This window comes from Corynebacterium sp. CTNIH16, assembly GCF_032821655.1.
In the GTDB taxonomy this organism is placed as follows: Bacteria; Actinomycetota; Actinomycetes; order Mycobacteriales; family Mycobacteriaceae; genus Corynebacterium; species Corynebacterium marquesiae.
Genome location: NZ_JAVBIG010000010.1, coordinates 1 through 57,671, shown reverse-complemented (window position 1 = coordinate 57,671; position 57,671 = coordinate 1). Strand labels below are relative to the sequence as shown.

Here is a 57,671-nt window from a genome sequence, read left to right as displayed (position 1 = left end):
CGCCGCTTGGTGCTCCCCCCACGCCCCTGGCCCACAGCTGCTGCCGGATGGGACCGAGCAGCCGGCGCAGGACAAGCGCGTGGCAGTCGGCATTCCTACCTTCAATCGCCCAGCCGATGCCGTGGCAGCACTCAAGGCATTGGCCGAGGATCCGGTGGTAGATGAAATCATCGACTTCGTCCTCATGCCGGACCAGGGCAACCAGCACCCCGCTGATGAGCCGGGCTACGACGAGGCGGTGGCCCACTTTGGCGATCGTTTCCGCGAGTTCCGCCAGGGCAATCTGGGCGGCTCTGGCGGCTACTCCCGCATCATGTACGAGGCGCTGGAAATTACCGATTCGCCCTTCATCCTCTACATGGATGATGACATCGCCATTGAGCCGGACTCCGTACTGCGTGCGGTTCAGGCGGCCCGCTACGCCGCCAGGCCCATTGTCGTCGGCGGACAGATGCTCAACCTGCAGGAACGCTCCCAGCTGCGCACTACCGGCGAGCAGGTTAACCGTGCCGATTTCATGTGGGGCGCGGCGCCGCACGCCGTCTACGACCACGACTTTGCTAAGTACCCGCTGCGCGCCATCGGTACCCGCGAAACCCACCTGGATCCGAAAAAGTATGATTCCCGTGCGCTGCACCGCCGTGTTGACGTGGAATATAACGGCTGGTGGATGTGCCTCTTCCCGCGCATCGTGGCAGAAACCAACGGCCAGCCATTGCCGCTGTTTATCAAGTGGGACGATACCGAGTACTCCCTGCGAGCAGCGCGCAACGGATTCCCCACGGTGACTTGGCCGGGTGCCGCCATCTGGCACATGGCCTGGGCCGATAAGGACGATGCCATTGACTGGCAGGCCTATTTCCACCTACGCAACCGCCTCATCGTGGCTGCGATGTACCACGAGGGGCCGGTCAAGGGCATTACCAAGTCCATCTTTAAGTCCACCCTCAAGCACACCATGTGCATGGAATACTCCACCATGGCCATCCAGATTGAGGCTATGCGAGACTTCCTGGCCGGGCCGGACCATCTCTTCGACATCCTGGAGTCTTCGCTGCCGCGCATCGCGCAGATCCGCAAGAACTACTCCGATGCCGTCATCCTGGAATCCGCCGATGAGCTCCCGGCTCCCACCGGCGCGCCGGGCGTGCCCACCCGCAATGTCGGCGGCCGCCTGGCCAAGATTAAGAAGATCCCGTGGGCCATCAAGGGTCTCAAGCACCTCGTCAGCAAGGAAGACGCTGCACACCATGAGGCGCCGCAGCTCAACCTCACCCCGGACGAGGCCCGCTGGTTCACCTTGTCCCGCGTAGATTCGGCCACCGTGTCCACCGCGGGTGGCACCGGCGTGGCCTTCCGCAAGCGTGATCGCGATCTGGCCAAGGACCTCGTTAACCAGACCCGCGAATTGCTGAAAGAAATCGAAGAGAACTTCGACGACCTGCGCGCCGAATACCGCGCGGCCCAGCCGGAGCTGACCTCGCGTGAGTCGTGGAAGAAGGTCTTCGATGCCCAATAAGCTTTCCGTAGCAGAATCGCGCGTCCTCGAACTCATCCAGGGTGCGGCCTTCGACGTGCCTGGCGTGCTTCCCACCGCCCGCGGGCTTAGCCACTGGGGCGAGCATGCCTTGGGCTGGATGGGCAGCGCTGCGGTAGGGGCGGGCATCGACAAGCGCCGCCGCGAAGGCTGGGTCCGTGTTGGGGCCGCCGCCTTCCTCGCGCACGCCGCCAGTGTGGTGCTCAAGCGCATCGTGCGCCGCAAGCGCCCGGATTATCCGTACGTGCGCGTGGGGGTAAAGACGCCCTCCACATTGTCTTTCCCTAGCTCGCACGCGACTTCGACCACCGCATTCCTGGTGGCGGTAAGCCACCTTACCGGCCGCAAGGCGCCCCTTCTCGGCGTGCCGGTAATGATGGCATCGCGTATGGTGCTCGGAGTGCACTATCCAACAGATACGGCCGTGGGTGCGGCCATCGGCGCTGCTACCGCGGAGGTCGTGATGAAAGGAATGAAGCATGAGTGATGATGGAAACCAGCACTTTTTCCATTCGGAACCGCACACCTCCGGCGTAGATACCGGCCGCAAGCGCAAGCCGCCGAAGAATCTTGCCGATGGCATGATTAAGGCCCTGCGCCCCAAGCAGTGGGTCAAAAACGTCTTGGTGCTGGCCGCCCCCGCCGCGGCCGGCGCCGATGCGTTATTCCACGGCCGCGTGCTTCTCGACGTCCTCTTGGCCTTCGTCGTCTTTTGCCTCGGCGCTTCCTCCATCTACCTGATTAACGATGCGAAGGACTGGCGCGAGGACCAAGAGCATCCGACCAAGCGCTTCCGCCCGATTGCCTCGGGCGTGCTGCCGATTAAGCTCGCCTATGTCATGGCCGTGGTGCTCATCGGCCTGTCCGTCGGCTTGTCTTTCCTTGCCACCGCTGGGCCGCAGCTGGCTATCGTGATGGCGATTTATATCGCGTTGCAGTTGGGCTATTGCTTTGGCTGGAAGCATATGCCGGTGATCGATATTGCCCTGGTGTCCTCCGGCTTCATGTTGCGCACCATGGCCGGTGGCGTAGCCGCAGGTATCGAGCTTTCGCAGTGGTTCCTGCTGGTGGCGGCCTTTGGCTCGCTATTTATGGCCTCTGGCAAGCGCTATTCGGAGATCCTTCTTGTGGAGCAAACCGGCGCGAAAATCCGCAAGTCCCTGGAGGGGTATACGCCCACTTACCTGCGCTTCGTGTGGACCCTAGCCGCCACCGCGGTGGTCATCTGCTACACCTTGTGGGGCTTCGAGCTCGCTAACGACGCCCAGACCGGTGGCGTGTGGTACCAGATTTCCATGGTGCCGTTTACCATTGCCATCCTCCGCTATGCGGCCGACGTGGACCGCGGCCAGGGCGGCGCACCGGACGAGATTGCACTGGAGGACCGCACTTTGCAGGTTCTCGCCTTGGCTTGGCTCGCCTGCATTGCCATGGCGGTTTATATCATGCCGTTGCTCTAGACACAGCGGAATCGATATAGAAATTTTCCGCGGGGCTGATAAACTTTCTCCCCGTGTTTAACATCGACCACAAGAGCATCGCCCGCTGGAGCGCCCCAGCGGTCGTTCTTGTGATCGGTGTTTTATCTTTCTGGGGTGGCTTCGCACGCCGTTGGATTTCCGATGACGGCCTCATCGTCCTGCGCACGGTGCGCAACCTTGAAGCCGGGAACGGTCCGGTTTTCAATATGGGCGAGCGTGTAGAGGCCAATACCTCCACGCTGTGGCAGTACCTCATCTTTCTCGTGCGCTGGGTTTCCCATGCAAATCTGGAAGGAATCGCCGTTTACTTGGGTCTCTTCTTGGCGGTAGCAGCAATGGTTGTCGGCACGGGGGCGTCGGCAAGCATGCGCTCTGGAGCCGTCCTTCCGGCCGGCGCGCTTGTGTATTTGGCCCTGCCGCCGGCCCGGGACTTTTTCACTTCTGGGCTGGAATGGGGCCTGTGCATTTTCTATCTCGCAGTGCTGTGGTGGCTTTTGCTGCGGTGGTCGCGCCCGCGCCGCCACTCTGGAAGCAATAGCGATGCCTACTGGCTCGCCTTCTGGGCTGGGTTGTCCTGGCTGGTGCGCCCAGAGTTCGCCCTGTACGGCGGGCTGGTAGGAATCTTGCTGCTGGTATCCCATCGCTCGTGGAAAATTCTCGCCGCCGCAGTGCCGCTGCCGTTGGCCTATGAGATTTTCCGCATGGGTTACTACGGCCTGCTGACCCCGCACACGGCCGTGGCCAAGTCCGCGGCGGGTTCCGAATGGGGCAAGGGCTTTACCTACTTGGCGGACTTTGCCGGACCGTACTGGCTCTTCCTGCCGCTCATCGTGCTTGCCATTGCAGGTCTGTGGAAGGCGGACCTGCGCCCTACCGCTCTGCGCTCCACCGCCACTGCCACGTATCTTTTTGCGGGTGCGGCGCTCATCCATACGCTTTACGTCTTGCGCGTGGGCGGAGACTTTATGCACGGCCGCATGCTGCTGCTGCCACTTTTTGCGTTTCTGCTTCCAATCTTTGTCGTTAGCGTACGCATGTGGATTGTCTCCGTCCTCTGCGCGGTGTGGGCGCTGGTTATCGTTCTGCGCGGCCATCCGGTGGATCGCAGCGTCTATGCGGATGAAATTTCCATCGTGGACGAGCGCGATTTCTGGACCTATGCCACCCAGCGCCAGGATCCTCCTATGCGGGCCGAAGAGTTCCTTGGTGCCAAGTTTATGGAGGACTACCAGGAGGGCATCGACGAGCTAGAGTCCGGCGACGCCATGACCTTCCGCTATATCAAGGGCGAAGATAGGTTCTCGTGGATGGCCACGCCTGCGGACCCTTCCCGCACCGATCCGCCGACCGTTTACCTGCTCAATTTGGGTCTGTCTTCCATGAATGCGCCGCTGGATATTCGCGTGCTGGACAATATCGGTCTCAGCAACCCTTTGGCGGCGCGCCAGCCGCGCATCGTGGGCGGGCGCATTGGGCACGACAAGAGCTTGGATATGTCGTGGCAGGTGGCAGATTCCGCAGCCGATATCGACGAGATTCCGGCGTGGATTGATAAGCACGAGGCGGCCAAGGCTCGCGCCGCGCTTGGCGACGCCGATTTTCAGAAACTCTTCGCCACATACAGGGAACCCCTAACTTGGGACCGTTTCTGGAAAAATATTAAATTCTCCCTGACCGATGGCCGGACCCTCACTTTTTCTTCTAATCCCTCTGACTACCTGCATTAATCCCTTCAAATGCAGACTTTAGGGGGAACCTAAGTTACACTATTCTGTGACATTGTTATCGATCCGTGACGTTAACGGTATACAGGTTCCGGACGATAGAACTTAGTGACAATCACCGAGTAGTTTGAAGGAGAAAGATGACTGCATCCATCAAAGGTCGCGTCCTTTCAGTCATCATGGCAGTTGCCGTAGCTTTGGGCCTGGCCGTCGTAGCAGGGTCCCAGCCGGCAGAGGCAGCCAACCGCGACTGGCTGCGCCGTGACGCCACTGGTACGTGTGAGTGGGACAAGGTTGGCTGGTGGGTCCAGCGCTGTGACGTGTGGTCCCAGGCCATGGGCCGCACCATTCCGGTGCAGGTTCAGCCGGCAAAGCGTGGCGGCAATGCTGCCCTTTACCTGCTGGATGGCCTGCGTGCCACCGAGCGCACTAATGCATGGGTAAATGACGTTAATGCTGCCAAGACCTACGAGCCGCATAACATTACCCTCGCTATGCCCGTTGGTGGTGCCGCTTCCTTCTACGCTGACTGGCAGGGGCCTGCTACCTACGACCTGGAAAATCCGGTCAACTACAAGTGGGAGACCTTCTTGACCAGCGAGCTCCCTGGCTACTTGGAGCGTAACTTCGGCGTTGCTCGCAACAATAACTCCATCGCTGGCCTGTCCATGGGTGCCGGTGCCGCTCTGACCCTCGCCGCAAAGCACCCGAATCAATTTCGTCAGGCGCTGTCCTTCTCTGGCTTCTTGACTACAACTGTCCCCGGTGCACAGACATTCATGCGTCTAGCCATGTTGGATGCAGGTGGCTTTAATATCAATGCAATGTACGGGTCTTTGTTTAACCCGAAGCGTTTCCAGAATGATCCGCTGCTGCTTATTCCGAAGTTGCGCAACACCAACTTGTATATCTCCGCTGCCTCTGGCGTCCCAGGTGCTGGCGATGCTCACTACCTGCCGGAGCATCAGGCGGCCGGTGCTGCACTTGAGGTCGGCTCCAATATCACCACCCGCGTGTGGGAAGGCGCTGCTCGCCTGCAGGGTCTCAATCCAACCGTGAGCTACCCGGCCCAGGGGCTGCACAACTGGGAGCAGTTTGGCTACCAGCTCAACCGCTCTAAGCCACAGGTGCTTAACGTCATGAACGCTTGGTAATTCTTGCGGCCGAATCCCCTTTCCTAAGGAAAGGGGATTTTCTTTTACGAGTCGTATCGAACAAATATGCGTCTAGCTATTGCGGGTGTCTCGGCGTTGCGCTAATCTAGGGGCGTAAGTTCGATTGGGTGTGCGAAATTATTTAGAGGGGGAGCTTTTGTGACTACTGCTACCGCACCACCAAAACAAGCGTATTTTTCTACCAATGACATGGAAGACACCGTGTGTGTCATGGCCATGGTGCAAAGAATTCAATCATGGCAACTGTTCCAGGCAGTGTTGCCACAGTTGGAAGACGACGTTGATTGCACACTGGCTGTATTGTCTAAGAAGCTCGGTCTTTCGCGATGGCGGGTATCAAGTGCAATCCAAGCCCACTTTCGGATGCGCGAACTGCCGCTTACTACCGCAGTACAAACAGAACACTGGATTTTGGACCTTCCGCGACTCCAAGTTATTGACGTGGAATTGCGCCCCCTCGGCGGGGATGAAGCGCAGATTCAACTGGTTGATGCAGCTTTAGCAGATTTCCTTACGCCAAAGGACCCTAGCCAACACGTGCCTACAGAGCCAGAAATTCGAAACTTTCTCAGAGGGTTTATTGATGGCCTTTTAAAGCCAGATTTGTCCGAGAGCGTCGAGCGTGCGGTCTCGGTTTCCTATAAGGGCGGGCAAGCTACTGTTGTGTTGAAGACAGATAAAGCAACTGCAGCAGCCATCGCGCGGCATATTGACAAAGCAGCGAAGCAAGAAGGAATTTCGAAAGCGCAGGCGCTAGAGCACCTGATATTTGATCGCACTCGTACCAAGGTGGTGATTAACACCTATCGCACTGGCGAGGACCCCTCCAGAGTTTTTATTCCTGCTGCAGGCTGGTGTGTGCTGGGGGAGTATTTAACGCAAAATTCGGCAGTGCGTACCTTGGAGGCCAATGACGTTGCGCAGTATGTTCCCACTGCGGAAATTAGGGCCTGGGTGCAAGGAAGGGATGCGACGTGTCGGTGGCCGGGATGTTCGATGCCGGCACACTATTGTCAATTGGACCACCGTGTGGAGTATGACGAAGGGGGTCCGACCAGCGCCGGAAACTTGGTCAGCTTATGCCAGCATCACCACAACGTAAAGACTGATGGGCGGGTGCGCTATGTGATGGATCCTTTTACCGGCGATATTGTCTGGATGTTTGAGGATGGCACCTTTGAAGTGGACCGCGCAGCCGGACCTCTAGCGCCACGAAATATTCACTGGAAACTTACTTGGGAGCAATTCCTTAAATTGCAGAGGAGAACATTGCAAGGTTCGTGAGTCGGGACTATACAGGGGCCCATGTTCGCTATTGAGAATCCAAGCACTGGTAAGAGTGAAGACACTTTCGAGCGTATCGATGATTCACAGCGTGATGACATTCTGGACCGTTCTACTGCGGCCTTTAACGCATGGCGTGAGACCCGCATCGAGGAACGCGCGGCGATCCTTTCGCGCGCAGCGGATCTTTATGAAGAGCGCATTGATGAGTTAGCCGATCACATTGGCCGTGAGATGGGCAAGCTAACCCGTTGGGCTAAGGCTGAGATTCAGATCGTGGCCGATATCTACCGCTACTATGCTGAGCATGCTCACGAGCTGCTTGCAGATGAATACCTGCCGGCCCAAAACGCGCACAAGACCGTAGTGCGCAAGGAGCCGATCGGTCCACTGCTGGGCATCATGCCGTGGAACTTCCCGTACTACCAGGTAGCCCGCTTCGCGGCGCCTAACCTGCTGCTGGGTAACACTATTGTGCTCAAGCACGCTTCCATCTGCCCGCTGTCTTCCCAAGCATGCCAGGACATCCTGGAAGAGGCTGGTCTGCCGAAGGACGCGTACATCAACATCTACGCTTCCGGTTCCCAGATGGATGCTTTTGTAGCGGATAAGCGTATCAAGGGCGTTTCCCTGACTGGCTCTGAAGCTGCGGGCTCTGCAGTAGCAAAGACCGCGGGCGAAAATTATAAGAAGTCGGTGCTGGAGCTGGGCGGCAACGACCCGTTCTTGGTCATTGATGATGAAAACCTCGAGTGGGTACTGGATCAGTTCAACTTGATTCGCATGTACAACACTGGCCAGGCCTGCAACGCGCCGAAGCGACTTATTGTGCTCGAGGACTTCTACGACCGCACCGTAGAGTACTTGGAAAAGAAGATCGGGGCCATGAAGGTTGGCCCGTACGACGATGAGAATGCAGATATTGGTCCACTGTCTTCCATCGGCGCTCGCGATGAGATTGTAGAGCGGCTGGAGAAGGCTGCAGCCAACGGTGATGCCAAGGTTCGCGTAGGCGGCAAGAAGATTGACCGCGAGGGTGCGTACATGGAGCCTACGCTGCTTACCGACGTCGACCCTTCCGCCGACGTTGGCTGCAATGAAATCTTCGGTCCGGTCGCCATTGTCTATAAGGCCAAGGACGTCGAAGAAGCCATCGAGATTGCTAATAACTCGGACTATGGCTTGTCTAGCTCCGTATGGGGCACCGACCTGGATGCCGCATTCGAGGTGGCAAACCAGCTCAACGATGGTATGACCTTTGTGAACGAGGCGTCGGTAACCGCAGCAGGCCTGCCTTTCGGTGGCGTGAACCGCTCCGGCTACGGCCGCGAGCTGGCACGCTGGGGTGTCGGCGAGTTTGTCAACGAGCACCTGTACCGCGTGAGCGGACAGGATAACCCGGGCAACTCCCCGGCAATGTAGCGGCGTGTCAGTCTAGCGTAAGTCTCAAGTTCAACTTAAACTTGAGCACACGATAGACAGCTCACGCCGCAGGCATCGGTCCGGGGGAGGGGAACCCTCGGAAAGGTACCGCGGCAAATCTTCAAGGACGTTTACCTATGCGCAAAAGCACTTCCCCGAGCAAAGCTCGCAAGGGCCTTGCAGTGGCCGCAGTACCTACCGCTATTGCCGTGGGTTTGGCTCTGCTGCCAAACGCCACCGCACAATCTTCCGTAGGCGATCTCTCTTCCGCAATCGGCGGCGATTCCAGCCTGTCCGATCACTTCGCCCCGAAGGAGCCGCCCGCTCGCACCCCGCTGAACACCGAATACCCAGATGTTAAGGGCCTGCCGGAGGGTGTCAAGATCAATCGTGTGGAGTACCTGACCAACCGCCACTTGATGGTCTACATCAAGTCCGCAGCCATGCCGGATAAAGAGCAGAAGGTACAAATCCAGCTGGCTCGTGACTGGTACTCCCACCCGGAAAAGAAGTTCCCAGAGGTATGGGCGCTCGACGGCCTGCGTGCGCGTGACGATGAGTCCGGCTGGACCATCGAGACCAATATTTTGAACCAGTACGCTGACCGTAATGTCAACCTAGTTATGCCGGTAGGCGGCGAATCTTCCTTCTACTCGGACTGGGAGCAGGCAGACCGCGGTAAGCGCTACATGTGGGAGACCTTCCTGACCAAGGAATTGATCCCCATTTTGGACCATGAGTACCGCTCGAACCACAAGCGTGCGGTCACCGGCCTGTCCATGGGCGGCACCGCCGCGATGAACTTGGCTGAGCGTAACCCACACCTGTTCAACTTCGTGGGCTCCTTCTCGGGCTACTTGGACACCACTACGCGCGGCATGCCGGAAGCCATCATGGCTTCGCAGCGCGATGCCGGCGGTTATGATTCCCGCAAGATGTGGGGCGAGCCAGGGTCCCAAAACTGGATCGACCACGATCCAAAGTTGGGCATTGAAAACCTGAAGGACATGACGGTGTATGTCTCTGCAGGTTCGGGCAAGGATGACTTTGGTAACGCCAACTCCGTGGCCAAGGGTCAAGCAAACCTTGCCGGCATGGGCTTGGAGGTCATCTCCCGTATGTCGACCCAGACTTTTGTTGATTATGCGAAGCGCGCCAAGATTGACCCTGTGACTAAGTTCCGCCCATCCGGCGTGCATAGCTGGGAATACTGGCAGTTTGAGATGCAGCAGGCATGGCCCTACATCGCAGATGCCCTCGAGATGGACAAGGCTGATCGCGGTGCGGACTGTGAGGCTATCGGTGCAATCGCCAAGGAAACCAAGAGCGGCGTCATTGGCTCTTGCTTGAATAACGAGTACGACGTCGCCAAGAAGGGCAAGGCCCAAGACTTCGAGTCTGGTACCGCTTACTGGTCCCCGGATACCGGTGCGCACGCCCTCTTCGGCCGCATTGGTGCCCGCTACGCCGAAATCGGCGGGCCTACCTCCTGGCTGGGTTTCCCTAAGACCGGCGAGTCTAAGACCCCGGACGGCAAGGGACGCTTCGTGCACTTCGAGCACGGCTCCATCTACTGGTCCCCGGAGACCGGTGCTTGGGAGATTACCGGCGATATGTTCCAGGCCTGGGGCAAGAACGGCTACGAAAATGGCGACCTGAAGTACCCGACCGGCCCGGTCAAGAAGGTCGGCGAGGGCTACATGCAGGAATTCCAGGATGGCATCCTGACCCGTAACCCGGATGGCTCCAACCAGGTAGTCCACGGTGCTATCGGCGCCAAGTACAAGGACATGGGCGGCGCTGAATCTGCGCTCGGCTTCCCGACGTCTGGTGAGAACGCCGTCAACGGCGGCTTCTTCCAGACCTTTGAGAAGGGCAGCATCTACTGGTCCCCGAAGTCCGGTGCGCACTACATTCTGAAGAGCAAGATCATGGACCGCTGGGGCCAGGCTGGCTGGGAGCAAGGCGAGTTCGGCTGGCCCACTTCTGACTATTCTGAGATTGCCGCTGGCGGCGTGAGCCAGGAATTCCAGCACGGCAAGATCAGCGAGGTCCTCGGCCAGGTTCGGGCCGAGAAGAAGTAGCTATGCGCAAGCTAGTAGTTGTGGGCGCGGCGCTGTGCTTGGGTCTTGCGGGCTGCGATTCCGCCACGGTGGATAGCGAACCGCCGCAAGAGACCGAGATCGCGCCCCTCGAGCGGGAGTCCGATGCCCCTTCCTCTTCGGAGAATTCCGCTTCTAAGTCACAAGAAGATCGCGGTGCGCGTGAGATCTCTGAAATCCCGTCCGCTGAGGTGCCGGAACCGGACGCCAAGTACTTGGACAAGCTCAAGGACGCCGGCGTTAACGTCGATGGCGTAGAGGATCAGCTCCTTGGAGCCGGCAAAGCGGCCTGTGACGAGAATGAGGTCACCATTTCTGCGGTTGCCGGCCAGCTCATCGAGCAGCAGCGCACCACGCAGAGTTTTGAGGAGCTTTCCCAGCTCATCAAGGATTCCGCACGTTCAGGGATTTGCTAGGTTTAGCTGGTACAACTAATCCATGCGAAAAACTATTACCGTTGTCGCGGCCCTCGTCGTTTTAGCTGTCATTGGCGTGGGCGCGTCGCGTTACCTCAACCAAGGCACTGATTCCCCGGTTCCGCACCCCACGGAGCAGGCCGCGCCGCCGCAACCGCAGCAGCCTGAGTGGTGCCCCCGTGTGGAGTTCATTTCTGCGCCGGGTACTTGGGAGTCCGCGGCTGACGACGACCCCATTAACCCTTCTGCCAACCCGCGCTCGTTCATGCTGTCTATTACGAAGCCGTTGCAGGAGGCCTACGGGGACGACGTGAAGGTCTGGACCCTTCCCTATACCGCGCAATTCAAAAATATTAATGCGCAGCACGAGGTGAGCTACGACGATTCCCGCAATGAGGGAACCGCCAAGATGAATGACGAGCTACGTAGCGTTCACCAAAGCTGCCCGGCTACCAAGTTCATTCTGAGCGGCTTTTCTCAGGGTGCCGTGATTGCCGGCGACGTTGCCGATGAGATTGGTGGCGGCCAGGGCGTGGTTCCCGCGGAAAACATCGCGGGCGTGGCCCTTATCGCAGACGGCCGCCGCCAAAATGGCGTCGGGCAAAACCCAGGCCGCAAGGTGGGTGGCGTCGGTGCTGAAATTGCCCTTCAACCGGTATCCGGATTGGTTCAGCCCATCGTGCCGGGTGCTTCCATGCGTGGTGCGCGCCAGAATGGCTTCGGTAGCCTCGCGGATCGCACCTTCCAGATTTGCGCGCCCAATGATTCGGTTTGTGATGCCCCGCCAAACGTGACCAATGCACTTGAGCGCGCGCAGGGTTTGATTGCCGCGAATGGCGTGCATGCGCAATACGCCTCCAATAGTGGCGTTATCGATGGAACGACTGCCAACCAATGGGTAGTGGGTTGGGCCCGCCAGCTTATCGACGCCGCGTAACAACCATTCCCCCAACTCCGATAGTTTTATTACCGAAACCATTTACCTAAGGAGAATCGATGGATCTAAAAGCGCAGATGGGGCAGTTCTTAGCGCCCGAGTTCACCTTGGCCCAGTTGGCAGAGAAGCTCTTCCAAGCGGAGACCGACCCAGACCGCGTGGTGATGCGCCAGTGGATCTACGGTGAGGAAGAAACCTGCCGGGAGCTCACCCGCGCACAGGTCAATAACCGCATCAAGGTGGTGGCGGCGCGCCTGCAGCAGGTGGCAGAGCCTGGTACCCGCGTGGCTATCTTGGCTGGTAATTCACCAGAATACGTCTTCGGCTTCTTGGGCGCTCTATATGCGGGCATGGTGCCGATTCCGCTATATGACCCCAACGAACCGGGGCACTCGGACCACCTAAAGGCCGTATTTGGTGACTGTGAACCGTCCATCGTGGTAACTAACCGCGTATCGGCGGCGGCAGTGCGCACGTACTTTTCCGCTCAACGCGAGCGCCCGCGCATCATTTCCCTCGACGCCCTTCCTGATTCTTTGGCGTCCTCCTGGACTCCTGTGGAGGGAACCGCAGAGGACACTGCCTTCCTGCAGTACACCTCCGGTTCCACCCGCACCCCGGCCGGTGTGGAGCTCACCAATCGCGCGATTATTACCAACGTGGCGCAGATCTTCCAGGCCGTGCAGCTGCAGATGCCTGCCCGCATCGTTTCTTGGCTGCCGATGCACCACGATATGGGCATCATCCTGGCCGTATTTGTCACCATCTTGGGCCTCGACTTCGAGATGATGACCCCGCGCGATTTCATCCAGCACCCGGATCGCTGGGTCCGGCGCCTCACCGCGGGCAAGCAGGCCACCTATGCCGCCATCCCGAACTTTGCCTTGGAACTCGCCGCTCGCCATGCCGAGGATGCAGATTTCTCGCACGTGGCCGGCATCATTATCGGTTCCGAGCCGGTGACGGAATCGGCCGTGGACTCCTTCCTCGATGCCTTCAGCGTGGATCGCTCCGTACTGCGACCGTCCTATGGTCTGGCAGAAGCGGCGCTTATTGTGTCTACCCCGCAAACCGAGAAGCGCCCGGTCATCGCGCACTTTAACCGCGCGGAGCTAGCTGCAGGTCGCGCCGCCGTCGAGGATAAATCCGAAGACACCGTTGCCTACGCCTCCAATGGCCAGTGCGTGCCGCATCAGCACCTCGCCATTGTGGATCCGGAAACTCGCGCCGAGGTGAAGGACGGCGTTATCGGAGAAATCTGGGTCCACGGTCCCAATATGGCCACCGGCTACCTCAACCGCCCAGAGGAAACTGCTGCGACCTTCCGCAATACGCTGGGTGAGCGTCAACAAGATGGCCTGCCGGAAGACGACTACTGGATGGCCACCGGAGACTTGGCAACCATCGTGGATGGGGAATTGTATATTACCGGCCGCCTGAAGGATCTCATCGTCATTGCTGGGCGCAACCATTATCCGCAGGATATTGAGGGCACGGTGCAAGCCGCTTCCGCGCAGGTTCGCCCAGATTCCGTTGCTGCCTTCTCCGTGGAAGGCAATGACTCTGAGTCCCTCGTTTTGCTGGTGGAGCGCGCCGATGATGCGCAGCCGTCCGACGATGCCGAGGCAACCGAGGCCATTCGCACCGCGGTCACTGCCCACCACGGCATCACTCCGGATGACATCGTGTGGAAGGCACCTGGCGAAATCAACCGCACGTCCTCCGGCAAGATTGCGCGCCGCGTAGCCAAGAAGAATTATGTGGGATTCTGATATATCGCTAACAAAGTGACAAAATATAGCGATATACCCCTTTGCTATTTAGTATTTTTCCGTAACGAAAGACCTTTTTATGACCATCGAGCAACTGCGAGCATGGCTGCGTGACTGGGTCGCCCAGGCCACCGGTGTTTCCGCCGAAGAGATCCTAGATTCCAAGCCTTTGGAAAATTATGGCCTCTCCTCGCGGGATGCTGTAGTGTTATCCGGCGAGCTGGAAAACCTTCTGGGAACCCGCCTCGATGCCACCGTGGCATATGAGTATCCCACCATCGAGCTGCTGGCGGACCGCCTGCTGAACGCACCGGCGGTGCCCCAGCCGGAAGAGCGCGCCCCGCGGATCGCGCAGGGATCCGACATTGCGGTCATTGGTCTTTCCGGCCGCTTCCCGGGCGCCAACAATGCCCAAGAGTTCTGGTCTATGTTGGCGGAATCGCGCGCAGGCACCGGCCCGTTGCCAGTGGGTCGGTGGTCCGAATACTCCGCAGATCCGGTAATGAGCGAGAAGATCGCTCAGCAAAATACCGATGGCGGTTACCTTGAAGACATCGCCTCCTTTGATGCGGAATTCTTTGGTCTATCCCCGCTTGAGGCTGCCAACATGGATCCCCAGCAGCGCATCCTGTTGGAGCTGGTGTGGGAAGCGCTAGAAAACGCTGGTGTTCCCGCCAATGAACTGCGGGGAACGCAGACCGGTGTGTACATGGGCTCGACCAATAATGACTACGGCATGCTCATCGGTGCCGATTCCGCCGAGATGCACCCGTATGCGCTGACCGGAATTTCCTCGGCTGTGGTTGCCAACCGCATTTCTTACGCCCTGGATTTCCGCGGCCCCTCCATCAACGTGGATACGGCCTGCTCTTCTTCCCTCGTAGCGGTGAACCAGGCGATGAAGGATTTGCGCACGGGGAGCGCGGACGTGGCGCTGGCCGGTGGCGTGAATATCTTGGCCGCCCCGCATGCGTCCACGGCGTTCTCGGAGTTGGGCGTTACCTCTCCGACGAGTGCCATTCACGCCTTTTCCGACGACGCCGATGGTATCGTGCGTGCCGACGCCGCCGGCGTCCTCGTGCTCAAGCGCCTGGAGGATGCGGAAGCCGACGGTGACGATATCCTGGCCGTCATCAAGGGCTCTGCCGTCAACTCCGATGGCCACTCCAATGGCCTGACCGCCCCGAATCCGGAGGCACAGGAGGACGTGCTGCGCCGCGCCTATGCTGATGCGGGCGTAAATCCGCAGGACGTGGACTATATTGAGGCCCACGGCACCGGCACCATTCTGGGCGATCCGATCGAGGCCTCCGCCCTGGGCCGCGTGCTCGGTGCGGGCCGCGGGGTCGAAACTCCTATTTTGCTCGGCTCTGCCAAGACCAATATCGGCCACTCTGAATCCGCCGCGGGCGTGGTCGGCCTTATCAAGGTGATCCAGGCCATGCGCAATGACGTAATTCCGGCCAATATCAATTACTCGGCGCCGAATCGTTATATCGATTTCGAGGCCGAGCACCTCGAGGTAGTCGAGGATCCGCGCGAGTGGCCCGAGTACTCCGGGCGCAAGGTTGCGGGTGTGTCTGGCTTTGGTTTCGGCGGCACCAATGCGCACGTCGTACTCACCGATTACCGCGGTGCCCCGGCCGAACGCGCGCCGCAGCTTTCCACCGAAACGGTCGCGTTGCCGGTATCCGGCCTTTTGCCTTCGCGCCGGGCACGCGCTGCGGCCCTGTTGGCAGACTTCATTGAGGCGGAAAAGCCCGCGCTTGTCGACGTCGCCCGAACTGTCGCCCGCCGCAACCACTCCCGTTCCCGCGCCGTCGTGATGGCTAGCTCCACCGAGGAAGCGGTCAAGCGCCTGCGCCAGGTGGCTGAGGGCAAGGTTTCCGTTGGCATCGCCGCTGCGGATTCCCCGCAGGTCCCAGGCCCGGTATTTGTTTACTCCGGGTTCGGATCCCAGCACCGCAAGATGGCGAAGGACATGATTGCGCTCTCGCCGCAGTTCAAAGCTCGCTTGGAAGAGCTCGATGCCATCGTGGACTTTGAGTCCGGCTGGTCCATCCTGGATATCGTCAACGATGATGCCCAAACCTATGACACCGAGACCGCCCAGGTGGCCATTACCGCCATTCAGATTGCATTGACGGACTTGCTTGCTTCCTTTGGCGTGCGTCCAGCCGGCGTGATGGGCATGTCCATGGGCGAGATTGCCGCGGCCTATGCCGCAGGCGGCATCTCCGCAGAGGACGCCATGGTTATTGCCTGCCACCGCGCACGGTTGATGGGTGAGGGTGAGGCGTCGCTAAGCGATGCCGAGCAAGGAGCCATGGCCGTCGTAGAGCTCTCGGCCGAGGATATTGCCGCGCTCGACGGCAATATCGAACCCGCCGTGTATACCGGACCCGGTATGACCACCGTGGGCGGCCCACGCCAAGAGGTGCTGGACCTGGTGGAAAAGCTTGACGGCGAGGGCAAGTTCGCCCGTGCGCTCAATGTGAAGGCCGCCGGGCATACCTCGGCCGTGGACCCCATCCTGGGCGAGCTGCATGCAGCCATCGCCGGCATGGAAGCCAAGCCGCTACACACCCCGCTGTTTTCCTCCGTGGATAAGGGCGAGGTTTATCGCCCTGGTACCACCGTGCACGATGAGGACTATTGGCTGCGCATGACCCGCCACTCGGTCTACCTGCAGGATGCCACCGAGGCGGCCTTCAACGCCGGCCACACCCAGCTGGTGGAAATCTCGCCGAACCCGGTGGCGCTGATGGGCCTCATGTCCACCGCCTTCGCCGTGGGCAAGGCCGATGCGCAGCTGCTGTATGCGTTGAAGCGCAAGGTGGATCCCACCGAGTCCTTGCTGGATCTGCTCAGCAAGCTCTATGTCGCTGGCATGCCGGTGGACTTCGGTGCGGTATTTGGCTCTGGTGCGCGCGTAGAGGCGCCCTATACCCAGTTCAACCGCCAGCGCTTCTGGACCAACGCGCGTCCGTCGGCCGGTGTATCCGGCCTGCCGGGCGCACGCGTCAATCTGCCAGAGGGCAAGGTTGCCTTCTCTACCAATGCGGACCAGGCGCCATCTGCGCTGGCCATCGTGGAGGCGGCGGCCGAGGCCGTCAAGCCTGGGGCGCGCATCATCGCTACCGAGGAACACGCCGACCTGCCACCGCGCGGTGAGGTCACCACGCTGGTAAGCCAGTCCATCGGTGGTATGTCCGTAGCCGTCTACGCCGTCCGAGGCGCACAGACGGAGCTCCTAGCGGAAGGCTTTGCCTCCGCCTTGGACTTGGGCGCGGCGCCTATCCCGGGCGTGGCCGATGTGCCTGAAAGCGAGCCTGCAGCAACCGCAGAAGTTGATGCCGTACGCTGGGATCCCGCCGAGGAAACCGTGGAAGACCGCCTCGCACTCATCGTGTCGGAATCCATGGGCTACGACGTCTCTGACCTGCCGCGCGAGTTGCCGCTCATTGACTTGGGCCTGGATTCCCTAATGGGCATGCGCATTAAGAACCGCGTGGAAAATGACTTCCAAATTCCGCCGCTGCAGGTGCAGGCGCTACGCGACGCCTCTTTGGCCGACGTTATTTCCATGGTGGAAGAGGCCGTAGCCGGCGGCAGCGTGGATACCAACGAGACTGCTACTGCGGATACGCCTGCACCAGAAGAAGACGAACCCGGCCAGGGCGTCGGCGTCGCCCCGCGTGACGCCTCGGAGCGCATGGTCTTTGGCACCTGGGCCACCTTTACCGGTAAGGCAGCTGCGGGCGTTACCTCGGTGCTGCCAGAGGTAAGCGATGAGGTAGCGACCCAAATCGCCGAGCGCCTCACCGAGCGTGCCGGCATCGAGGTCACCGCCCAGCAGGTGCATGAGGCCGAGGCGCTAGAGACTTTGGCCGACCTCGTCCGCGAAGGACTGGAGACCGAGGTAGAAGGCAATATCCGCGTCCTGCGCGAGGCTGATGGTCCGGCCGTATTCATGTTCCACCCAGCCGGCGGCACCACTGTGGTCTACCAGCCACTAACCCGCCGCCTGCCCGAGGACGTGGCAGTCTACGGCGTAGAGCGCATCGAGGGCTCGCTGGAGGAGCGCGCCGAAGCTTATATCGAGGACATCCTGCACTACGCTCGCGGCCGCAAGGTCGTGCTCGGCGGGTGGTCCTTCGGTGGCGCGCTGGCCTACGAGGTGGCCTACCAGCTACATCAGCGAACCCAGCGCGGCCAAACCTCGGTGGATGTGGCGTTCATCGCGCTGCTAGATACCACCCAGCCGTCGAACCCAGCGCCGGATACCCCGGAAGAAACCCGTGCCCGGTGGGAGCGCTACGCGGCCTTTGCCAAGAAAACCTACGGACTGGACTTCGAGCCGCCGTACGAGATGCTGGAGACCATGGGCGAAGATGCGCTTATGACCATGCTGGCGGAGTTCCTCGCTACTACCGACGCCTCCGAGCACGGCCTTGCCGCCGGCGTTCTGGAGCACCAGCGCGCTTCCTTCGTGGATAACCAGATTCTGGCCAAAATCGACTTCCACCGCTGGGCCGATGTCACCGTGCCGGTCCTGCTGTTCCGCTCCGAGCGCATGCACGACGGTGCGGTTGAGCTGGAGCCGCGCTACGCTGAGATTGACCCCGACGGCGGTTGGGGAGTTATCGTTAAGGATCTAGAAATTGTGCAGCTGCAAGGCGATCACCTTGCAGTGCCAGACGAGCCGGCCATCGGCATCGTGGGCAAGCATATGGACGAATGGATCGAGGAGAAGATACGTGGCGGCCAAGCAGACAACCGCTGAGAAACTCGCTGACCTGCGCGAGCGTCTGGACAAGGCGCAGGATCCAGGCAGTGAGCGCTCCCGCAAGCGCCGCGACGAGGCTGGGCGCACCACGCCTCGTCAACGCATCAATGAATTGCTAGATGAGGGTTCCTTCGTCGAAACCGGCTCCTTGGGTAAGACCCCAGGTGACCCTGACGCCATCTATTCCGATGGCGTGGTCACCGGCTATGGCCGCATCTCCGGTCGTCCCGTGTGTATCTACGCTCACGATAAAACCGTCTACGGTGGCTCTGTCGGTGTGACCTTTGGCAAGAAGGTCACCGAGGTCATGGACATGGCCATCAAGATCGGCTGCCCGGTCATCGGTATCCAGGATTCCGGCGGCGCCCGCATCCAAGATGCGGTGACCTCGCTGGCCATGTACTCCGAGATCGCCCGCCGCCAGTTGCCGCTGTCCGGCCGCAGCCCGCAGATTTCCATCATGATGGGTAAGTCGGCCGGTGGCGCCGTCTATGCTCCCGTGACCACGGACTTTGTCATTGCCGTGGACGAGGAAGCGGAAATGTATGTCACCGGACCGAACGTCATCCGCGAGGTTACCGGCGAGGACATTACCTCCGCCGAGCTCGGTGGCGCTCGCCAGCAGGAGCTCAACGGTAACGTCTCGGCGGTCGTCCCTTCTGAGGATGACGCCTTTGATATGGTCCGCGATCTCCTCGACCACCTGCCGCTGACCTGCTTTGATGAGTCACCGGAGTTTGCTGCGCCTGCCGACGCCGAAGTGGCCGAAGACGAAGAGCTCAATGCCTTCATGCCGGATGACACTAATGCTGGCTACGACATGATGGACTTGTTGACCCAGTTGGGCGATGACGAGGATCTCATTGAGATTCAAGAGAACTTCGCCCCCAATATGATCACCGCCTTTGGCCGCATCGATGGCAAGACCGTTGGCTTTGTGGCCAATAACCCCATGCACCTTGCGGGCTGCATTGATGCCGATGCCGCCGATAAGGGCGCGCGTTTTATCCGCATCTGCGATGCCTATAATATTCCGCTGGTCTTCGTAGTGGATACCCCGGGCTACCTGCCGGGCGTGGAGCAAGAAAAGGTGGGACTTATCCACCGCGGCGCCAAGTTTGCCTTCGCCGTGGTGGAAGCCACCGTGCCGAAGGTCTCGCTCATCGTGCGCAAAGCCTACGGCGGTGCCTATGCCGTGATGGGCTCGAAGAACCTGACCGGTGATATTAACCTGGCGTGGCCGACCGCGCAGATCGCCGTGATGGGCGCGGCCGCTGCCGTGGTGATGATCGCCGGTAAGCAGCTCGATGCCGCCGAGACCCCGGAACAGCGCGAAATGACCAAGAAGATGTTCATGGACTTCTATGATGAGACCATGACCGCTCCTTATGTCGCGGCCGAGCGTGGCTATCTAGACGCTATGATTCAGCCGAATCAGTCCCGCTTGGCGCTCCGTCAGGCACTGCGCCAACTGGCCACCAAGCAGGAAAGCGATCTGCCGAAGAAGCACACTATTGCCCCGATGTAACGCCATGTGCTTGGATAGCATATAAAGAGCTAATCCTAGTGAAGGAGTTATCTATGATTCTGTCTAGTGCTATGGACATCGTCAGTGAACTTATCGGTTTCATCGTTGATATTCTCAACCAGGCAGGCGTACCGGTAAGCTCCAAGTAAGTGGAATAAAAAAGAAGGAGGGTTAAACCCTCCTTCTTTTTATTTGCGGGCGAAAAGCCGCCAGCCAAAGAAAAATAGTGCGGACATCACCGTCGCTACGATAAGGAAGCTCCAGTGCGGCAGGCGGCCGTTGACGAGCATCCATAGGGCCATGCCGCCCACGACGGTGCTCAGCCAGACGATGCCGCCTTCCTTCCACTTGCCCTGCACCTTGGCAGCCAAGATGATGACCCAGCCGATGAGCGCGCCTACGGCCCAGGGCCAAAAGGCATCTACCCAGGTGGAAAAACTTAGCCCGCCGTGGGCGAGGCGAGCGGCCACGGCGAAGAGCATCAGGGCGATGATATCGATAACGGGGGCGATTCTCATGCGTTTTCCTTTCGGTTCAAGGCGGCGTAGGTAATGCCCTTGCGGGCATAGTGCCAGAAGTAGATTACCCAGCCAATGATGGTGATCAAGGCAAAGGAGATAAGGCGATAGATGATGGCCGCGCCGGTAGCGTCCACCGCGGTCATGCCCGTGGCCACCAGGGTGGCGATAATGGCGGCTTCCACCGTACCGAGGCCGGCCGGCGTGACCTGCGCAGAGCCGGCAAGCTTAGCGGTGAGATAGGCCAGCGCCACGCCAGCCATCGTCGTGGTGTCCTCGCCCGCGTGCAGGGCGGGCAGGTGGCCGGTAACGGCCCACACGCAGCCCCAAAGCGAAACCATATCGATCAGCCGGTTGGCCAAGGAATAAAAGGATACCCAGGCGAATTGGCGGCGGGTAAGGTGAACTTCCTCCAGATTCTTGACCTGATCCACGAGCGCTTCGCGCTTGGAGCCCTTAATGAGCTTTTGGCGGTTGAGCCAGCGGATGATGGTATCCGGATGATCGGTCAGCCAGAACAGGCCGCCAGAAAGCGCCAGCATGAGCACCAAGGTGCCGATGAGGGACCACAATGCCATGTCGGCATTGAGGAAGAGGACGCCGCCCAAGCCGATGAGCACGAGCCACATCGTGGAAATTGCAGAGGACAGCACGAAGAACCAACCACACAGCATGACGGACGCGCCCCACGTGCGTTGCACGTAGAAGGTGAGAATGGCGGAAAAGGCTGGACCGGCCGGAAGAGTGGTGGACCAGGCATTGGAGGCTAGCGTCAGTGCTGCGGTTTCTGAGGCCGGTACCTTGACGCCACCGGCGCGAATGAGCAGACGCATGACCTCGCCCATGGCGAGTACCGCCACGATGGCGGCGATGATCACTAGTGCTATCGCGGCCGGGTTGGAATCGGACAGCCGCGAGAAGCCTTCGCGCAAGAAGCCCAGCTCATCGCGGAAGACATACACCAAGACAAGCAGGACGATGAGCGAGGTGATGAGGCGCAGCCAATTCTTCACTTACTTACCCCCTTCGAGGCGTTGTTTGAGTTCAGTGAAGGGAACGGTTTTGCTGCGGTGGGTGGTACCGCCGGTCAAGGTGGTGGTGGCGTGGCGCAGCCAGCTGGGGGCCCACCAGTTATCCTCGCGCAGCAAGTGCATGACGGCCGGGACGAGGAGCATGCGGACAATGGTGGCGTCGATAAGCAGGGCAAAAATCATGCCGTAGGCAATGTATTTCATCATCACGATATCGGAGAAGCCGAATGCGCCGGAGACCACGATCATGATAAGCGCCGCTGCGGTGATGATGCCGCCGGTATGCGCGGTGCCGGCCGCAATGGACTCGTCGGTGGAAGTGCCGCGCCGGCGGGCCTCCACCATACGGGAGACCAAAAAGACCTCGTAATCGGTGGACAGGCCGTAGACAATGGCGATGATGAGCACCAAGATCGGGCTCATGAGCGGGCCGGGCGTGAAGTTGAGGATGTCCGAGCCCAAGCCGGCAACAAACATCAACGTCAGGATGCCCAGCGTTGCGCCCAAGGTCAGCAGTGTCATCACAATGGCCTTGAGCGGCAGTACGAAGGAGCCGAAGACTAGGGACATGAGCAGGAATGTAGCCAGCACCACGTAGAGCGCCATCCACGGCAGCGTCTGGAAGAGCGCATCGAGGGATTCCACCTCCATGGCGGGAGTACCGCCCACGTAGAGGTTTACGCCTTCAGGGGCCTTGACCTTTTCCAGCTCGTGCACGATCTTCGCGTAGTCATCGCGATCTTCAATGCCGGCGGAAAGGACGGTAGTGCCGTCCTTGGTGGCGGTCGTCGGCGCCATGGGCTCGGTGAGGCCGTCGAGGCCGCGGACCTGCATGACGACGTCGACAAGCTGCTGGTTCGAGGCATTTTCCACCACGAGCTTGACCGGCTCCGTGCGGAAAGCTGGGAACTCTTCGTTGAATTTATCCTGGGCCACGCGGGTGTCCTGGTCGGGCGGCAGGTAGGACTCGTTGATGCCGCCAAAGGTAATGCTCATCACGGGCAAGGTGAGTGCGATGAGCAGGCCGCATACGGCGATGGTCAGTCCGCGGGCATGGCGCATGGCCCAGCGCGGAAGCTTATACCACCAGGTGTCTTGAATAGTGCGAGCCGTCCGCGAGGTACGGCGCACGGACCAGGTATCGATCTTGGGGCCGAGCATGCCAAAAATGGACGGCAGCACGGTGACCGAAAGGAGCGCGGCCAAGCCGACCGCAGAAATGGAGCCATAGGCCACGGATTTCAGGAAGGCCTGGGGGAAGAGGAAGAGGCCGGAAAGCGCAACGGCGACCATGGCCGCGGAGAAAACCACAGTTTGACCGGCTGTCGCGGTGGTGGTGGCCACGGCCTCCTCGGTGGAGCGGCCCTTATCCAGCTCCTCGCGGAAGCGCGAAACCATAAAGAGGCCATAATCGATGGCGAGGCCGAGCCCCAGCAGCGTGACGACGGCCTGGGCAAAGACATTGACCTGCGAGAAGCCGGCCAGAATGGACAGGATGCCCAAAGAACCCAAGATGGAGAGCCCGCCGACCACCAGCGGCATGCAGGCCGCAACGACGGAACCAAAAACCATCAGGAGGAGGATTCCTACCAGTGGAAGGGCGGCCTTTTCCGCGCGGGAAATATCGTGGGACATTCCCTCATCTAGGGCATCAGCAACCGCAGTGGCGCCCGCAATCTCCACTGGTGCGGTGGTATCCGTGAGCGCGCCCTCGATGGCGCGGAAATCCTTCAGCGTCTGCTCGTCATCGCCTTTCAGGCCGATGGAGGCGAAGGCTAGTGAATGATCAGCATTCACCAGGTTCGGGTTCTTCGTGTCGAAGTAGCTGGTCACCGAGTCAATCTGGTCCGGGTACTCCGATTTTAGCTGCGCCAAGTGCTGCTTGGCGGCGTCGAAGTTCTCATCGGGGGAATGGAAGAGCAAGATGACATCGCCGGAGTTATCGCGGCCGAATACTTCCTGCTCAATCTGGGCCGCGCTTGTCGACGCCGCATTGGGATCCTCCCAGCCCTCCTGGCTCATGCGGTCATCGAGCTGCAAACCAAAGCCGATGAAGAGCGCAAGGATTGCGGCGACGATGATGGCGGGGATGAGCCGGCGGTGCGCATAGGAAAAACGTCCCCATTTTTCAAACATTGGGGCAGCCTCCTAGCGGTTATTAAGCAGCGCAGCCAGGGGACGGAATGGCTGCAGCCATGCACCACCCTCGGGCAGGTTATCCAGGTTCACGCGCGGTAGCGGCTCGCGGAATACACCCTCGATATCTTCCAAGTCCACAAAATCGATATCCGCGTGGCCTACGGCCCACGCGGCATGCTCGTGGAATCCGAGGACCGTCACTGGAAGGCCTTCCGCGATGAGCTCTTCCAAAGGTTCCTGGAAATTCTGGCCATCGGCGGAGGCAACAATCACGCCGGCTAGATCCTCGCGGAGGCTTTCGATGTGGTCGAGCATGTCCGGATCTACGTCATCGTCTTCGTGGATCTTGGGCTTGGCAAAAACGCCGAAGCCCACGTTGCGGATGGCTTCTACCCATGGGCGGATGACATCGGCGCCGCCTGGGGTGACATTAGTAAAGACATCGGCACGCGGTTCCGCATCAACATCTTGGGCAAGGTGGACCAGCCAGCGACCGATGGCATCGAAGCGCGGGCGGTGTGCGGCGGTGGGGCGGCCGCCGAGCAGGGAGCCTAGGCCCATGTCCATATTGGGCGCATCCCAGACAAGTAGGTAGGTGCTCATTTATTTCTTCTCCCAGAGGTACTCCGTGATGACGTGTTCTTTATCTAGGCCCTTGCCCTCAAACTTGGTGATGACCTGACGGTCCACCAACTGCGGGCACTCTGGCCACGGCCAGCCCTTGTAATCCAGGCTCGGCTCTACGTCCACAAGCTCATCGATCCACTCGGCGTATCCGGCGTGGTCGGTAGCAACGTGCAGCACGCCGCCCTTTTTTAGGCGGGAAGCAAAAAGGTTGAGTGTGCCCGACTGGATGATGCGGCGTTTGTGGTGGCGGGCCTTTGGCCAGGGATCCGGGAAGAAGACGCGGATGCCATCAAGGGATTCCGGCGCAAACATGCGCACCATGACCTCGATGCCATCGCCGCGAATCATGCGGATATTGTCGATTCCCTCGCGCTCGATCTGGCCCAATAGCTTGGCCAAGCCCGGCTTGTAGAGCTCGACGGCGATGATATTGGTATCGGCCTCCTTCGGCGCCATGGCGGCGGTAGAGGTACCGGTACCGGATCCGATTTCCACGATGGTCTTGGCGCCGCTGCGGCCAAACCAGGCCTCGAGGTCAATGACCTCGTCTTCCAGCGTGCGACCTAGCTCTGGCCAGCGCTTTTCAAAAAGCTCATGCTGATTGTCGGTCAACGTGCCGCGGCGGAAGGTGACGTTGCCTAGACGTGGGTAATCAAGATCGTTGTCGAATACGGCATTGAAGTCGGTCTGTGGTGGGCGCCCTGGAGGCATTTCTCCAGCGCGGGTGTTTTGAGAGTTATCTGTGTTATTCATTGCGGCCTATTTTTCCCTGCTTAGCCTTGCCAAGCAATACGCCGTGCCGTGGGTCACGTGTGGAGAGGTCAATCCTGGTATAACCAGTGGGCCCGGTTGGGGGTGGAAGATGATTGTTTAGGTTGCCGCTGAGGAGGGGAATAGACCCCCAGACAGGGGGATGGAAAAAGGCGATTTTTAACACAGTATCTGTGGTTGCGCTCGGTGAAGTTCTGGTAAACGCGATGGATATAACCGGTGTGACAAAATCTGCGCAAATTATTCGGACAAGCACGTTAATCTTGAGGTGGAAAGCACAGTTGGGATTTATTTCCCCAATTTTCACCCCCACCCTCAGGAGAATTACTAATGACCACCACTATCCCAGGGCTCGTCGGAGAGCTGCCGACTAAAAACGAAAAGCTTATCGGCTGGATCAGCGAGAATGTTGAGCTTTTCCAGCCGGACCAGGTGGTCTTTGTAGACGGTTCCCAGGACGAGGCTGACCGTTTGGCCGCAGAGCTGGTGGAAAAGGGCACGCTTATCAAGCTGAATGAAGAAAAGCGCCCTAATTCCTACCTGGCTCGCTCCAATCCTTCCGACGTTGCCCGTGTGGAATCCCGCACCTTCATCTGTACAGAGAATGAAGATGGCGCTGGCCCGACCAATAACTGGGCCCCGCCAGCTGCGATGAAGGAAGAAATGACGGAGGCATTCCGTGGCTCCATGAAGGGCCGCACCATGTACGTGGTTCCTTTCTGCATGGGCCCTATTAGCGATCCGGAACCAAAGCTGGGCGTGCAGCTGACTGACTCCGCCTATGTGGTGCTCTCCATGCGCATCATGACCCGCATGGGTGCGGAAGCCTTGGACAAGATTGGTACCGACGGCGATTTCGTCCACGCCCTGCACTCCGTGGGCGCCCCGCTAGAGCCAGGCCAGGAAGATGTGGCGTGGCCATGCAATGACACCAAGTACATCACCCAGTTCCCGGAGACCAAGGAAATCTGGTCCTACGGTTCCGGCTACGGCGGCAACGCCATCCTGGCGAAGAAGTGCTACGCGCTGCGCATCGCTTCTGTCATGGCTAAGGAAGAAGGCTGGATGGCTGAGCACATGCTCATCCTGAAGCTCACCAACCCAGAGGGTAAGAAGTATCACGTTGCGGCCGCCTTCCCTTCGGCATGCGGCAAGACCAACCTGGCCATGATTACCCCGACCATTCCGGGTTGGAAGGCTGAGGTCGTCGGTGACGATATTGCCTGGCTGCACCTGCGCGAGGACGGCCTTTATGCCGTAAACCCGGAAAATGGTTTCTTCGGCGTGGCCCCTGGCACCAACTACGACTCCAACCCGATTGCCATGCAGACCATGGAGCCGGGCAACACCATCTTCACCAACGTTGCGCTTACCGACGACGGCGATGTCTGGTGGGAGGAAATGTCCAAGGAGGCACCAGAGCACCTCATCGACTGGACCGGTCAGGATTGGACTCCGTCTTCCTCCACTAAGGCTGCGCACCCGAACTCTCGTTACTGCGTCCCGATTTCCCAGTGCCCGAGCGCCGCTCCGGAGTACGACGATTGGCAGGGAGTGAAGATCGACGCCATCCTCTTCGGCGGCCGCCGCAAGACCACCGTTCCGCTGGTAACCCAGGCCTTTGACTGGAACCACGGCACCATGATCGGTGCCCTGCTGGCCTCTGGCCAAACCGCTGCAGCAGAGGGCAGCGTCGGCACCCTGCGCCACGATCCGATGGCTATGCTTCCGTTCATGGGCTACAACGCCGGTGACTACCTGCAGCACTGGATCGATATGGGTGAAAAGGGCGGCGACCGCATGCCGTCTATCTTCCTGGTTAACTGGTTCCGCCGTGGCGACGACGGCCGCTTCCTGTGGCCGGGCTTCGGCGAGAACTCCCGCGTGCTCAAGTGGATCATTGACCGCATTGAGGGCAATGTTGAGGCCGAGGAAACCGTCGTGGGCCACACCGCCCGCGCCGAGGATATCGACCTCGAGGGAATCGACTTCGATATCGAGGACGTTCGTGCCGCTCTTGCCGTCAACCCAGAGGACTGGGAAGGCGATATGCAGGATAACGCCAGCTACCTCAACTTCCTAGGCTCCCGCGTGCCATCGGAGGTGTGGGACCAGTTCCACGCACTAAAGGAGCGCGTAGAGAACGCCTCTTAAAAACTAGGCTCAGCTAGCCCCCAGTGACGTCGGCGTTGCTGGGGGCTACTTCTGTAACACCAATGTCAAGTTAGAAACCGCAAACTCCCGCACCCCTGGCACGCGGGTTAGCCACCATGCCCAGCTGGGATGGTAGCGGGGGAAGGTGAGCTGGAGCGCGCCGGTGCGCTGTGCCCAGTGGAGGCCGGCGGAACAGGGGACGTCGAAAAGCGAGGTGCCAAAGACATTCTTGGGCGGATGGCCGTGGCGCCGGGTATAGCGGTCGCGGGCAAAGTCACCGCCAATGTAGTGCTCCCACAGGCCGGTCTCGTGGCCGCCAAAGGGGCCCAGCCACACCGTGTAACTCAGGATGGTCAGTCCGCCGGGGCGGGTCACACGCAGCATCTCCTCGCCCATATCCCAGGGATTGGGGATGTGCTCGGCCACGTTGGAGGAATAGACCACGTCAAAGGAATTATCGGCAAAGGGCAGGTTGGTGCCATCACCGCGCACGGAATTGCTCAGGTGGATGCCGGCCGCAGACATCTCGCCGGCATCCGGCTCCAATCCCACATAGCGGGCGCCGCGCCGAGAAAAGGCGTCCGCAAAATAGCCCGGGCCGCCGCCGACATCGAGCACCCGTGCTCCGAAAAGTTGCACGCCCAAGTCGCGGCCGAGGTTATCAACCAGCGCAGCCGTATCCTCCGCGAGCCCGCCGTAGAAAATCTCCGGGCGCGTCTGCTCAAAGCGGAAGGAACGCAGCAGCTGAATGGAGCGGCGGAGCGTGGCCATCTCACGGGTATGTCTCATAACCCACTAGGCTAATACCTCACGATGAAGATTCTTTTACTATGCTGGCGCGATTCCACCCACCCACAAGGCGGTGGTTCGGAGCGCTACTTGGAACGCGTGGGCGAGTACTTAGCATCCCAAGGCCACGAGGTGGTCTTTCGCACCTCCAAGCACATGAATGCCGCCCACCGCGAGGTGCGCGACGGCGTGCGCTATAGCCGCGGTGGCGCCAAATTTGGCGTATATCCGCGTGCCTGGGCGGCGATGCTGGCCGGCCGCCTGGGGGTGGGAGACCTGCGCGGGGTGGATGCGGTAATCGATACCCAAAACGGCATCCCCTTCTTCGCTCGCCTGGTGTCCGGGGCGCCGACGGTGCTGCTTACTCACCATTGCCACCGCGAACAGTGGCCGGTGGCGGGCCCTCTCCTCGGCCGGCTCGGTTGGTTCCTCGAGTCCCGAGTGGCCCCGCGCGTCTACCGCGGCGCACCTTATGTGACCGTGTCTGAGGCCTCTCGTGAGGATTTAGAGGCGCTGGGCATTAAGGGCGCGCACATCATCGCCAATGGCCTGGACCCCGTTCCGGACCACGTTCCTTCCCTGGAACGAGAGGCCGAGGTGCACCTAGTCACGCTCTCGCGCCTAGTGCCGCATAAACAGATCGAGCATGCCATGGATACAGTGGCGCAGACCCCGGGCGCGGTCCTGGACGTCATCGGCTCCGGCTGGTGGGAGGCTAACCTGCGCGCCTATGCCGAGGAGCATGGAGTAAGCGATCGCGTGCGCTTCCGCGGCCAGGTGACCGAGGACTATAAGCACGCTTTGCTGGCCCGTGCCGATGCCTTGCTGATGCCCTCGCGTAAAGAGGGGTGGGGTTTGGCAGTAATGGAGGCGGCCCAACATGGAGTTCCCGCCGTAGGTTATACTTTTGGCCTGCGTGACAGCGTTATCAACGGCAAGACCGGCATCCTGGTAGAGCGGGAAGAGGACTTCGTGGCGGCCACCAAGCAGCTGCTTGCCGACGCCCCACTGCGCCGCACCCTTGGCTCCAACGCGCGGGATTTTGCCGCTAGCTTCTCGTGGGAGAAGACCGGCGAGCAATTCGCGGAATTGCTGCAAGGGCTAGTAGCGGACACGCCATCCACAGGGCGGTAAGCGCCCATGGAACCTGCGGCCGCGGCGCGTTCGTTTCCGCGGCTATCGCACCGCCCACCACGACCACACCGACGCCGAGCTCGGTCAGCCGGTTCATATCGTGCTCTTTCCACGCACGCAGCGCCGCCCGGTACTGCGGCGAGGCTTGGTCCACCACGGTCCCGTCTACGCTTAATTCCCCCGATTCCACCATGGCCACCGCCTTGGAGTAGGGGTCGACGGCCACGCCGCCGGGAACTTCCACGAGGTTGGCGCGTTCTGGGAAGAAGGCCACGCGGCCGTCAATCGCGCGCACCAACTGCTCGTCTATCCCCGTATCCCGCGGCGCGAGCACCGCGAGGCGTCCCGGAACGGGCAGCAGCTGTACGATCGCAGCCACGGTTGCCAGTGCTGCCGGCAGATTCGGCAGCGCCCCCAGCGAGGCCACATAGAGCGGCAACGCCAGCATGGTCAGTTTTCCACTATCGCGCAGCAGCGCCGCCCCCGGTACGTGATCGATGAACCACACCAGAGCACTGGGAACCAGCCAGAAGAATATCGCCCCGCCGAGACCAATCGCTGCGAGGATGCTCAACTGCGCGGGAACCCGCCACGCCCCGAGTACGGCGATGACCGCCACGATGACGCCGCACACGGCGAACCCGATGGCCGCCTCCGCATTCCAGATACCGCCGAGCCGCAGCAGCGCGCCCGCAGTGCCGACGTAGTCTTCTGCCCGCGGGCCAAACGCGGCCACCGCCGCTGCGGTATCGCCGGGCGCGGCGGGATGGAACATGCCCGGAATGGCCCACGGCAAACACAAGACCACGCCGCCGAGAGCTACCCGCTTGCGGCAGGTCACCGCCGCGGTCACCAGGGCAAAGAGACCACCCGTAGGGGTAAGCGAAGCTCCCCACATAGCCAGCCACGCCACCCAGCTGTGCCTTTTCCCTGCCCACGCGATGACCGGCAGCAGCCACGCAGCCACCGCAAGCGACCACTGGCCCTGCAGGAGACGCTCGATGACGAAGGGATTGGCCACCGCTACCGCCATCGCGCTCACCGCGGCGACTGTAGAGCGTGCCCAGCGCGCCGCGGTGAGCGCGGAGGACGCGGCGGCGGCAAAAATGAGCACCCGCGCCGCCCACGCGCCGCCCACGAGAGCAAGGAAACCATCTTGCGGTGCATTGCGGGCGGGCAGACTGCCGCCCCCAAAGGCAGAAGGGGAAAGCGCCGGATGGTCAAGCAACGCCATATCGCGCCACAAGAACTCGCCGGGCAGGGCGAAGGGCCAGCACACCGCGGCCACGAGGGCGGCGCCCCAGGCGAGGAGTAAAAGACGCCTAGCCTTCACGGTGTCGGCGCATGTACATATAGGCGGCACAGAGCAATAGACCAACGCCGATGGCCTTGCCGGCCCAGCCGACCACCATCAAGGCGCGAATGGTGCGAATGACCGGGCGCACCTCATCAAGGCGCTCCGCGCGGGTCTCATCGGACCAGCGCAAATCCGCGGCAAAGATGGAACGGTCCTCCGTATCATCATTCGCCACCATGGTGCCGGCCTGCTTTTCGTCCGCCGCGAAGAAGATCTTGATGTTCTCGCGCAGGTCCACCATGGTGCCGGTGGTAGGTTCGACGGAGATATCGCGGCCGATGGTGTAGAAGGGCTCCACCGTGATCCGGTCAGTGGCATCCAGGCCGAGGAGTTCGCGCGACTCGGCGTCGTAGAACCGCTTCGCTGGTCCGGAGATACGAAAATCTTCGGCCGCTAGCTGCCTATCGCCGGTGCCGGTATCGACCTCGGCGGTAATGCTTTTGTGCATATCAGCCAAGGAAATGGGTTGGATATCGTGGTGGAAAGAATAGGTGGGGATACCGTCGAGCTTTTCCGTCGTGGTGAAGTCCACCGCCGTGGAGGATTGCGTCGCTAGGTCGAAAAACGGATAGGAGCGCTGCTCGGTACCGGAGGGAAAGAAGTAGTTGATCCCATCGCGCTCGAAGTCGGTGCGGGCCATGCCGGTATCCAAAGCCGGTAGGACAAATTTCCAATTATCTTTCGGCGCGGCAACAGGGTAGGTGGACTCGCGATTCAACACGGAATGCTCCGTGATTTGGGCAAGGGGAGTATCCCCGGCGAGCAGGCGAGAGAGCGAATCGGAGTTAGCGAGCGCATCATCTTCTGCCACCTCGGAGGTGGTGGTATTGCGCTCGATAGTAAGCAGGTCGTGGTGCAGGTAGCACCACATGGGCGCCTGCTTTTCCTGGCACTGCGGGTCCTTGCTATCGCCGGAGGCTTTGACCCCGGCGATGAACTCGGGCGCTTCCATCCACACGCCGGCTGACGGCGCGGTGACGGTGTTGATGTTTTGGTCGAAGGCCAGCGGCCGGGTCTGATTGTTATACAGCGGCGGCATCACGGTACCCAGTACCAAGAAAATGACGGCGGCAATGACAACCCACGCCAGTGGCGAGCGTGGCCAAAGGTAGCGTTTCATTGCAGTAATATGTCCAATCAGTTTCAGGTCGATCCGGGGTTAGGAGCAAGCGTGCAGCCGCAGGCATCTGTGAAAAGCGTACCCCAGCATCTGCCGGAGCTAGACGGTCTACGCGCGGTCGCCTCCCTTGGAATCATTGTCACCCACGTGTCTTTTCAGACCGGAACTGGGTGGGGGTTTGCTGGGCGCTTCGATTTTTTCGTGGCCGTTTTCTTTGCACTCAGCGCCTTCTTGCTGTGGCGCCGCCGTGGTTTGCACACCTTATCCGGCTACGCGCGCTCGCGCGTGGCGCGCCTTTTGCCGGCCTATTATGCCTGCGTGGTGGCGGTGATGCTCCTGCTTCCCGACGCCCACTCGCTCTCCCTCACCCAGCTGCTGAGCAACCTCACCGCCACCCAGATTTATGTGGTGGACGGGCTAGCGCCGGGGCTTACCCACCTGTGGTCGCTATGCGTGGAGTTCTTCTTCTACCTTGCTTTGCCTTTGCTGGCGTGGCTCCTTGGGGCGCTGCCGCGGCGCTGGCGGGTAGCGGCCATTGCGCTGGGCGGAATGCTCAGCTGGGTGTGGGGATTTGTGCCCTTTGTGGCCCATTACGCCAAGGATCAGGTCAATTCCCAGATTTGGCCGCCGGCATATGCTTCGTGGTTTGCCGTGGGAATGCTGGCCGCGGAGTGCGAAGAGATCGGTGTTAGCCCGCGCGTGCAGCGCGTGTTGCGGGCGCGCTGGGCGTGGTGGCTCGTGGCGGCGGTGGTGCTGTGGGTTGCTAGCCGCGAGTGGTTCGGGCCGCAGGGATTGGTGCATCCAGAACCAGACGAATTTTCCCGCCGAATCATTGCGGGAGCGGCCTTTGCCGCAGTCGTGGTGATACCGGTAGCGCTTGCCCCACGGGATAAGTCCTGGCTGACCAGCCCGCTTATGCAGGCATTGGGCGCGTGGTCTTATTCCATTTTCTTGTGGCATGTGGCCATCTTGGGGCTAGCTTTTCCCCTTACCGGAGTGCCGCTGTTTAGCGGGAAACCCCTGGACTTTTGGGTCATTCTAGCCGTGACGGTGGTGGGCACCGTGGTGGTTTCGGCCGCCAGCTATACGCTCATCGAGCGTCCCGGCCGGGATCTTCTCCTTGGTCGGCGGCGAAAAGACAGGCCACGCCCGCGGCACACAAGCAGCTAAGCAAGAGCGATTCGCCCGCATAGGATCCCGATGTCCACGGCGCGCGGGCGAGGATAGCCCCGGCCGCCGCCACGACACCGGACGCGAGGTAGGCGCGCGGGATTGTGGTCCAGCGCAGCACTAACCAAGCGGAAACGGCCGCGACCGCGGCCGGCCAGCCAGTCAGGGCCAGCGCGCCGAGTGCGACCACGGCCGAGGCAACGCCGCCGCGCGGCGCGCGCCAAGTGGGCCGGGACGGGCGGCGTGCGGCTGCCAGGATGCACAGGCCGAGGGCAAGTAACCCCAGCGCACCGCCGAAGAGGAGGGCGGCGCGGTAAACCGGTTGGGCGTTAAAGGTCATGCGGAAGTCACCGGAGCGGCCGGCTGGAATGACAAAAGCTTGGGTGGCTGCATCGATCTCGCGCGGGGTGAGCTCTTCCTCGCCTAGGTAGCCGCGCAGGCCCCTATTGAAGGCGCGACCGGTGACCAAGAGGCGATCTTTGTCTGCTGCCTTAATCGAGTACCCGGTGGGCTCAGAAGAGCCTGCTGGTTGCCAGCCCTCCTCGCGCAGGCTCACCCACGGCCCCGTGGTGCGTACGCGGTGCGTGCCAGGGCTAAGGGTGAGGGATTCGCCGGGGGAGTAGCGGTGGGCGTCGATAAGCACGGGCTTGGTGGAATTCACCGTCACGCTCATCGGGCGCGGTGCCGTGAAATCGCGGATGAGCACGCCGGTATCCTGCAGCATTTGCTGGAAAAAGAATTGGTGCACGTCAGGGGAGGTATCCGGGACGGTCACCACCCGCTCGACCGGTTGGCCTTCTACCTCTAACTCCGCGATGCCGGTGCGGTGGGATAGCTCTACGCGGATGGCCTCGGTATCGCCGCCGGGAACGCGGACTTCCTGCGAGCGGAAGGGCTGCAAGTCCACGTCTACGGCCGCGCTGCCGGAGCGCACGGTAACCGTGGTGGCGCTGGTGGCCATGAGCTTGAGGCGCGGTTGGGTGAAAGAACCGCGCAGTTCAATCCACCCGGCATCATCGCCCGGCGCGGGCCACCAGGCGGTGGAGTTCTCCCCGTCCACGGCGGCCGTGGCGGACTTTTTTGGCTGGGCCCCGCCAAAGGCCGTGGCATCGGCAGCCGAGGAGGAGACCGCCACGGAACCGCCGTGGGTTTCCACCTGGGTAAGGGGCCCAGCGGAGGGATAATCGCGCAGGCGGTTATTCACGTGGCTGGGATCGTCCGCGGCCAGGGGCGCGGAGATAGGGCCATCGAGGGTGCCGTAGTTGCGGTCCGTGAGCGTTGGGGTATCGGTGACGATATCGGCGTCGCGATCGACGAGCTGGCGGGTGGTGGGGGTGGAGTGGGCATCGAGAAGCGCCAAGGCTTCGCCACCGCCGGCCACGCGCACTGGATTTGTAGGTCCTAAGGACATGCCGGCGTGGTTGAGCAGGATGACATCGACTTCGCCGAAGCGATGGACTTCGCCGCCAAACTTGCTGGCCAGGGCGTCGTCCTCGCCGGTGAAGAGATCGTGGCGCACCATGACCGCGCCGATGCCCAAGCGCTGCAGGGAGCGCACGCCGGTGGCTGGGTCCTCCTTGAGTGCGGCCATCACACCATCGAGCCCGCGGATAGCCTCTGGGGGCACGAGTGGAATGGCATCGCGTACGGCCCAAGGGACATCGAGCAACGGCTGGGCCGGCTCATCCCGCGTCCACCCCCAGGTCTGCCGGGCAAAGGACGCCTCCGGGTAGATGAGGGTGCGGGTATCGGTGGCGTGGGTATTGATAAAGTCCGTGGCCTCGTGCCAATAGGAAGGCACCTCTTTATAAGCCCCCAGTGGCAGCAAGCGCTGCGACCATGCCGGGGAGATGACCGCGATGCACAGCAGTAGCGTGAGCGCGCCTACTGTCTGCTTTTTGGTAGGCCGCAAGCTTTGCGGTAGTGGCAGATGCGTACAGGCGCGCGCGAGGCCCAATAGCAGCGGGATACGTACCAGCGGATCGAATTTATGCAGGTTGCGCAACGCGGCCAGCGGGCCATCGAGAGCATTGAGGTACCACCCCGCCTGGCAGCCCAGCACCGCGATGCCCACCACCAGCATGACGGACCACACGCGCGGCAGCTTGCTAAGACCGTAGATACCCACGGCCGCGATACCCATGGTGACCAGCACAAAGAAGGACTCGGTGGCTAGCTCATAGCCGGCCACGCGCTCGGTATCGACAAACGGCGTCCAACTCGTGGTGCCTCGCAGAATCTCTGGCAGGTTGAGCCAGCGCGTGGTCACGCGGGCGGATTCGATGAATTCCGTAAATGGCGGGGCATAACGCCCAAGCACGATAAGGGGACCGATCCACCACGCCGATACCGCCAGGCAGCCCAGGAGCCAGGCCGCGCCGGGTCTGAAGGCGCGGCGGTAGAGCAGGATTACTGCGGCCGGAATACACGCCGCGATGGTCGCGGTGGCATTGACCGCACCCATCAGTGCTACGGGGATGGTGGCCGCGGCGGCATCGCGCCAGGTGAGCTTGGCGTTGAGGAAGGGCAGGATAACCCAGGGGGCCAGCATGACCGGCCAGGTCTCAGAAGAAATGGCGGTCAGAGTAGAAAGAGTGCGCGGCGAGAGCGCGTAGAGCATCGCCGCTACCCAGACCCACCTTCCGCGCAGGCCTACCTTGCAGGCGAGCTTATGGAAGCCGATGAAGCCGACGCTTAAGACCAGCAGCCACCATAGGCGCTGGGCCACCCAATCGGGCAGGGGCTGGGTTAAAACGAAGAAAGGTCCCTGGGGAAAGAGATAGCCATAGGCCTGATTTTGCAGCTGTCCCAGGGTAAAGGTGTCCGTATAGGCGCTGAGCGCCCCGCGGAGAAAATGCAGCGGTTCGGCCGCCAGATCATGTTTGGTATCGGCGGCCGTCAATCCCCATGGCTGCACGAGCAGGATGAGCGCTAGTGAAAGGATCCCCAGCGGGTAGGGGCGGGCAAGCCGCCCGCGGAGGGTACGCACACCTAGTTGCGGGATCCGTACTCAGGGCCGCCCAAAACCGCATCGGAAGCAGAAACCGCATTGCCTTCTGGCACAGTATCGGTGCCGGAGAATTGTGCGATGCCGATGATGGTGATGACGCCGAGCGCGATGCCCACAACAGCGCTACCGATGGCAGGGCCAAGGGTGCGCTTGTTCAAAGAATCGGTTTCCAGAGCCATGGCTAAAGATACTAGCAGCTATTTAGAAGTATTCTGCCTCATCATTGTCCGCGTCATCCTCGTTTTCCTGCGGCACGATAAAGACGGGAAGGCCGGCATTGCGCACAATCTGGTCGGCGGTGGAGTTGGTCCACCACGCGCGGAAGCCGGTCAGGGCGCGGGTGCCGGTCACGATGACGTCCACATCCAGCTCATGCGCGGCATCAATGATGGCGGAGGAAATAGTGGTGGCGGATTCCACCAGGTGGGCGCGGCCGGCTAGGCCCAGGCTTTCGGCCAGCTCGATGCCCTGGCGGCAAATCTTTAGCGCCTCTTCATAGGCCGGATCCTCTTCGACGCCATCCGGGGAGACGGTGGACTGGTGCATTCCGGTGCGGCTGACGGCGCGGGCGGTTTGCCGGGCTACCGGCTCCCAGGCGGTGAGGATTTCTACCGTGGTGGGCCGCAGCAGCTGGGACGCGTACTCGAGGGCGCGTCCGGCTCGTTCGGTGCCATCGTAGGCAATTAGCAATGTCTCGCCGTTACTCATGTCACTAGTCTACCCACCGCTTGCGACAGAACGCGAGGAATATTGCACACTAGAAGGCATGAAAACTCCGCGCATCCTTGCCAGCCTCGCCCTCGTGACGGCCCTAGGCGCCTGCTCTACCTCCACCCCGGAGGACAACGAGAGCCAGGACCCCACCACACCGGCTGCGTCAAGCTCGCCTGCCGCGACGCACGAAGCGCCCGAAGAGACTTCGCAGGAGGCCGCCCCGCAGCAGGACATCCGCGCCATGGCCGCCTCGGTGCTGATGCCGCCGGTCACCAACTACGACGACGCTAAGACCAAGTTGGAGGCCGGTGTGGGCGGAATCTTTATCCCCAGCTGGGCAGATCCCAACCTGCTGCAGGAAGAAGGCCGCGATATTAATGCCCTGCGCCAGGAGGTGGGCCGCGACTTTGAGGTCTCCATCGATTTTGAGGGCGGGCGCGTGCAACGTTTCTCGGAGATCCTGGGCGAGTATCCCGCGCCGCAACAGATGGCGGCCGAGCGTTCCCCACAAGAGGTGGAGCAGCTCGCGCACGAGATTGGCACCACCCTCAAGGCGCACGGCATCAACGTGGACTTTGCGCCGGTACTCGACGTCGATGGCAATGGCCTAGAGGTGGTGGGCGATCGATCCTTTTCTACCGATCCGGTCCAAGCAGGCGAGTATGGCGCGGCCTTTGCCCGCGGGCTGGATTCCGCCGGGGTCAAGGCCGTATTCAAGCATTTCCCGGGCCACGGCCGCGCCTCTGGCGATACCCACCTGGCCGAGGCCGTTACCCCGCCGCTAGAAGAACTAGAAGGCCACGAGTTTATTCCCTTTAAGGCTGCCCTTCCCCAAGCGCCCAATGCCGCTCTCATGATGGGCCACCTCGCCGTGCCCGGCCTGGGCGATGGTCAGACTCCCGCTTCCATCCTGCCGGAAGCCTATGGCCTAGCCCGCGAGACCCTGCAGTACGACGGGCCCATCTATACCGATGACATCGGCGGCATGAAGGCGATCGCGGATTCGCTCCCGCTTGCCGACGCCGTCGTGACCTCCCTCAATGCCGGAGCCGATATGCCCCTGTGGTCCACCGAAGGCGACATTAATGCGGTGATCGACGCCGTCGTCGGCGCCGTCAACGACGGCCGCCTGCCACTCGAACGCCTTGCGGACGCAGCCCGCCATGTCAGCGCTCCCCCGGCCGGCGCTGCACCCGAGCCCGCACAGGACTAGGAAAAATGCCACTAAAACCGTTAACCTTTAAGGCGTGAAAAAGGCAGAAGGAAAAAACGGTGCTAAAGGCTGGCTCATCGCGCTCGGCGTATTGGTCGGCCTTGTCCTGATCGCGGGCATTGCTTATGCCTGGGATGTCGCAGCAAACCAGGACAAGATTCCGCGCGCCGTTTCCGTCAACGGCGTGGATATCTCCGCCATGGATCGCACCGCCGCCGTGGAGAAGCTCGAAGACGAGCTTGCGGGCGTAGAAACCGAGCCCGTGAGCGTTACTTCCGGCGACCTGCACACCGATTTCGTTCCCTCCGAGTCGGGCCTCGCCCTGGATAACCAGCGCGCCGTGGACAATATTGAGGAGCCTTCCCTCAATCCTTTTACCCGCCTGTATAGCTTTTTCCGCTCCACCCGGGATATTCCGGTAGAGACCAACGTGGATGAGGCCCAGCTGCAACCGGCTCTGGACCGCGTGAAGAAGGATCTCTCCACCGATCCAGTCGATGGCATGTTGGAGCTCAACAATGGTGAGCTCAAGGTCACCGACCCCAAGCTCGGCCAAACCGTAGATGCCGGCACCCTGCACAATGCGGTTACGGATAATTGGCTCGATTCCGAGGGCGTAAACGTGGACCCAGAAGAAGTAGAGCCAGCCATCAATGATGCGGCTATCGAGGCCATGCGCACTGGCGATGCCGCCAAGGCGCTGGATAATCCCATTACCTTGAAGGCCAAGAATAATGTCAGCGCTACCCTGAATAAACCGGAAATCTCCCAGTTCACCAGCATTGAAAAGAAGGACGGCAAGCTTAAGCTCGCCGTGGATACTAACCGCGCGCAAGAGCTGCTGGCCGAGCGCTCCGAGGGCGCCGATGTCCCCGGCGTAAATGCCAAGATTTCCTTCAACGGCAACGACAAGCAGATCACCCCGTCCGAAGATGGCGAGATCATCGACTGGGAGCCGACCATGAAGGACTTTGAAAAGCGCGTGACCGGTGATGACCGCGAGTGGGATGCTACCTACAAGCCGGACCCAGCTGAGTTCACCACCGACGATGCCAAGAAGGCGACCTTCAACGACACCGTGGGCGAGTTCACCACCGAGGGCTACTCCGCTGCCTCTGGCAAGAATATCGAGCTGGTGGCCCAACAGGTCAACGGTGCCGTGGTCAACCCGGGCGAGACCTTCTCCCTCAACGGCCACACCGGCCCTCGCGGCACTGCCCAGGGCTACGTGGAATCCGGCATCATTATCGATGGCCACTCCGGTTCCGCTGTCGGCGGCGGCATTTCCCAGTTCGCCACTACCTTGTACAACGCTGCCTACTTTGCGGGCATGGAAGACACCGCCCACACCCCGCACTCGTACTACATTTCCCGCTACCCCGCCGGCCGCGAGGCCACCGTGTACGAAGGCGCTATCGACCTGCAGTTCACTAATACCTTCAATACCCCGGTCCGCATCGAGACCGACTTTGGTGGCGGCAAGATCACCGTGCGCCTGAAGGGCACTAAGACCGTCGACGTTGAGTCTGTGAACAACGGCCGCTGGGCCAAGACGGAGCCGCAGCGCAAGTCGGTGAGCGAGGATTGCTCGCCGTCGTCTGGCGCGCCGGGCTTCACCACCTCGGATACCCGCGTGATCAAGGACCTCTCCGGCAAGGAGATCTCCCGGGAGACCACCACCACGGTCTACGACCCGCAGCCCATCGTTACCTGCGGTTAAGCCATGACCCGGCCGATGTACACCGCGGTGAAGGACCCGGCGGACATCGATCAGCTGGCCCAGCACCCGGTTGCCTTCCGCCGCGTCGCCGGCCTGTTTCGCCCGCACCGCGGCACGCTGTTGCTGGTGGTGGCACTCATCATCGCCACCTCCGGGCTGACGGTGGTGCAGCCTTTCCTGGTGCGCCGCACCGTGGATGAGGCCATTCCTGAACACGACACCGCGCTGCTGCTGTGGCTCGTCGGCGGCATGCTGGCCATCACCGTGGTCTCCCAGGCCATCGGCGTTATCCAGTCCTTTCTGTCGGCGCGGGTGGGGCACACCATCATGCACGAGCTGCGCACGCAGGTCTTTGCCAACCTGCAGCGCCAGTCGCTGCAGTTCTTTACCAATAACCGCGGCGGTGAGATTCAGTCGCGCCTGACCAATGACATCGCGGCGATGCGCGGCATGGTGACCACAACCGCGACATCCGTGGCCAGCAACCTCACCATGACTGTGGCTACGTTGGTGGCGATGGTGGCGCTTTCGCCTACCCTCTCGCTTTTGTCCCTGGTGGTACTGCCGCCTGCAGTGTGGCTGACCCGCCGCGCCGCCGTTCTGCGCCGCAGCCTCATGGAGAAAAACAGCCGCGCGCAGGCGACGCTGCAGCAGACCATTTCGGAGAACCTGTCCGTGTCCGGCATGCGCCTGGCGGCCACGCTGGGTGCGCAGGAGCGCGTCTATGACGGCTTTGAGAAAACCTCCCGCTCCCTCATCCGTTTGGAGCTGGAATCGCAGTTGGCCGGGCGCTGGCGCATGGCGCTGACGCAAATCATCTTCGGCGTGATGCCGGCCCTGATTTACCTGGCGGCCGGCTTGCGCCCGGGCATTACGATTGGCACGCTCATCGCCTTTTCCACCCTGCAGACCCAGATCTTCCGTCCCATTACCGGCCTGCTCAACGTGGGCGCGCAGTGGGTGGCGTCGATGGCGCTGTTTAGCCGCATCTTCGAGTACCTGGACCTGGAGCCCGAACTCACCGAGGCCACCCAGCCCGCCCAGCTTGCCGACGCCTCCCTCACCCTCCAGCACGTCTCCTACCGCTACCCCGGCACCGACACCGACGCGCTTTCCGACGTCTCCCTTTCCATCCCCGCCCACACCACCACCGCGCTAGTGGGGCATACCGGGTCCGGCAAGTCCACGGTGGCCGCGCTCCTGGCGCGCTTGGCCGACCCAACGGAAGGCTCCGTGCTCTTGGGTGGAGTCGACTTGCGCGACATTCCTGCCGATCAACGTTCGGCTGTCATCGGCGTGGTTTCCCAGGAAACCTACCTGATTCACGGCACCGTGCGGGAGAACCTCCTCTTTGCGCAGCCTGATGCGTCGGAGGAACACATGTGGCTGGCGCTGCAGGCCGCCCGCGTGGATAAGGTCATTGCCGCGCTTCCTGAGGGACTCGATACTCTCGTGGGCTCGCGTGGTTATCGTTTCTCCGGCGGTGAGCAGCAGCGCCTCTCGCTCGCGCGCACGCTGCTGCGCGAACCCCAGGTGCTCATCCTGGATGAGGCCACCTCAGCCCTCGATAACGAAACCGAACGCGCTATCCAGGAAGCAGTCCTTGGCGCGGATGCGACCCGCCTGGTCATTGCGCACCGTCTGTCCACCATCCGCGATGCAGAGCAGATCGTCGTCCTCGATGCCGGCCGCGTGGCCGAGCGCGGCACCCACGCTGAGCTGCTGGCTCGCGGCGGTGCTTATGCGGCGCTGCTTCGTGCCGCGTCCGCTTTGGGTGAAGATTCCTAATTGTTCGGGGCTTCCTGCCGTTATTTGGCGAATTTATGGTTTTCGGACGTCGCCGTGACAGGTGTGGCACTCGACCTTCGCTCTAAGGGATGGCTGTTTCCTGTGTGACGGGTGTAAAGATTGGCTTAAAATACCCCCGCGCTGGACGGTGTGGCGCGTTTCATAGAAGTGCACCTAAGCCTGGCAGGTTACCCGCAAAACTCATGTGACCTGCTATATTGACAGCTTCTCCAAGGTGAGGATGGCCGGATTCTGGGAATTTCTCGCAGACTGGTGTGAGAGGTTGTGGCGGCGATGCCTTCTTTATGCTTTCAGTGTAGAATTCAGTTATGCAATCCACAGGCTATCGTCAGCTGAGTCTTGAGTCCTGTGCAGCTACTTTTTTCGATAGAACGTTGGCCTAGGCGGGGTGAAAGACTCTAAATACTGAGTCGGATCATGGTGCGTGAACCGTGGGGATTGGATTGCACGCAGCCAATGGGGCGCGGTGCCTCATTTCATAACTCGTGTAAAGGACCAGTTTTCGTGAACAAGATCTCTAGTACCGCTCGTTCGGTTACCTTCGCTGCAATCGTTGGCCTCTCCTTGGGTATCTCCGCTCCGGGTGCACTGGCCCAGGAGAACGCTGGCACTGAGCAGGGTGCCGTGAACAAGGCAAACATCGACTTTGCCAAGAAGGGCTCCATCACCCTCTACAAGAAGAAGGGTGCTGAGTCGACGACGCCTGCTACCGGTAAGGAAATGCAAGATGTTCCGGGCGAGGCGCTTCAGGATGTGACCTACAAGATCACCAAGCTGGATTATGACCTGCAGAAGGGTGATTGGACCAAGTTCCCGCAGAACGCTGCCGATGCCAAGGGCCACGAGACCGATACAACTTTCGAGCAGACCACCGGTCCCGACGGCAAGGTGGCTTTCGAGAACTTGGATTTGGGCATCTACTTGGTTGAGGAGACCAAAGCCCCCGCCGGCATCGTTTCTGGTGCTCCGTTCATCGTGTCGGTGCCGATGGTCAATGAGGCTTCCGATGCGTGGAACTACGACGTCATCGCATACCCAAAGAACACGGAAACCAAGACCGAGAAGACTGTCAAGGATGCAGATAAGAACATCCAGGACGCGTACTCCTACACCATCAATGCGGATGCCCCGACTTGGGGCGAAGGTAAGAGCCTGACTGCTTTCCGTTTCGAGGATCAGCTGGATCAGCGCCTTGACTTCCAGAAAGTCACTGAGGTTAAGGCTGGTGAGACGGTTCTCACTGCGGGTGACTACACGGTCAATGACCCGAAGGCTAACGGCAACAAGCTTGTTGTAACCCTCACCGAGCAGGGCCTTGCCAAGGTCAAGTCCGGTGACAAGTTGTCTCTGACCTTCGAGGTTAAGCGCAATAAGGTTGGCGACACCACCGAGCTGAAGAACCAGGCTGACGTCATCTTCAACAACCCGAACACCGGCAACGAGGTTAAGAACAAGACCAACGAGGTCGTCACCTACCACGGCAAGCTGAAGGTCGTGAAGAAGGACGGTAAGGAAGCCGGTAAAGTCCTGGAAGGTGCTGAGTTCGAGCTCTACCGATGTGTTTCCGCGCAGGATAAGCTCGAGAACCCGCTGACGGTAAACGGCGCGAACAAGTGGACCACTGGTGAGGACGGCACCATCACTATCGATGGCTTGCATGTCACCGATTTTGCGGACAACGCACAGGTCACCGACGTGAAGAAGTTCTGTCTGAAGGAGACCAAGGCTCCGGCCGGCTATGCGCTGCCGGAGAAAAACGTTACTGAGATTGACTTCACCCGCGACAACATCGCGAAGACTGGTGAACTGAACGGTGACGACAAGATTACCCTCGTGTCTGAGATCGACAACATTAAGCAGGACACCCCGAATCTGCCGATGACCGGTGGCGCCGGTGTGGGCATCCTGGCCGCCATTGGCGCAGCGATTGTTGCTGCTGGTGCCTGGTTTGCTCGTCGTACCGCGCGTAACTAATAGCCGGGCGTAGTTCCGGTGGTGCAGACTGTCCATGATGGTCTGCGCTGCGGGTCGGGTAACCAAAAGTAGGGCGCTCGATCCAGTAAGGGGACTGGACTAGATATAAACTTTGGTCCCCTTCTTTTTCTTTCGTTGTAATCCCGGTCGCGCTGTGCTAGCGCGTGGGGCATTGTTTTGGGTGGTGCGGGTCGTTGACTTCGGTGGTAGGCCAAGAAACTGGCCGACGACACAGGCGCCGTGGAGGCCTCGTTCTTCCGGCGGTGGTAGTTGTCGTCGGGTTGTTGGTGATGCTGTACCCAGTGGTCTCGACTGCATGGAGCAACTGGAATGCCTCAAGAGTGGCGCAGGAATATGCGCGACTGGATAAAGAGACGCCGGTGCAGGTTCAGGACTCCGTATGGGATGCTGCGCATGCGTACAACGAGGAACAGACTTCGGGTCCGATCTTGGATCCGTGGCTGAACCGTATCGGTGTGGATAATCCCGATTATGAGGCTTACCTGGAACAGTTGGGCGAGAACGAAGCGATGGCTCGCCTCGTGTTTCCAGCGGTAGACGTTGATTTACCGGTGTTTCACGGCACCGCGGATAAGACGCTGCAGCGTGGACTAGGACATTTATATGGCTCTGACTTGCCGGTCGGCGGACCAGGAACCCATTCCGTCATTACGGGCCATACGGGTCTGGCAAATTCGACGATGTTTGATCACCTTGATTCGGCTTCCAAGGGAAATGTTTTCTACATCCAGGTTGCTGGCCACAAATTGAAATACGTCGTAGACGATATTCAAGTGGTGTTGCCGAGCGAGGTAGACGGTCTGCGACCAGTCGCTGATCAGGACTATGTCACACTGATTACGTGCACCCCGTACGGGATCAACACGCATCGCTTGCTGGTGCGTGGCCATCAGGTTCCTTTGGAGCCGGGAGAGGAGTCGGTGTTCGACGCCTCCCACGGACCGGGCTGGCAGTGGTGGATGTACGCGCTGTTGGCTGCGGTGATTGTCATTGGGTGTTGGCTGGTGTGGTGGCTGCGTCGCCAGAAGGCGGCTACCGGGGCGCAAGAAGTTATTAATAAGGAAAGTAGCGTGCGGGAGTAAGGCGATGAAGAGGTTGACAAATGCATGGTCGGCCCGAGTGGCTGCCGTCGGAGTAGCGTGTGCGATTGCGTTCGCAGGGCCGGGCGTGGTTGCTGCAGAAGCGGTGCAGGTTGCCGGGCAGCAGTCCACTGGTGCGGAACGCACTTCGGCTACGGATACAGTGACAATCCGGCTGACACAAGGCAATCCCAACGACGATGGCCAGCCGCCCTCGGGAAAAATCCAAGGTGTCACAATTCATCTGGACCGGCTTGCCGGCTTGGACCCGACCAACGCTGACGACGCAGCCCGCGTACGGAACGCGAATCTCGACGAGGTTCGTGATTGGCGCACCGATGTGCACGTGGATCTGGTCACCAATGCCAATGGCGAGGTGACGTTTGATGGTCTAGCTCATGGCTTCTATGTGGTGACGTCTACAGCGCCGGATGATTCCTACCGAGAGATAAACCCGTTTGTGGTGGCGGTTCCATTCCACACGGTGGTAGATAACCCGAAACCAGTACCAGGAGTAATCGTGGCTAAGACCCACAAACCGGGTGAAACGCCGACGCCACCCACGTCGTCATCTGCTCCGAGCGCTCCGCCGTCACGCCCGGATACCCCGCAAACACCTCCGAACTATCCACCGACTAAACCAGGGAAGCCACCTCACCAACCCGAGACAACGCCGCCGGGTACTCCAAGTGCCGGTAAGACCTCAACCCCAGTAACGTCGTCGGGCAATGGTGGCTCATTGGCGATGACCGGTGCACAGGTAATCGGTGTAGTAGCCGCAGCGTTGGCATTGATTGCCACTGGTTTCGTGATGATTGCCTTTAGCCGTAGGAAGAATTCAGAAAGCGAGGGACGCTAATGTCCTGGACAGATTCTCATCCGGTCGAGCCGGTTGTGTACCGCTGGCGTGCTCTTGCGGCGTTCATTGCTGCACTGGCTCTCGTTGTTGGTGTTGCTGCACCGGCTGCTCTGCCCGGAATCGTTGGTGCCGTAGCCGAAGCACAAACCACAACCCTGCGCACCAAGCTCGATTCCGCAGACCAACTGAGCCTGACTGTTGGCGACTCCGCAACATTTGAAGGCCACTTTGTTGACGCCGGAACCGTGGAGGAGTTGGAATTCACTGTTGAGACTGCAGGACTGGAGTTCGACGGCTCGGCCTACACACTGACTATCGACGGCGAAGTGATCCCCGTCCGCGAAGGAGACAACCTCGTTGTAAAATCAACCAGTTCTTCAGTGACTTTCCGAATCGCTGGCCTTTCTACTGACGTGCCAGCAGGGGCAGCTTTCTCACTGAAGATCCCAGCGGTCGCAGAGGAATCCGAACTGAGCGGGATGTCCGTCGACGTGCGTGGAGTAGCCGAGGAGACTACCAGCACGTCATCACCTGAATCCAGCGAAGCCTTAGAAGCCCCTTCGGAGGTGACTGAGCCGCTTGATATTGCTGACGTTGACGCGGCCCCAGCCCGTCTGATGGCGGCGCCGAACATTACCCCGTACGCTGCAGGCGACCGCACCATCACGATGGTAAACGATGGATACGTGCTCAAGGGAAGCCGCTATATCCCGAACTTTAAGATTCCGGCCGGTGAGCTTTTTGGCGGCCAGCTGTCCATTCCGCAAGGCACGGTGGTTACCCTCAAATCCAGCGTTAACAGTTATTTATCGACTAACCCTGATGACCTGACGATCTATTACACCGGTGCCAACGGAGGTTGGTATGAGGCGAAGGTGACCTACAAAAGGATTAGCGCCAAGGAATACCAAGTCATCCTGCCGCAGATTACTATTGGTGGCACCGCACAGATTCAGTTTAAGGGTGTTCACCGCGGGCCAGCCGATACAGTGTTTACAGCTTCCTTCACCGTTCCTGCGAAAGAGGAGTGCCAAGATCCGGTTACAAGCAGACAGCCAAAGCGCGATCTCACCCCAGCTGAATTTGCCGACGGTAGCCCTGTCTACGTTGTAACCAGTGAACCTAAGGATCTTCGCCGAGACACTTCCATTCTGAGCCGTCAAGTCAACCAAGGCCGAGACTTTCGCCAGGTGGGAGAGTCCACTCCCTGGGTGTACAATGCTCTAGCCTTTGATTCGAGTGATAACTGGCTCTATGCGGTGAGCCAGAGTCGCGGCCGAAATGGTGATCCTTGCTACCCGGCAGGAAATCTCCTTCAGATCAATCCGGCAACCGGTGAAGTATATAATCTTGGGCCTATTTTAAAGGCCGGAAGTACCGGTACCCCGTTTGAAACGAGCGGCGACCGGGATGTCCTCAACGCTGGCGTGTACACCAGCGAGGGATTCTTTGTGGCCAACACGTCCACTTCTGGTAGCCGTCACCTTTATAAGGTCGACGTCGACAAAGTCACGGCTCAACGCGTGCTAGGAAGCCAGAAGTCCTACTCGGAGGACTGGGCGGTGCTCCCGCAAGCCCAGAAGTATATGTGGGGTTTCCAGAGTAAGGCTCAGGCAGGCGACAAGCTTATCCTTGAACGCATTGACACACAGACCGGCGACATCAGGACCTGGGATCTCACCGGCATCAAGACCTTGGATGGGCGCACGATCTCGAACCCCTCTGCTTCTTGGGGCAAGGCGTGGACCTACTCCAATGGAAACCTGGGTTTTGGCTCGGGTAGTGCGAATGCGAATCAGCTGGGCTTTGAGCTAAAGATCACCAACCCAGATGATGATAGCCCGAAGTTCGAGCTGGTCAACATAATGAACAACCTGCCTGCTTCATTTAACACGGACGCGGCCTCCGACCTAGTTCCGCCGCCGCCAGCGCTGCAATCAAACATTGCGGTGAAGAAGCAACGCTCCGAGACCAAGGTGGTGGACGGTGAGGTGCGGACTTTTTGGACTATCTCCGTGGAAAACACTACGGACAATGCCAGCTCGGGTGGTACGTTCTGGGAATACCTACCAACGGATACTCACTATGGTGTGAACGCTACCGACCCCACGGCAAAGTTTGAGGGCTTTGGTCCGGGATCTACCGTGGTCAACGGCCGTGGTCCGGGGCCCAATGAGATCAAACCTGAGAGCGGCATTTACGCCGGGATGGACGTGCCGTCAGCCACAAGTGGTGAGGTGGGGTACATGAAGGGTTACGTGGGTACCCTTCCCGGACACGCGAAGGTAGAGTATGTCGTCTCTGCGCCGGTGCGAAAAGATGAGAACGGCAACCTCAAGACGGTGTGTAGTCCCAACAAGGTGGCCTTCCAGGCCACGGACGGGGAGTCGAGCCCGGCTGAAGATGACAACGTTGCTACTGAAGCCTGCTTGAATAAGGTTGCTGTCGACAACACACCGCAACCTGTTCTTGGTGCAGTGAATGAATACACTGCGAAGTACAACGTCGTAGTTGAGGCACCGGACGCACCTGGCTTCGACACCAACGACGTGATCTACGGCAAGCTCACGGACACCCCGAAGTTCGTTGGTGCTGCCACGGTGACTGGAGCCACTGTGGTCTTCAAGGATGAGTTCAACAGGACCAGCCAGCCGCAGTCGTACCTGGGCGCCGGTCCGTACGAACTCAACAAGAATGACACTCCGAAGATCATTAAACCTAAATCCAAGGGTGTTGGCGGAAGTACAGGGCAGCATGTCTACGAGGTGACGGTGCGTTTCAAGCTGGATCGTTCAAAGCTGGACAGCACCTCTGTACCCGCCGGGTACCCGAGCCAACCTGCAGGAAACACCCGCTGCTACACCAAGGATGGCCTGCACGAGCCCAACTTTGGACTCATGAACGAGGCAGAAATAGGCGGCTGGAAGGATACTGACTGTATCCCGCTGGAGACCAAGGAAACTATGGACGTCCTGCTCGAAAAGGCGAGCTATAATCCGGACAACCCGGACGAGATCCAAACCGACGGGTTGCTTGGCGGCGCGCAGTTCACCGTCCACCGCGGTGATGCTAACGGCAACCTGAAGCTAAACGCGGATGGCAGCGTCAACGCTGATGCTAACCCCGTGGTGAAGCAGTCCACGACCACCACCACAGGCCGCGTCAAGCTCGAAGGCTTGGACGCCCCTGGCGTTTATTACCTCATCGAGACCAAGGCACCGAACGGCTATAATCTGCTGCCCGCGCCGATCAAGTTCTCGACGGAGTGGGATCAGAATGGCAATGCAGTCATCAAGGTGCTCTCCGGGGGGACCGCGATCACCAGTAATAGGTGCGCTGAATCTGACACCTCTGCCAACTGTGTGAAGAAAATCGGCGTCCTTCAGGTCGCTGACATCACCAAGGGTGCACTGCCCAAGACCGGTGGTGAGGGCGTAGGCCTGTGGGCGCTCGCTGGTGGCGCGATTGTCGCGGCAGGGTGCCTCGCTTTGCGACGCCGCTGGGCATAGAACCACCGCTTGCGGCAACTTTAGAAAAGGCCCGCTTTTCCAATAACCAGGGAAGGGCGGGCCTTATTGCATGCTCATTGTCGGTTAGGAGTCCTGCGGGTCGTCGTCAAGCGCGGCGCCCTTGCCGTTGCCCACATATTTGCGCCACCAGTAGATGAGAAGAAGCACGATGATGGCAGTGGCAGCCAGGATGGCCCACATCCACCACTGCCAGTGAATACCAGAGCTGTTGAATGCGGCCTCGTCTTCCGGATCCATTGGCACTCGGTGGCCGGTGACGAGCAAGCGGTGGGTATTTACACCGTAGGGGGTGCAGGTAATGAGCGTAACGAGGTCCTGGCCTGGCTCACGGTGGAGCAAGCTGGTGTCCGCAGGCTCGACGACCCGAATATCGTGCACCTCGTACTTGAGCTTCTCGCCGCCGGCGGCGATGTAGAAAGCATCGCCCTTCTTGACCTTGGTGAGGTTGTCCCACAGCGTGGCATTTTGTAGGCCTGTGTGGGCGGAAAGTGCTGCGTGCCGACCCTCGCCATCACCTACGCCGCCGACAGGTAGGTCCGTGCCGTAGAGGTGGCCAGCGCCGCGGGAGAGTGCTTTTTCTGAGGTGCCATGATAAATGGGCAGATCGGAATCGATGGAGGGGATAACAATGCGGCCCATGGCATCGGTCTCCGACAGCACAGACAGGTATTGGCGGTAGCGCTGGTACTTGGGGGAGTCTTCGTCATCGGTGGTGGTCCAAGCGTCTTCCACACTGATTTGGCCCAGCTGCGCGTTGTAAGACTGCGCCTCGTCCCACGCGGTGTGCAGTACCTCAGGCGGGGCTTGCTTTTCCAGCTTGGCGTATTCCTCCGCGGCGCGGGATTGGGTGTGGTTGTTCCACTGCGTGGCCACGACGGGGTAGAGCAAGACACCGAGGCCGACGAGGATCAGAATTAACGCAATGATGGCGTTGGGGTTGACGCGCTTCTTCTTGGGTGCGTCGATGATTTCCGCTGGTTCGTGCTTGCCCATTGTGTCCTGCCTGTGGGGTTTGTGACCGCACGCCCTGGTACTGACGTGGGGGTAGTTTTTGAATCTCAGGCTAGGGACGATGTAGCTCTGAGAGAAAACGTGTCTGTCTAGTCGCCGATAACAAAGCACAGGGCTTCATACCGATTCAGAGTTGCCTCGTCGATGACCAAGATTTGATCAACCGCGCGCTGTTCGTGGAGCTCATCGATTGTGCGGGGCGCAAGATCTTGAAGTACATGCTCACGCTCAGCGCGAAGATCCGCTGTGGTTTTAGGCGTGAAGATAGGGGCTGTCATGGTCCATCCTGTAGGTATGAAATTAGTCCATGAAATGGGAAAACAAGTGGAGCCGACGACGGGAATCGAACCCGCGCCAGCAGCTTGGGAAGCTGCAGTTCTACCATTAAACTACGTCGGCACTGCGCGCTTGCACGCTCCGGCCTACTATACACCGCGGCCTTCGGCATGAGTAGAATTGGGGCCGTGCTTCTTTCAGATCGTGATATCCGTGCCGCCATTGACGCCGAAGAACTGGGCATCGAGCCCTTCGACAGCGAACTTATCCAGCCCTCGTCCGTAGATGTGCGCCTGGATAAGTATTTCCGAGTCTTCAATAACTCGCGGTACACGCATATTGACCCCAAAGAGGAAATGCCGGATCTCACCACCTTGGTGGAGGTAGAAGAAGATCAGTCCTTCATCCTGCACCCAGGCGAGTTCGTGCTGGGTGCCACGCTGGAAAAATTCACCCTGCCGGCAGACTTGGCCGGTCGCTTGGAGGGCAAGTCTTCCCTCGGCCGCCTGGGATTGTTGACCCACTCCACCGCGGGCTTTATTGATCCAGGTTTTTCCGGCCACATCACGCTCGAGCTTTCTAATACCGCCAACCTGCCTATCGCCCTGTGGCCGGGCATGAAGGTGGGTCAGCTGGCAATCTTCAAGATGACTTCACCAGCGGAAAGCCCATATGGCACCGGCTCGCTGGGCTCGAAGTACCAGGGGCAGCGCGGCCCGACGCCATCGAAGTCTTACCTGAATTTTCGATAGGCTTAAACCGGCATTCACATAGAGCCTCTAATATGGGGCTTTATGCGTATGACTGTAATCGGCACCGGATACTTGGGTGCAACCCATGCTGCCTGCATGGCCGAGCTCGGCCATGAAGTACTAGGCGTGGACGTAGATGACAATAAAATTTCCGCTCTTAGATCGGGCAAGGTTCCGTTCTTTGAACCGGGCCTGCCGGAGGTTCTCGAGCGCAATATCGAGGCCGGCCGCCTCGACTTCAGCACGGACTATGAAGAAGCAGCCGCGTTCGGCAACCTGCACTTTTTGGGCGTAGGCACCCCGCAACGCCGCGGTTCCTATGCGGCCGATATGACCTACGTGAAGGCCGTGATCACGGATCTGGTGCCCAAGCTCAAGGGCGATCACATCATCTTTGGTAAGTCCACCGTTCCGGTAGGCACGGCCGCGGAGCTCCAGGAGCTAGCCAATGAGCTTGCCCCAGAAGGCACCACCGTGGAAATCGCATGGAACCCGGAGTTCCTGCGTGAGGGCTACGCCGTTAAGGACACCATCACCCCAGACCGCATCGTTCTCGGTGTGCGCGAGGGCGAAAGCCGTGCCGAAGAGGTAGCGCGCGAGGTTTATGCTCAGCCGCTAGCGCAGGACACCCCATTCATCGTGACGGATTGGCAGACCGCCGAGCTGGTCAAGGTCTCCGCTAATGCGTTCCTAGCCACCAAGATTTCCTTTATCAACGCCGTTTCTGAGATCTGCGAGATTGCAGGCGCGGACGTTACCGCTCTTGCCGACGCCATTGGGCTCGACGAGCGCATCGGCCGCAAGTTCCTTGGCGCTGGCCTCGGCTTTGGCGGCGGTTGCCTGCCCAAGGACATCCGCGCCTTCATGGCCCGCGCTGGCGAGCTTGGCGCCGACCAGGCGCTGACCTTCCTGCGTGAGGTGGACGCTATCAATATGCGCCGCCGCGACCGTGTGGTGGACCTGGCCAAGGAAGCCTTCAATGGCTCCCTGCTTGGCCACCGCGTGACTGTGTTGGGCTGTGCGTTTAAGCCGAATTCCGATGACGTGCGCGATTCGCCCGCCCTTGCCGTAGCCGGTTCCCTGTCGCTGGCTGGCGCGGCGGTAACCGTCTATGACCCAGAAGGCATGGACAACGCCAAGAAGGTATTCCCAACCTTGGATTACGCCGCGGACACTGACGATGCCCTGCGCGAGGCTGAACTGGTGATTTTGGCTACCGAGTGGAAGCAGTTCAAAGAATTGGATCCGCAGCAGGCGGGCCAGCTTGTGGACAATAAGCACATTATCGATGGCCGCAATGTGCTGCCTGTCGCAGACTGGCAGCAGGCGGGCTGGAAGGTCGAGGCCTTGGGGCGCACCCTCTAGGTCCTCTACTTCTGAGATACAAAGGCTGAGCAGCGTGATTATTGCGCTGCTCAGCCTTCTGCATAAGGGCCCTAAGATTGTGCGCGCTGTGGCACTGTGAAAGCTGCAATGGCTGTAGTGATGGGAACCGCGAGGGTCAATGCCATCGCACCTACTCCGGAACGCAGCAGCTCCGTTGCGACGAGATCGCTGCTTAAAATCTGGCCTGCGGGGCGCTCCGCTGCGGTGATCAACATGAGCAGTGGCAAGGTCGCACCGGTATAGGTCAGAATTAGCGTATAAACCATTGAGGCAATATGGTCGCGGCCCACCTTCATTGCGGAGAGGAAAAGCTGTGAAGGGCGAGCATCAGGGTCCGCTCCGTGGAGTTCGGTAATGGTGGATGCTTGGGCCACGGCGGCGTCGGCAAGGCTGCCCAAGGCACCGACCACAAAACCGCATAAGAGCACGCCCACGATGGACACGTTGGGCATATAAAGAAGTAGCTTCAGGTTGTCCTCGGAACTATAGCCTTGTAGCTGCGAACTATCGATAGCGGCCCACGCTAACGCTGCTGCAAGAATGAGAGCGATAAGGGAGCCGCCCACCGCCGATGCCGATTTCCAATTCAGTCCATGGACGAGAGGAACGGCGAACAGAATGATGGCGGAACAGGCAACAAGGGCGGACCAGAGGGGGTTATGGGCGTCGATAAGAGCGGGGACGAGGAACGCAAAGATCACGCCTAGGCTGAGCGTCAAGCCGATAAGGGCGCGCACGCCATGCCAGGCCGCAAAAGCGATAATGACGACGGCCACGATAACTGCCCACAGAGCTAGGCTTCTGGTGCGCTGATAATCAGCAAAAGCATAGGACGCAGCGCCGGAAGGGTCATCTGCTTTGGAAAGAACAATTTTGTCGCCCGGTTTAAGCTGCGGATCGCCGGCATTGCCGTAGGTGACCAATTGGGTCATGCGACCTTCGTCCTCGCCGGAGGTGATATTGACCAGGGCACGGTCGCACTGCACTTCCTCAGTCCCAGGAATAAGTGGCGGTGTATCGAAGGCCTGCCCAGTAAGTTCCGATTGGCAAGCCGAGTGGTCTGTCGTATCGACCGTGCCCTCGACCTGTGGGTGGTTGAGGGCATAGGTTTGCCGAAAATCGGTGGAGGTGTGCTCGGAGGCTGGACTCTGAGGCCACAGCACTGCCATGCCCGCAATGGTGGCAATAAGCGCTGTGACGAGCACACCGAGCAAAGTTAATCGCCATGGATGCTGAGTTATCGAAGCAGAGAGCCGACGCCATGAACTAGGGGTCGGCTGAGATTTAGGTCCCGCAGAATGTCTTCCCATGCACCATATTGTTATGGATTATCACTATCGTTAGCAACTGGTGGGAAACTACTGCTTGTAGCTCACTAGGAAGTTACCTAGGCGCTCGATGGCGTTTTCGATCTGGGATGCCCACGGCAGCGTGACTACGCGGAAGTGATCCGGGTTCGGCCAGTTGAAGCCGGTTCCCTGCACCATGAGGATCTTTTCCGCCTTCAAAATATCCAGCATGAGTTTGGCATCATCATGGATCTCATACACGTTCGGATCCAAGCGCGGGAAGAGGTAGAGCGAGCCCATAGGCTTTACCGCGGAAACGCCGGGAATCTCGTTGAGCTTTTCATAGGCGATATTGCGCTGGCGCAACAGGCGCCCGCCGGTACCGGTGAGCTCGTAGATAGACTGCCGGCCACCCAACGCCACCTGGATAGCGTGCTGCGCCGGTACGTTCGGGCACAGGCGTGTTCCGGCCAGAAGCTCAAGGCCTTCGATGAAGCCACGGGCGTGGTGCTTAGGGCCGGTAAGTACCATCCAGCCGGCACGGTAGCCACACACGCGATAGGCCTTGGATAAGCCATTAAACGTGATGGTGAGAAGGTCAGGGGCTAGCGAAGCGATGGAGATGTGCTGCGCGCCGTCATAAAGAATGCGGTCATAGATCTCATCGGCCAAGATGAGCAGGTTATGCTCGCGGGCGATATTGACGATCTTCTGCAGCACTTCGCGCGAGTAGACCGCACCCGTTGGGTTATTCGGGTTAATGACCACGATGGCCTTGGTTTTATCCGTAATCTTGGACTCGATGTCCTCGATGGATGGATTCCAATCATCGTCCTCATCACACAGGTAGTGCACGGGGGTGCCACCTGCCAGCGAAGTCGCTGCGGTCCACAATGGATAATCCGGTGCCGGGATGAGGACCTCATCGCCGTTATTGAGCAGCGCTTGGGTGGTCATGCTGATGAGCTCAGAGACGCCATTGCCCAAGAAGACATCGTTGATATCGAAGGGCGGGAAGTCCTCCAGCTCGTAGCGGGTAACGATGGATCGGCGGGCAGGAATGATTCCCTTGGAGGTGGAATAACCCTGGGAAGTAGGCAGGGCAGCGATCATATCGCGCATGATGACGTCGGGAGCCTCGAAGCCAAAGACGGCTGGGTTACCGGTGTTGAGTTTCAAGATGGTGTGCCCATCGAGCTCCATGCGTTCCGCTTCCGCAGAGACCTCGCCGCGGATGTCATACGCGACGCCCTTGAGTTTGTCGGATTGGTCAAAGATGCGGTGTTTGGGAGAAGTCATGGGAATATTGTGCCACGATTCACAGCGACACAAAATGCTTCAACACCGGCGATGACTATTTTTTATTCCACTCGCTGAACTTCCGCTTGGCCAGATCCATGGCTTGGCCGGTAATTTCGCCAGCTTGCATACGGCGCTCGGCCCACATCTTTTCTTCGATCATTTTTTGCTGCGCGCGCTCATGCGCCGTGAGAGCGCGAATCTCACGCAGCTGCTGCCGCTCAATCTGGCGTGCGGATGGTGCATGCCACGAGGAGGGGCCTACCTTGGCGATGTAGAGCATGATCCACAAAATTGGAATGAGGGCGGCTGCCGTGACGCCACCTAACAGTAGCCATGGGTTGCTCATGGTAGCGCTCAAGAAGATCAGCGTGGGGCTTGCTACTGCAAGCACCACAGAGCCGGAAAGGGCAGTCGCAAACTTCGGTTTCTTGCCTGCATTATGCGCACGGGTGACGTCTCCCCGGGAATAAATCTTGACCTCGTGGGAACCACGCGCCGGAATGTCTTGGAAGACGGGCACGAGGTCTTGGTGGGTGCTGGCGCGCATGACGTCGTCCGAGCGGTCCTCGAACTCCTCCATGGTTAACCGGCCTTCACCCACGGCGCGGGCGAGGTCATTGATGGCATCGTTGCGCTCGGAATCGGACAGGCGCAAAGTCCGATTGATGGGGGAAGAACCAAAGTTATTACTCACGTTTTCCAGTTTAGGAAAATTCTTCCCTTCCAGGGACGTGCTCTCAGCGAACGCAGCCTATAGGTCCTTGGATTCAGCGTCAGGGGTCTTCTCGTCCTTCTTTTCTTGCTGGTTTCCGCCCACCAGGCTGGCCAAGAAGGGGAAGATGGCGACGGTAAGCGCTCCACCGGAGACGAAGATCGAGGCATTCTCGGCCTCCATGATCCCGGAATTGACCGCCAGGGACGTTACCGCCACGATGATTGGCAGACCGGTGGCGGAATACAAACTTACTTGGAGGCGCTCGCGGAAGGTTTCAATATCAGATCCGGTATGCCCAACATTTTCGCGCAAGAAGACGGGCAGGCCACGGGTCACCAGGATGAGGGCCGGAATGCCCAGCACCTTCCACGGATTATTGGCGATGGTATCCCAGCTAATGCTCATGCCGGAGACCACAAAGAAGACCGGGATAAGCATCGAATAAAACACCACATCGAGGCGGTGCTCAAGACGGCGGTGGAATTCATCCGGGATAATGCGGTTCAAGATGATGCCGGCAGCAAAGGCACCGAGCACAATATCGAGTTCAAAGACTGCGGTAACGGCCATAAGAATGGCCAGAATAAGGATGATTAGACGCAGAATCGTTTGGTTGGTTGAGCCCGCACCAGAGATAAAAGCGGTCTTCACCCAAGGGATCGCTGATGCGATAGCCGCCGGCATGATGGCGACGGCAACGGCGATGATGATGAAGAACAACAAAATGATCATCGTCGTCAGCGTGGAACGAGTACCCAACAAGAGTGCCATTGCGGTAATGGGGGCGACCTCACCAATGGCACCGTGAATCATCACAGAGTTGCCCACCTTGGTGCCCAGAATGCGGTCCTGCTTCAGCATCGGCGTCAGCGTGCCCAGCGCCGTTGACGTCAGTGCCAAGGCGACGACGATGGCACCTGGCACATTATCTACCAGGAAGTAGGCGCCCACCCCACAGGCGAGGGCACAGATTGCCCAAGTGGATAATGCCGTTCCGGCTTCCTTGGTTTTGAGGGTGGAGATTTGAATTTCAAAGCCTGCGAGGAGAAATAACGCTCCCACGCCGAGCTCCTTGAGCATTTCGATGCCTTCATCCTCGGCCGCAAGGTCGAGGACGGAAGGACCAATAATCATGCCGAAAATCAGCAAGAGGGCTACCGATGGAAGACGGTAGCCCAGCATATAAGAGACCAGCGGCGCCAGCAGCGCCGCGGCCATAATCCAGGCGAAAGAGACGAGGGAATTTGTATTTTCGGTTGCGCCTGCCGCCAGCAGCAGGGCATCGGTGGGGAGTCCCGCATTAAAATGCATGGACTACAGCGTACGCACCAATGCCCCCGCGCGCCTACTCAGATTCAGGTGGCTTTGGCACGCTTTCCGACGCCGGTGGTGCCGGAGCCGCCGGCGGTGCTGGCGGGGTCGGTGCGGCTGGCGGCTCAGCCTTTGGCGGGATGGGCGCAGCAGGAGCCTGTGGAGGTTTCGGGGCCGCCGGCGGCGTTGGCGCTGCCGGAGCTGCTGGCGCTGCAGGCGGCGTCGGCGCGGCTGGTGCCTGTGGTGCAGGTGCCGCCGGTGCTTGGGGAGCTTGTGGCGCAGTTGGTGCCGCCGGTGCCGCGGGCGTTGTGGGTGCGCTTGGCGGTGTTGGAGCTGCTGGTGCCTTGGGCGCAGGTGCTGCTGGAGCACTTGGCGGGGTGGGTGCGCTCGGTGCAGCAGGAGCGGCTGGTGCCGCTGGTGGCTGGGGAGCTTGTGGCGTAGTTGGTGCCGCCGGTGCTTGGGGAGCTTGTGGCGCGGCTGGTGCCGCCGGGGCCGCAGGCGTTGCCGGTGCGTTTGGCGGGGTCGGCGCGGCTGGTGCCTTTGGCGCAGGTGCTGCCGGAGCACTAGGTGGGGTAGGAGCGCTCGGTGCCGCGGGAGTCTTCGGCGCTTGAGGAGCCTGCGGTGTAGCCGGCGCTGCGGGTGCGGCCGGTGCTGCAGGAGCGGCGGGGGCTGGTGCTGGTGCCGCCGGGGCCGGGGTGTGGGTGGTGTTTGGGGTGGTAGAAG

The 57,671-nt window shown here is 60.2% G+C and carries 43 protein-coding genes and 1 tRNA gene (1 of these 44 running past the window's edge); 26 read left to right on the top strand and 18 right to left on the bottom strand.

Annotated features, from left to right (window positions below):
- The 13 genes from RAE04_RS09230 to RAE04_RS09170 all read left to right on the top strand — a co-directional run.
- Positions 1-1,519, top strand: the 3' portion of a protein-coding gene (locus tag RAE04_RS09230; RefSeq protein ID WP_317027179.1) for a glycosyltransferase. 434 nt of this gene lie to the left of the window's left edge; only the last 1,519 of its 1,953 coding nucleotides appear in the window; its start codon lies off the left edge, out of view; it ends in the stop codon at positions 1,517-1,519.
- Positions 1,509-2,024, top strand: a complete 516-nt coding sequence (locus RAE04_RS09225; protein ID WP_308572583.1) for a phosphatase PAP2 family protein — start codon at positions 1,509-1,511, stop codon at positions 2,022-2,024. Before RAE04_RS09230 ends, RAE04_RS09225 begins: the two co-directional genes overlap by 11 nt.
- Positions 2,017-2,997, top strand: coding sequence for a decaprenyl-phosphate phosphoribosyltransferase (locus RAE04_RS09220; RefSeq protein ID WP_317027178.1), 981 nt, complete (start codon positions 2,017-2,019; stop codon positions 2,995-2,997). The genes RAE04_RS09225 and RAE04_RS09220 overlap by 8 nt, the downstream gene beginning before the upstream one ends.
- A gap of 53 nt (positions 2,998-3,050) precedes the next feature.
- The gene (locus RAE04_RS09215; protein WP_317027177.1) at positions 3,051-4,745 is read left to right on the top strand and encodes a hypothetical protein; all 1,695 of its coding nucleotides are present in this window, start codon (positions 3,051-3,053) and stop codon (positions 4,743-4,745) included.
- 137 nt (positions 4,746-4,882) lie between these two features.
- Positions 4,883-5,896 carry an alpha/beta hydrolase family protein gene (locus RAE04_RS09210; protein ID WP_317027176.1) on the top strand — a complete coding sequence of 338 codons (1,014 nt, stop codon included), beginning with the start codon at positions 4,883-4,885 and terminating at the stop codon, positions 5,894-5,896.
- 159 nt (positions 5,897-6,055) lie between these two features.
- Positions 6,056-7,201, top strand: coding sequence for an HNH endonuclease signature motif containing protein (locus tag RAE04_RS09205; protein ID WP_317027175.1), 1,146 nt, complete (start codon positions 6,056-6,058; stop codon positions 7,199-7,201).
- A gap of 21 nt (positions 7,202-7,222) precedes the next feature.
- Entirely contained in the window at positions 7,223-8,623 is a 1,401-nt protein-coding gene (locus RAE04_RS09200; protein WP_049377546.1) for an NAD-dependent succinate-semialdehyde dehydrogenase, read from the top strand.
- A 137-nt stretch (positions 8,624-8,760) separates the two neighbouring features.
- Complete coding sequence (locus RAE04_RS09195; RefSeq protein ID WP_317027174.1) at positions 8,761-10,707, top strand: alpha/beta hydrolase-fold protein; 1,947 nt, start codon at positions 8,761-8,763, stop codon at positions 10,705-10,707.
- A gap of 2 nt (positions 10,708-10,709) precedes the next feature.
- Positions 10,710-11,141 carry a DUF732 domain-containing protein gene (locus tag RAE04_RS09190; protein ID WP_005325418.1) on the top strand — a complete coding sequence of 144 codons (432 nt, stop codon included), beginning with the start codon at positions 10,710-10,712 and terminating at the stop codon, positions 11,139-11,141.
- 22 nt (positions 11,142-11,163) lie between these two features.
- A complete protein-coding gene (locus tag RAE04_RS09185) occupies positions 11,164-12,078 on the top strand; it encodes a cutinase family protein (protein WP_317027173.1) in 915 nt (304 codons plus the stop codon).
- A gap of 59 nt (positions 12,079-12,137) precedes the next feature.
- A complete protein-coding gene (locus RAE04_RS09180; protein WP_317027172.1) occupies positions 12,138-13,850 on the top strand; it encodes an AMP-binding protein in 1,713 nt (570 codons plus the stop codon).
- 79 nt (positions 13,851-13,929) lie between these two features.
- The gene (locus tag RAE04_RS09175) at positions 13,930-18,636 is read left to right on the top strand and encodes an alpha/beta fold hydrolase (RefSeq protein ID WP_317027171.1); all 4,707 of its coding nucleotides are present in this window, start codon (positions 13,930-13,932) and stop codon (positions 18,634-18,636) included.
- The gene (locus RAE04_RS09170; protein WP_198492176.1) at positions 18,611-20,167 is read left to right on the top strand and encodes an acyl-CoA carboxylase subunit beta; all 1,557 of its coding nucleotides are present in this window, start codon (positions 18,611-18,613) and stop codon (positions 20,165-20,167) included. The genes RAE04_RS09175 and RAE04_RS09170 overlap by 26 nt, the downstream gene beginning before the upstream one ends.
- A gap of 188 nt (positions 20,168-20,355) precedes the next feature.
- On the opposite strand, the gene RAE04_RS09165 is transcribed toward RAE04_RS09170, so the two are convergent.
- The 5 genes from RAE04_RS09165 to trmB are packed head-to-tail and all read right to left on the bottom strand — an operon-like array spanning position 20,356 to position 25,235.
- Positions 20,356-20,685, bottom strand: a complete 330-nt coding sequence (locus RAE04_RS09165; protein ID WP_316971407.1) for a DUF3054 domain-containing protein — start codon at positions 20,683-20,685, stop codon at positions 20,356-20,358.
- Positions 20,682-21,698, bottom strand: coding sequence for a YbhN family protein (locus tag RAE04_RS09160; RefSeq protein ID WP_317027170.1), 1,017 nt, complete (start codon positions 21,696-21,698; stop codon positions 20,682-20,684). The genes RAE04_RS09165 and RAE04_RS09160 overlap by 4 nt, the downstream gene beginning before the upstream one ends.
- The gene (locus tag RAE04_RS09155; protein ID WP_317027169.1) at positions 21,699-23,852 is read right to left on the bottom strand and encodes an MMPL family transporter; all 2,154 of its coding nucleotides are present in this window, start codon (positions 23,850-23,852) and stop codon (positions 21,699-21,701) included.
- Positions 23,853-23,864: 12 nt separating this feature from the next.
- A complete protein-coding gene (locus RAE04_RS09150; protein ID WP_284836960.1) occupies positions 23,865-24,458 on the bottom strand; it encodes an NYN domain-containing protein in 594 nt (197 codons plus the stop codon).
- Positions 24,459-25,235, bottom strand: a complete 777-nt coding sequence (trmB, locus tag RAE04_RS09145; RefSeq protein WP_317027168.1) for a tRNA (guanosine(46)-N7)-methyltransferase TrmB — start codon at positions 25,233-25,235, stop codon at positions 24,459-24,461.
- A gap of 348 nt (positions 25,236-25,583) precedes the next feature.
- On the opposite strand from trmB, the gene RAE04_RS09140 reads away from it, so the two are divergent.
- Positions 25,584-27,407 carry a phosphoenolpyruvate carboxykinase (GTP) gene (locus tag RAE04_RS09140; protein WP_317027167.1) on the top strand — a complete coding sequence of 608 codons (1,824 nt, stop codon included), beginning with the start codon at positions 25,584-25,586 and terminating at the stop codon, positions 27,405-27,407.
- Positions 27,408-27,452: 45 nt separating this feature from the next.
- Here RAE04_RS09140 and RAE04_RS09135 read toward each other — a convergent pair whose 3' ends face one another.
- Positions 27,453-28,196 carry a class I SAM-dependent methyltransferase gene (locus RAE04_RS09135; RefSeq protein ID WP_317027166.1) on the bottom strand — a complete coding sequence of 248 codons (744 nt, stop codon included), beginning with the start codon at positions 28,194-28,196 and terminating at the stop codon, positions 27,453-27,455.
- A gap of 24 nt (positions 28,197-28,220) precedes the next feature.
- On the opposite strand from RAE04_RS09135, the gene RAE04_RS09130 reads away from it, so the two are divergent.
- Positions 28,221-29,330 carry a glycosyltransferase family 4 protein gene (locus RAE04_RS09130; protein WP_317027165.1) on the top strand — a complete coding sequence of 370 codons (1,110 nt, stop codon included), beginning with the start codon at positions 28,221-28,223 and terminating at the stop codon, positions 29,328-29,330.
- Here RAE04_RS09130 and RAE04_RS09125 read toward each other — a convergent pair.
- Both RAE04_RS09125 and RAE04_RS09120 read right to left on the bottom strand, forming a co-directional pair.
- On the bottom strand, positions 29,245-30,663 hold the full coding sequence (locus tag RAE04_RS09125; protein ID WP_317027164.1) for a hypothetical protein: 1,419 nt from the start codon (positions 30,661-30,663) through the stop codon (positions 29,245-29,247). The two genes, RAE04_RS09130 and RAE04_RS09125, sit on opposite strands and share 86 nt — an antisense overlap.
- Positions 30,653-31,807, bottom strand: coding sequence for a DUF3068 domain-containing protein (locus RAE04_RS09120; RefSeq protein WP_317027163.1), 1,155 nt, complete (start codon positions 31,805-31,807; stop codon positions 30,653-30,655). The genes RAE04_RS09125 and RAE04_RS09120 overlap by 11 nt, the downstream gene beginning before the upstream one ends.
- Positions 31,808-31,816: 9 nt before the next feature.
- On the opposite strand from RAE04_RS09120, the gene RAE04_RS09115 reads away from it, so the two are divergent.
- On the top strand, positions 31,817-32,977 hold the full coding sequence (locus RAE04_RS09115; RefSeq protein WP_317027162.1) for an acyltransferase: 1,161 nt from the start codon (positions 31,817-31,819) through the stop codon (positions 32,975-32,977).
- Here the strand turns inward: RAE04_RS09115 and RAE04_RS09110 are convergent.
- Genes RAE04_RS09110 through RAE04_RS09100 form a run of 3 tightly spaced genes read right to left on the bottom strand, consistent with a single transcriptional unit; the run spans position 32,898 to position 36,695 of the window.
- Complete coding sequence (locus tag RAE04_RS09110; RefSeq protein ID WP_317027161.1) at positions 32,898-35,966, bottom strand: alpha-(1->3)-arabinofuranosyltransferase family protein; 3,069 nt, start codon at positions 35,964-35,966, stop codon at positions 32,898-32,900. The genes RAE04_RS09115 and RAE04_RS09110 overlap by 80 nt on opposite strands.
- A gap of 2 nt (positions 35,967-35,968) precedes the next feature.
- On the bottom strand, positions 35,969-36,166 hold the full coding sequence (locus tag RAE04_RS09105) for a DUF2613 domain-containing protein (RefSeq protein WP_005325448.1): 198 nt from the start codon (positions 36,164-36,166) through the stop codon (positions 35,969-35,971).
- Positions 36,167-36,188: 22 nt separating this feature from the next.
- Positions 36,189-36,695 carry a universal stress protein gene (locus RAE04_RS09100; protein WP_317027160.1) on the bottom strand — a complete coding sequence of 169 codons (507 nt, stop codon included), beginning with the start codon at positions 36,693-36,695 and terminating at the stop codon, positions 36,189-36,191.
- A 58-nt stretch (positions 36,696-36,753) separates the two neighbouring features.
- On the opposite strand from RAE04_RS09100, the gene RAE04_RS09095 reads away from it, so the two are divergent.
- From RAE04_RS09095 to RAE04_RS09065, 7 genes are all read left to right on the top strand, one after another.
- Positions 36,754-37,914 (top strand): glycoside hydrolase family 3 N-terminal domain-containing protein, encoded by a 1,161-nt coding sequence (locus RAE04_RS09095; protein WP_317027159.1) that lies wholly within the window; start codon positions 36,754-36,756, stop codon positions 37,912-37,914.
- 34 nt (positions 37,915-37,948) lie between these two features.
- Positions 37,949-39,634, top strand: coding sequence for a VanW family protein (locus RAE04_RS09090; RefSeq protein ID WP_198492162.1), 1,686 nt, complete (start codon positions 37,949-37,951; stop codon positions 39,632-39,634).
- 3 nt (positions 39,635-39,637) lie between these two features.
- Complete coding sequence (locus tag RAE04_RS09085; RefSeq protein ID WP_317027158.1) at positions 39,638-41,422, top strand: ABC transporter ATP-binding protein; 1,785 nt, start codon at positions 39,638-39,640, stop codon at positions 41,420-41,422.
- Positions 41,423-41,947: 525 nt separating this feature from the next.
- Entirely contained in the window at positions 41,948-43,417 is a 1,470-nt protein-coding gene (locus RAE04_RS09080) for a SpaH/EbpB family LPXTG-anchored major pilin (RefSeq protein WP_317027157.1), read from the top strand.
- A 194-nt stretch (positions 43,418-43,611) separates the two neighbouring features.
- Entirely contained in the window at positions 43,612-44,520 is a 909-nt protein-coding gene (locus RAE04_RS09075) for a class C sortase (protein WP_408933166.1), read from the top strand.
- 4 nt (positions 44,521-44,524) lie between these two features.
- Positions 44,525-45,376 (top strand): SpaA isopeptide-forming pilin-related protein, encoded by an 852-nt coding sequence (locus RAE04_RS09070; protein WP_317027155.1) that lies wholly within the window; start codon positions 44,525-44,527, stop codon positions 45,374-45,376.
- Complete coding sequence (locus RAE04_RS09065; RefSeq protein WP_005325455.1) at positions 45,376-48,885, top strand: DUF6923 family protein; 3,510 nt, start codon at positions 45,376-45,378, stop codon at positions 48,883-48,885. Before RAE04_RS09070 ends, RAE04_RS09065 begins: the two co-directional genes overlap by 1 nt.
- Before the next feature lie 84 nt (positions 48,886-48,969).
- On the opposite strand, the gene RAE04_RS09060 is transcribed toward RAE04_RS09065, so the two are convergent.
- The 3 genes from RAE04_RS09060 to RAE04_RS09050 form a co-directional block, all read right to left on the bottom strand.
- Entirely contained in the window at positions 48,970-49,899 is a 930-nt protein-coding gene (locus RAE04_RS09060; protein ID WP_317027154.1) for a class C sortase, read from the bottom strand.
- A 107-nt stretch (positions 49,900-50,006) separates the two neighbouring features.
- The gene (locus tag RAE04_RS09055; RefSeq protein ID WP_005325457.1) at positions 50,007-50,195 is read right to left on the bottom strand and encodes a hypothetical protein; all 189 of its coding nucleotides are present in this window, start codon (positions 50,193-50,195) and stop codon (positions 50,007-50,009) included.
- A 47-nt stretch (positions 50,196-50,242) separates the two neighbouring features.
- Positions 50,243-50,316: transfer RNA gene (locus RAE04_RS09050), tRNA-Gly, on the bottom strand.
- A 65-nt stretch (positions 50,317-50,381) separates the two neighbouring features.
- Between RAE04_RS09050 and dcd the strand changes: the two genes are divergently transcribed.
- Together dcd and RAE04_RS09040 are read left to right on the top strand one after the other, a co-directional pair.
- Positions 50,382-50,945, top strand: a complete 564-nt coding sequence (gene dcd / locus RAE04_RS09045) for a dCTP deaminase (protein ID WP_005329405.1) — start codon at positions 50,382-50,384, stop codon at positions 50,943-50,945.
- A 42-nt stretch (positions 50,946-50,987) separates the two neighbouring features.
- A complete protein-coding gene (locus RAE04_RS09040) occupies positions 50,988-52,310 on the top strand; it encodes a UDP-glucose/GDP-mannose dehydrogenase family protein (protein ID WP_317027153.1) in 1,323 nt (440 codons plus the stop codon).
- Between the two features lie 71 nt (positions 52,311-52,381).
- Here the strand turns inward: RAE04_RS09040 and RAE04_RS09035 are convergent, their stop codons facing one another.
- From RAE04_RS09035 to RAE04_RS09020, 4 genes are all read right to left on the bottom strand, one after another.
- Entirely contained in the window at positions 52,382-53,545 is a 1,164-nt protein-coding gene (locus tag RAE04_RS09035) for a YibE/F family protein (RefSeq protein ID WP_317027152.1), read from the bottom strand.
- Between the two features lie 144 nt (positions 53,546-53,689).
- Positions 53,690-54,919 (bottom strand): pyridoxal phosphate-dependent aminotransferase, encoded by a 1,230-nt coding sequence (locus RAE04_RS09030; RefSeq protein WP_284791176.1) that lies wholly within the window; start codon positions 54,917-54,919, stop codon positions 53,690-53,692.
- A gap of 55 nt (positions 54,920-54,974) precedes the next feature.
- On the bottom strand, positions 54,975-55,577 hold the full coding sequence (locus RAE04_RS09025) for a DUF1707 domain-containing protein (RefSeq protein WP_394372003.1): 603 nt from the start codon (positions 55,575-55,577) through the stop codon (positions 54,975-54,977).
- Between the two features lie 96 nt (positions 55,578-55,673).
- Positions 55,674-56,948: a cation:proton antiporter gene (locus RAE04_RS09020; protein ID WP_297553480.1), complete on the bottom strand. Its 1,275-nt coding sequence runs from the start codon at positions 56,946-56,948 to the stop codon at positions 55,674-55,676.
- A gap of 20 nt (positions 56,949-56,968) precedes the next feature.
- On the opposite strand from RAE04_RS09020, the gene RAE04_RS09015 reads away from it, so the two are divergent.
- The gene (locus RAE04_RS09015) at positions 56,969-57,559 is read left to right on the top strand and encodes a hypothetical protein (RefSeq protein ID WP_317027151.1); all 591 of its coding nucleotides are present in this window, start codon (positions 56,969-56,971) and stop codon (positions 57,557-57,559) included.
- Positions 57,560-57,671: the final 112 nt, after the last annotated feature.

Coding starts and splice junctions, on each gene's coding strand:
- RAE04_RS09180 (WP_317027172.1), top strand. CDS start 12,138: ATGGATCTAAAAGCGCAGATGGGGCAGTTCTTAGCGCCCGAGTTCACC.
- RAE04_RS09085 (WP_317027158.1), top strand. CDS start 39,638: ATGACCCGGCCGATGTACACCGCGGTGAAGGACCCGGCGGACATCGAT.
- RAE04_RS09130 (WP_317027165.1), top strand. CDS start 28,221: ATGAAGATTCTTTTACTATGCTGGCGCGATTCCACCCACCCACAAGGC.
- RAE04_RS09190 (WP_005325418.1), top strand. CDS start 10,710: ATGCGCAAGCTAGTAGTTGTGGGCGCGGCGCTGTGCTTGGGTCTTGCG.
- RAE04_RS09225 (WP_308572583.1), top strand. CDS start 1,509: ATGCCCAATAAGCTTTCCGTAGCAGAATCGCGCGTCCTCGAACTCATC.
- RAE04_RS09070 (WP_317027155.1), top strand. CDS start 44,525: ATGAAGAGGTTGACAAATGCATGGTCGGCCCGAGTGGCTGCCGTCGGA.
- RAE04_RS09165 (WP_316971407.1), bottom strand. CDS start 20,685: ATGAGAATCGCCCCCGTTATCGATATCATCGCCCTGATGCTCTTCGCC.
- RAE04_RS09140 (WP_317027167.1), top strand. CDS start 25,584: ATGACCACCACTATCCCAGGGCTCGTCGGAGAGCTGCCGACTAAAAAC.
- RAE04_RS09100 (WP_317027160.1), bottom strand. CDS start 36,695: ATGAGTAACGGCGAGACATTGCTAATTGCCTACGATGGCACCGAACGA.
- RAE04_RS09030 (WP_284791176.1), bottom strand. CDS start 54,919: ATGACTTCTCCCAAACACCGCATCTTTGACCAATCCGACAAACTCAAG.
- RAE04_RS09105 (WP_005325448.1), bottom strand. CDS start 36,166: ATGGCTCTGGAAACCGATTCTTTGAACAAGCGCACCCTTGGCCCTGCC.
- RAE04_RS09015 (WP_317027151.1), top strand. CDS start 56,969: ATGCCCCCGCGCGCCTACTCAGATTCAGGTGGCTTTGGCACGCTTTCC.
- RAE04_RS09020 (WP_297553480.1), bottom strand. CDS start 56,948: ATGCATTTTAATGCGGGACTCCCCACCGATGCCCTGCTGCTGGCGGCA.
- RAE04_RS09120 (WP_317027163.1), bottom strand. CDS start 31,807: ATGAAACGCTACCTTTGGCCACGCTCGCCACTGGCGTGGGTTGTCATT.
- RAE04_RS09155 (WP_317027169.1), bottom strand. CDS start 23,852: ATGTTTGAAAAATGGGGACGTTTTTCCTATGCGCACCGCCGGCTCATC.
- RAE04_RS09200 (WP_049377546.1), top strand. CDS start 7,223: ATGTTCGCTATTGAGAATCCAAGCACTGGTAAGAGTGAAGACACTTTC.
- RAE04_RS09185 (WP_317027173.1), top strand. CDS start 11,164: ATGCGAAAAACTATTACCGTTGTCGCGGCCCTCGTCGTTTTAGCTGTC.
- RAE04_RS09055 (WP_005325457.1), bottom strand. CDS start 50,195: ATGACAGCCCCTATCTTCACGCCTAAAACCACAGCGGATCTTCGCGCT.
- trmB (WP_317027168.1), bottom strand. CDS start 25,235: ATGAATAACACAGATAACTCTCAAAACACCCGCGCTGGAGAAATGCCT.
- RAE04_RS09195 (WP_317027174.1), top strand. CDS start 8,761: ATGCGCAAAAGCACTTCCCCGAGCAAAGCTCGCAAGGGCCTTGCAGTG.
- RAE04_RS09065 (WP_005325455.1), top strand. CDS start 45,376: ATGTCCTGGACAGATTCTCATCCGGTCGAGCCGGTTGTGTACCGCTGG.
- RAE04_RS09150 (WP_284836960.1), bottom strand. CDS start 24,458: ATGAGCACCTACCTACTTGTCTGGGATGCGCCCAATATGGACATGGGC.
- RAE04_RS09220 (WP_317027178.1), top strand. CDS start 2,017: ATGAGTGATGATGGAAACCAGCACTTTTTCCATTCGGAACCGCACACC.
- RAE04_RS09135 (WP_317027166.1), bottom strand. CDS start 28,196: ATGAGACATACCCGTGAGATGGCCACGCTCCGCCGCTCCATTCAGCTG.
- RAE04_RS09175 (WP_317027171.1), top strand. CDS start 13,930: ATGACCATCGAGCAACTGCGAGCATGGCTGCGTGACTGGGTCGCCCAG.
- RAE04_RS09040 (WP_317027153.1), top strand. CDS start 50,988: ATGCGTATGACTGTAATCGGCACCGGATACTTGGGTGCAACCCATGCT.
- RAE04_RS09115 (WP_317027162.1), top strand. CDS start 31,817: ATGTCCAATCAGTTTCAGGTCGATCCGGGGTTAGGAGCAAGCGTGCAG.
- RAE04_RS09060 (WP_317027154.1), bottom strand. CDS start 49,899: ATGGGCAAGCACGAACCAGCGGAAATCATCGACGCACCCAAGAAGAAG.
- RAE04_RS09095 (WP_317027159.1), top strand. CDS start 36,754: ATGAAAACTCCGCGCATCCTTGCCAGCCTCGCCCTCGTGACGGCCCTA.
- RAE04_RS09210 (WP_317027176.1), top strand. CDS start 4,883: ATGACTGCATCCATCAAAGGTCGCGTCCTTTCAGTCATCATGGCAGTT.